We start from the raw sequence: 55,448 nt of genomic DNA, 5'->3' as shown, positions 1-55,448 counted from the left end.
GTTCGCGGCCGTGAAGCTGCTTGAGGACGCAGGCTGCGTGGTGGAAGTGCCGCGCCAGACCTGCTGCGGCCAGCCCGCCTTCAACTCGGGCGACCGCGACACCGCGCGCGCCCTGGCCGAGCAGGCCATCGACGCGTTCTCGTCGTTTGACTACGTGGTGGCGCCGTCCGGCTCCTGCGCGGGGCAGATCAAGGCGCATTATCCGGAGCTCTTCGCCGGCGACCCCAACATCGCCCGCAAGGCGGACGCGCTGGCGGCCAAGACCTATGAGCTCGTGAGCTTCCTGGTCGACGTGATGGGGGTGACCGAGGTCGACGCCCGGTTCGACGGGACCGTGACCTACCACGACAGCTGCTCGGGCCTGCGCGAGCTGAACGTGAAGCGCCAGCCGCGTCAGCTGCTCGCCACCGTGGAGGGGCTGACGCTCACCGAGATGAAGGAGAACGAAGTCTGCTGCGGCTTCGGCGGGACCTTCGCGGTGAAATATGGCGAGATCTCCAACTCCATCGTCGAGAAGAAGACCGAGGCGATCTCGGCCAGCGGCGCGCATACGGTGCTGGCGGGCGACCTCGGCTGCCTGATGAACATGGCCGGCAAGCTCTCGCGCGAGGGCAAGCCCATCGCGGTGCGCCACGTCGCCGAGGTGCTGGCCGGCATGACGGACGAGCCGCCGATCGGCGCGCCGGACCAGCGGGAGCGCTGACATGACGCTGCACGTCACTTCCCCGCAGTTCAAGGACAACGCCCACCGGGCGCTGCAGGACGAACAGCTCCAGCGCGCCATGGGCAACGTGCGCCAGGGCTTCATCGACAAGCGCGCCGTGGTGGCCGCGAAGCTGCCGGAGTTCGAGGCGCTGCGCGACAGCGCGCGCGACATCAAGAACCACGCGCTGGCGCATCTCGACCTCTATCTCGAGCAGTACGAGAGCAAGGTGACGGCCGCCGGCGGCCACGTGCACTGGGCGCGCACGGCCGAGGAGGCGCGCGGGGCCATCCTGGACATCTGCCGCCGCGTCGGCGCGCGGACGGTCACCAAGGGCAAGAGCATGATCTCGGAGGAGATCGAGCTCAACACCGCCCTGGAGGCGGCCGGCATCCGGCCGGTGGAGACCGACCTCGGCGAGTACATCATCCAGCTGCGCGGCGAGATCCCGTCGCACATCATCGCGCCGGCCGTGCATCTCAACGCCACGCAGGTGGAGAGCGATTTTCGCCGGGTGCACACCCATCTCGATCCCGCCCGCGACCTGTCACAGCCGGTGCAGCTCCTGACCGAGGCGCGCGGCGTGCTGCGCGACCGGTTCCTGGCGGCAGACGTCGGCATCACGGGCGCGAACTTCCTGATCGCCGAGACCGGCACGTCGGTGATCGTCACCAACGAGGGCAATGGCGACCTGACGCAGACCATGCCGAAGGTCCACATCGTGATCGCCTCGCTGGAGAAGATCGTCCCCACGCTTGAGGACGTGTCGCAGATCCTGCGCGTGCTGGCGCGCTCGGCCACCGGCCAGGAGATGAGCGTCTACACGACCTTCTCGACCGGCCCGCGCCGGCCGCAGGACGTGGACGGGCCCGAGGAATACCACGTGGTGATCCTCGACAACGGCCGGTCGTCGATGCTCGGCACGGCGTTCCAGGACATGTTGCGCTGCATCCGCTGCGGCGCCTGCATGAACCATTGTCCGGTGTACCACGCGGTCGGCGGCCACGCGTATGGGTGGGTCTATCCAGGCCCCATGGGCGCGGTGCTGTCGCCCTCGCTGATCGGCGTAGACAAGGCCGGGCACCTGCCCAACGCGTCGACGTTCTGCGGCCGCTGCGAGAGCGTGTGCCCGGTGCGCATCCCGCTGCCCAAGCTGATGCGCCACTGGCGCGACCGCGAGTTCGAGCGCCACCTGCAGCCCGCGACGCTGCGCACCGGCATCGGCTTCTGGGGCTTCTTCGCCCGCCGGCCGCGGCTCTACCGGCTGGCCACAAGCGTGGCGATGCGCGGCCTGGCGCTGCTCGGCCGCACCAAGGGGCGCTTCACGTCGCTGCCGCTGGCCGGCGGCTGGACGGACTTCCGCGACTTCCCGGCCCCGCAGGGCGCGACCTTTCAGGACCAGTGGAAAACCCGCAAGGCGGAGGGCCGCCGGTGACCGCCCGCGACGAGATCTTCGCCACCATCCGCCGCTCGCTCGGCGTGAAGGGCACGGAGGCGCCGCGCCGCCACCTCGTGCAGGAGCGGCTGGAGAGCGCGCCCAAGGGCGCCATCCCGCAGCGCGGGCAGTTGATCGGCGAAGCGCTGATCGACCTGTTCAAGACCCAGGCCGAGGCCGCCATGGCGAGCGTCGTCGAGGTCGACAGCGCCATGGACGCGCCGGCCGCCATCGCGGATTACCTGCGCGCCTCCAACCTGCCCGCCCGCATCAAGATGGGCGACGACCTGCGCCTCGCCGCCATGCCGTGGGGCGACACCGCGCTGGAAGTCAGCAAAGGCCGCAGCGACGGGCAGGACCTCGCCGCCGTGAACCACGCCTTCGCGGGCGTGGCCGAGACCGGAACGCTCACGATGACGTCCGGCCCCGAGAACCCGTCCACGCTCAACCTGCTGCCCGACTACGCGATCGTGGTGCTGCAGGCCAAGGACGTGGTCGGCGACTACGAGACCATGTGGGCCCGCCTTCGCGACGCCTATGGCAAGGGCCAAATGCCCCGCACGGTGAACTGGATCACGGGCCCGTCCCGCTCCGCCGACATCGAGCAAACCCTGCTGCTCGGCGCGCACGGCCCCCGCAGCCTGCACATCGTATTGGTGAAGGGCTGAGGCTTTTCCGCCGCTCGGCCGTCATTGCGAGCCGGAGGCGAAGCAATCCAGCCTAGAAGCCCGGCCATCAGACTGAATTTCTTCGCTCCGCTCGCAATGACGGGAGGTTGGCCGGCCATTCCACCCCCTCGCCGTCATCCCCGGCGACCTGCGCAGCAGGTCGGGAAGGGGATCCAGAGCGAAGGCGCTCACCCCTGGCTCCCCTTCCCGCGCCTTCGGCGCGCCGGGGATGACGGAGAGAGTTGAGTCGGGCAGCAATCCAAAGGCAGCGAGCCGGTTGGGACAGGGCGCCTCAGAATGGCCCAGCCTTCGCCACGGTTGCGTTGGTTCCTGTTAACCAATCCGGTTCACCCTTTGCGACGATTGTCGTGAGTGCGTGTCATGTCTTGCAGCCGCTTGTTCCCCGTTTCGGCATCGTTGCGCGTCGTCCTGTTTTGCGCCACCGCGCTCGGGGCGGATCGGGCGTTCGCGCAGGCCGTGGGGCCGGCCGCGACGCCTTCGCAGGCCGCCGCGCCCGCCGCCGCCGTTTCGGCGCGGCCCTCCGCGCCGCCGGCCACGCGGTTCACCGCGCCGACGCAGCTTGCGCCCCCGGCCGCCTCCGCGGCTGAGGCGGCCGCCGCTCCAGTTCGCGCTCCGGCCCCGACTCAGGTTCAGCCCCCGGCGCCCGTCGCGCAGGCGGTTGCGCCGGTCCAGCCTGCCGCTCCCGCGCCGCTCGCCGCGCCGGCGCCCCTGGGCTCGCCTTCACCCCTGCCGAGCGTGTCCCCTGCCCCGTCGGCGGCCCCCGCGACAGTGGCCGCGGCGCCCAAGCGGCCGGTTGCGCCAGCCGAGGTGAAGATCACGCAGGATCCGAGCCCGAGCTACCACCCTGGCAGCGTCGCGGCGATCCTGGAGGCCGCGCGCGCCTATGGCGAAGCCGCCGAGCGCGGCGGCTGGGCGAGCCTGCCGGAAGGCGGACCCTTGCTGAAGCCCGGCGCCAAGGACCCGGCTATCGCGCTGGTTCGCACCCGGCTCGCCGCCACCAGCGATCTCGCGGCCGACAACGGCTCCGACCAGTACGACCGCGAGATGGCGGCCGCGATGCGGCGCTTCCAGGCGCGGCACGGCCTGCCCGAAACCGGCGTGATCGGCCCCGCCACCATCAAGGCCATGAACGTGCCGGCGGAGCAGCGGCAAAAGCAGCTCCTGTTCTCGGCGCAGCGCCTGCAGAGCGCGAATTTCGCGTTCGGCCCCAAGCACATCGTGGTCAACATCCCGTCCGCCGCCGTGGAAGCGATCGAGAACGGCCAGGTGGTGCGCCGCTACGTCGCCGTGGTGGGCGATCCCGAGCACGCCTCGCCGGTCGTGGAGGCGAAGGTGGGAGCCATCAACTTCCACCCGACCTGGACGGTGCCGGTCAGCATCATCCGCCGGGAGATCATCCCGAAGATGCGCAAGGACCCGACCTACCTCAGCAAGCAGAACATCCGCATTCTGGATGGCCAAGGGCAGGTCGTGGACCCGGCGCGCGTGAACTGGACAAACGAAAGCGCCGTGAACTACACGCTGCGGCAGGACAGCGGAGCATCGAATTCGCTCGGCATCGTGCGCATCCAGATGCCGAACCAGCACGCCGTGTACATGCACGACACGCCGTCGAAGCGCTATTTCGGCCAGGACTTCCGCTTCCTGTCGCATGGCTGCGTGCGGGTCTCTGGCGTGCTGGACCTCGTCACCTGGCTGCTCGCGCCGCAGGGCTGGAGCCGCGAGCAGGTCGACGCCATGGTGGCCTCGGCCGAACGCAAGGACGTGCGCCTGCCGCAGTCCGTGCCGGTGGCCTGGGTCTACATGACGGGCTTCGTCGCCGCCGACGGCGCGGTGAATTTCCGCGACGACGTCTACGGGCTCGACAAGGCCGAGCCGGCCGAGCCGGCCACCACCGCGAGCGTGCTGCGCCGCGAGGCGTCGAGGGGTCAGGCACAGCGGTAGTGTCGGCTTCCCACCCCTGAACGCCGTCATCCCCGGCGACCTGCGCAGCAGGTCGGGAAGGGGATCCTGGGGCCACTTGCCCCATGGTGCACCCAGTCCTCTGGATCCCCTTCCCGGCGCTGCGCGCCGCCGGGGATGACGGAGAGAGTTGGGCTGGTCCTTCGGTTTTCCTCAGCCTGGAAAGTCACATGAGGGTGCACGAACGAAGCGCCTCGCCGTCGTTGCGAGCGGAGCGAAGCAATCCAGGGGGGCGTGCGGCTCGATCTGGCCGGCTCGCGCGCGGCCCCGGCGTCTGGATTGCTTCGCTGCGCTCGCAATGACGGGAGGGTTGTTTTGGGGCAGGGTCGGCGCCGGGCCTCTTCGTCGGGAAGTCAGCGTCGTGCCTCTGCAGAACCGTGTCTGGCCTGATGGGTCGATCGTCGCTGAGGCGTCGCGGGGGACGCTGATGGGCAATCGCGGGGGGCAGATCCATGATCCGGAGACCCGCGCGCTGCCGGGTCCGCGCTGGGCGTCTCGGGCGTGGATCTGTTGCGTGCTCCAGTTCAAGGAGCGGCGCCGGGCGGTGTTCGGCCCGGGCTACACCGAGCTGTTCTTTTGCGATGAGCCGACCGCGCTGGCGGCGGGGCATCGGCCCTGCGTGGAGTGCCGGCGCGCCGAGGCGCATGCTTATCGGGCTGCGCTGGTGCGCGGCCTTGGGCTGGCCGGGACGCCGCTTTTTCCGGAGATCGACCGCTGGCTACATACGGAGCGGCTCGACGGCAGGGCGCAACGCGTCCACGTGCTTTTGGCGGACGCGTTGCCGGACGGCGCGATGGTGCGCGCCGACGGGCGGTTCCTGACGATCCGGGGCGAACAGGCGCTCGCGTGGGGGCCGGGCGGCTATGAATGCGCGCAAGCGCGGCCGACCGGGCCGGCGGAGGTGTTGACGCCGCCCGCCTCGCTCACGGCCCTTGCGGCGGGGTACGCGCCGCGCTGGCATCCGAGCGCGGCGGCGTTGTGACCCACGGGATGGAGGGCGGCGCGCGCCTCTGGTAGCCTCTCCCAAACGGAGACGCCCGATGCATTTCGCCTTCACGGACGAGGAAGAGATGATCCGCGCCGCGGCCGAGCGGATCGCGGCCGAACGGCTCGCACCGCTGGCGGCCCGGCTGGACCGCGGCGAGGGCCGGGACGAGCTGCTCGCCAATCTGAGGCTCCTGGCCGACAACGGCTTCATGGCGCTGAACGTCAGCCCGGATCATGGCGGCGCGGGCGCGGGCACGGTGGCTTTCGCGCTCGCGATCGAGGCGCTGGGCCATGCCTGCGCGGCCACGACAGTGGGGGTCTCGGTCACCAACATGGTGGGCGAGGTGATCCAGGCCGTCGGGTCGGAAGAGCAGAAGCGGCGGCACCTGCCGAAGCTCGCGGACGGGACCTATCCGGCCGGGGCCTTCTGCCTGACCGAGAGCGGCGCGGGCTCCGACCCCGCCGGCATGCGCACCCGGGCGCGGCGGGACGGCGACGGCTACGTGCTGGATGGCTCCAAGATCTACATCTCGTCGGCCGAATATGCGGGCGTGTTCGTGGTGTGGGCCGTGACCGACCCGGACAGGCCAAAGGGCAAGGGCATCTCGTGCTTCCTGGTCGAGGCCGGAACGCCCGGGCTGGTGATCGGCAAGGCCGAGGAGAAGATGGGCCAGCACGGCTCCTCCACCAACACGGTGATCTTCGACGCGTGCCGCGTGCCCGCCTCGGCGCTGATGGGGCGCGAGAATGACGGTTTTCGGATCGCGGTAGGCGAACTGGCGGGCGGGCGCATCGGCGTGGCGGCCCTGTCGCTCGGCATCGCGCGCGCCGCCATGGACGCCGCCAAGGCGCATGCGCGCGACCGGCAGCAGTTCGGCCAGCCGATCGCCGAATTCCAGGGCGTGCAATGGATGATCGCCGACCGGGAGACGGACCTCGAGGCGGCGCGGCTGCTGATCCTGAGCGCGGCGGCCAAGAAGGATCGCGGCGAGCCCTTCGCCAAGGAAGCCTCTATGGCCAAGCTCTTCGCCAGCGAGGCGGCGCACCGGTGCACGGACACGGCGATCCAGCTCCTTGGCGGCGCCGGCTACATCCGCGACTACCCGGTGGAGCGGCTGGCGCGCGACGCGCGGATCACGCGGATCTATGAGGGGACGTCCGAGATCCAGCGCGTGATCATCGCGCGGGAGACGCTGCGGAATTTGTGAAGGGGGGCATCGACGATTGGGCCGTCATCCCCGGCGACCTGCGCAGCGGGTCGGGAAGGGGATCCAGGGGCCGTCTTCGCGGCGCTCGGGAATGATGGGTTTGGTTGTGCGTTTGCCCCTGGATCCCCTTCCCGGCGCTTCGCGCCGCCGGGGATGACGGCGGTAGGACGTTGGGCGGACGTCCGAAGGCGATCCTACGCGTTCCATGCTGCATTGCGATATCGCAGCGCGGCAGTCGGAGTTTCGTCGTAGTGATGGGGTAGCAAAGCCGCCTCTTCCTTAAGGCCGCAGCGAGGGCTCATGAGCACCTATCGCCTTGAAAACCTGTTCGCGCCCCGCTCCGTCGCGCTGGTGGGCGCCAGTCCGCGGGAAGGGTCTCTGGGCCGGGCCGTTCTGCAGAACCTGCTGCGGGCGGGCTTCAAGGGCCCGCTGCACCTCGTGAATCCGCGCCATGCGAGCATCGACGGGGTCGCGTGCGTGGCTTCGCTCTCGGCCATCCCGGAGCCGCCCGACGTGGTCGTGATCGCGGCTCCCAAGGAGGCCGTGCCGGACATCGTGGACGAGGCCGCGCGCCTCGGCGTGTGCGCGGCGATCATCATCACGGCGGGGTTCGACCGGGGGCCGGGCTCGGCCGAGGAGCGCATCGCGGCTTCGGCGCGGCGCACCGGCCTGCGCATCGTCGGGCCGAACTGCATCGGCGTGATCGCGCCGGGGGCGCATTTCGACGCCAGCTTCGCGGCCCGGCCGGCGCTGGCGGGCGACTTGGCGCTGATCTCGCAATCGGGCGCCATCGCGGCGGCGTTGATCGAGTGGGCGGGCAACCGGGGCGTCGGGTTCTCGGGCATCGTATCGCTGGGCGACAAGATCGACGTCGATTTCGGCGACTGCCTCGACCATTTCGCGCAGGACCGCGGGACGCGGGCGATCCTGCTCTATGTGGAATCGATCAACGACGCGCGGAAGTTCATGTCGGCCGCCCGGGCGGCGGCGCGCACCAAGCCGGTCGTGGTGGTGAAATCCGGCCGCCACAAGGCCGCCGCGCAGGCGGCGCGCACCCATACGGGGGCGCTGGCGGGATCGGACGCCGTGTACGAGGCGGCGTTCCGGCGGGCCGGACTGCTGCGGGTGTACGATCTCGACGAGTTGTTCGCCGCAGTGGAGACGCTGTCGCGCGTCGGGCCGTTCAAGGGCGACCGCATCGGCGTGCTCACCAATGGCGGCGGATTGGGCGTGCTGGCGGTGGACCGGATCACGGATCTGGGCGACCAGCTGGCCGTGCTGACGCAGGACACCCTGCAGGCGCTGAACGCCGCCATGCCGGCTGGATGGTCCGGCGGCAACCCGGTCGACATCATCGGCGACGCCGGCGAGAAGCGCTACGCCACCGCGCTGGAGCTGATGCTGAAGGACGACGGCACGGACGCCGTGCTGGTGATGAACTGCCCCACCGCGCTGGTCTCCAGCAAGGCTGCCGCGCAGGCGGTGGCGGATGTGGTGCGGGCGCACCGGGCGTCGAGCTACAAGCCCAAGCCCGTGTTCGCGGTGTGGCTGGGCGACGCGGCGGAGGCCGGCGAGATCTTCGAGAAGGCGCGCATCCCGGCCTATGCGAGCGAGGCGGACGCCGTGCAGGGCATCACGCACCTGATCGCCTACCGCAAGGCGCAGGACCTCATCATGGAGATGCCGCCGAGCCTGCCGGAGGAGTTCTCACCCGACGTCGAGACCGCGCGGTCGCTGGTGCGCGCCGGGCTGGCGCGGGGCGAGCGGTGGCTCGATCCGGTGGCGGTGACGGGCGTGCTGGAGGCCTACCAGATCCCGGTCGCGCCGGTGCGCCGCGCCGCGACGCCTGAGGAGGCGGCCGCCATCGGGGCGACGTTCCTGGCGCAGGGGCATGCGGTGGCGATCAAGATCCTGTCGCAGCAGATCACGCACAAGTCGGACGTCGGCGGCGTGGTGTTGAACCTCGCGACCCCGGCGGCGATCGAGGAGGCGGCGCGGGCCATGCTGGCGCACGTGGCCGAGCTGCGGCCCGACGCCGTGCTGGACGGCGTCACCGTGCAGCCCACCATCCACCGCCCGCGCGGGCGCGAGCTGATCGCCGGACTGGCGGACGACCCCACTTTCGGGCCCATCGTGGCGTTCGGGCGCGGCGGCACGGCCGTGGAGGTGATCAACGACAAGTCGCTGGCTTTGCCGCCGCTCGACATGACGCTGGCGCACACCCTGATGGCGCGCACGCGCGTCTACCGCCTGCTGCAGGGCTATCGCGACGTGCCGCCGGCCGACATGGACGCGGTGGCGCTGACGCTGGTGAAGATCGCGCAGCTCTCGGCAGACGTGCCGGAGATCCGCGAGCTTGATCTCAACCCGCTGATCGCGGACGAAAAAGGCTGCATCGCGCTGGACGCGCGCATCGGCATCGAGCCGGTGCCGGCCACGCTGCGGCGTTCGGCGCTGAACCCGCGCTTCGCCATCAAGCCCTATCCCAAGCAGTGGGAGCGGGCGATGACGCTGAAGGACGACTGGAAGGTCTTCGTGCGCCCGGTGCGGCCCGAGGACGAGCCGCTTTACGTCGAGTTCTTCAAGAAGGTGACGCCGGAGGATCTGCGCCTGCGGTTCTTCGCCAAGGTGAAGGACTTCAGCCACGCCTTCATCGCCCGGCTGACGCAGCTCGACTATTCGCGCGCCATCGCGTTCGCGGCGCTGGAGGTCGAGACCGGCGCGTTGCTGGGCGTGGTGCGCCTGCATGCGGACGCCAACCACGACACCGGCGAATACGCCATCCTGCTGCGCTCGGACCTCAAGGGCCGCGGCCTCGGCTGGGCGCTGATGCGGCTGATGATCGACTACGCCAAGGAGGACGGCATCAAGACCGTCCACGGGCAGGTGCTGCGCGAGAACACCACGATGCTGGCGATGTGCGAGGCCTTGGGCTTCGTCGCCCACGCGGACCCGGACGACCGGGACATCAAGAACGTGGTGCTGGAGCTGGGGCGCATCCAGGCGCAGGCGGCGGAGTAGTTTCGAACCTGGACCGCGCTACTCCGACAGCACCCGCGTCGTCGGGAACGTCACTTCCACCAGCGTGCCGGCGTCCTTGGCTGAGCGGATGGTGAGGGAGGCGCGGTTGGCTTCCACCAGCGCCTTGGTGAGCGGCAGGCCGAGGCCGGTGCCGCCGCGGCGGGTGGCGGAGACCTGGCGGAAGGGCTCCAGGGCGGTCTCGATTTCCTTTTCGCTCATGCCGATGCCGGTGTCGCGCACCCGCAGCGCCACCTCGCCGCGGTCCGTGAAGGCCGTGGAGACGATGACCTGGCCGCCCGGATCGGTGAACTTCACGGCGTTGGACAGGATGTTGAGCACGATCTGGCGCAGCGCGCGCTCGTCCGCCACCACGCGCGGCAGGCGCTGGCTGAGGCTGGTTCGCAGCACGACGCGGCCGGCGCCGGCCTGGGGCTGCATCATCGCGACAGAGCGGCTGACGATCTCGTTGGCGTCGACGCTGATGAAGTTGAGGTCGAACTTGCCGGCCTCGATCTTGGAGAGATCCAGCAGGTCGTTGACCAGGCTGATGACGTGGCCGCCCGAGGCGTGGATGTCGCGCAGATATTCGAGGTAGCGCTCGTTGCCGATGGGGCCGAAGCGCTCCTCGATCATCACCTCGGCGAAGCCGATGATGGCGGAGAGCGGCGTGCGGACCTCGTGGCTGATCTTGGCCAGGAAGTCGGACTTTTGCGCGCTGGCGTGCTCGGCCGCGCGCTTGGCCTCCATGAGGTCCGTCTCGGCCTTTTTCCATGGCGTGATGTCGCGCAGCACCGCGCAGAACTTGCGCTCCGGCGCGTCGCTGATGGCGCCCAGCGTCATGAACAGCGGAATGCGGCCGCCCTGCCGCACCCGGCCGACGACCTCCCGGCCGTCGTTGAGCACGCTGGCGACGCCGTTCGCCTTGAGCCCTTCCAGGTAGTCCAGCGCAAGCGCGTGGCTGTCGGGTGCGAAGAGCGTGATGAAGGTTTCGCCCGCGACCTCGTTCTGGTCGTAGCCGAACAGCGCCTCGCCGGCCTTGTTGACGGACAGGATGCGCCCGGCCTCGTCGATCACGATCACGCCGTCCGTGGCGGTGTCGAGGATGGCGCGCAGCTCGCGCACGTCATTTTGGCGACGCTTGAGGTCGAGCTCGACGGCCTTCAGCTTGGGCAGCGTCTCGGTCTCGACCGCGCGGCGAAACGACATCAGCGTCGCCGGCAGGTCGTCCCACATGATGGTCTGCAGACGCGCGTCCACCGCGATGGTGTCGCCGTCGCGCGCCGTCAGCATCACGGTGGAGCCTTCCGCGTTGGCGGACAGGCTTTCGGCGGGGCGGCCCCGGAACAGGCCGTCGAGCCCGCTCTCACGGTGGAAATCGTCCACCGTCTCGTAGCCGAGCAGATCGAGCAGGGTGCGGTTCATCACGATCGGGACTTCGCCGCGGCTGACGATGACGCCGATCGGCAGGCGGTCGAAGATCGATTCCGCGTGCCGGGCCAGGTCGGAAACCGGCTCGGCGGAGGCGGCGTGCTCCGGCTCGTCGAGCGCCGCCGCCTGCGCGGCCGGATGGTCGTGCTCGGCGACAGCGGTCTCGGGAGCAGGCGCGTCCGCGGCGGCGGCCGGCTGAGACGTAGGCGCAGCCTCTACGTTCAGTTCGAGCTGCTCGGTCTCGGGCTCGGGAGCGTCGATGGGAAACGTGTCGTCGGCCGCCGATGCTTCCGCGCCGGCCACGTCGACGTCGGCGGGAGCGAAGGGCGGCAGGGGCTGCGGCGGTTCGCCGGCGCTCTCCTCGCCCTCGACCCGGGCGCCCAGCGCACGGGCGATCTCGCGGAAGGCGTTGCGCTCGCTGCGGCTGAGGCCGGGGCCGCCCAGCACGCCGGCGGGCGCGCCGACAGGCCCACTGCGCAGCGGCACCACCTTGCCGGTGGCCAGCGTGGCGTGCGCGGAGCCGCGAACCGCGAACGGCAGCACCGGACGCGGCAGCGGCGTCTGGGCGGCTGGAACGACGGGGGCGGCTGGAGCCGCGGGAGCAATGGGCGGCGTGACGGCGGCCGGCGGCGGCTCGACCGGTTCCGGCGGCGGAGCCGCGACGGCGGCGGCCTCGTCAGGGACAGTATCATCTGCGACCGGAGTGGATGCGTCTTGGACCGCAGGCGGCGTATGGGGCTCGTCCGGAGCCGCCTTTTCCGGAGGCGCGGCGTGCTCGACGTGAGGTTCGCTCGCGACGGCAGGGGCGGCCGGGGCGGGCTCGCTCAGGGAAAGGATGTCGCGCTGCAGCGGCGCGGCTGGCTGGGCGGGCGCCACGACGGTGGTCGGCTCCGCGGCCGATGAGACCTCGGCGGGAATCGCCTCCGCGGCGGGCTTTTCGGCGGATTCTTCGGCGGGCGACAAAGCGGCGACTGCGGGCGCTGCTTCGGCGATGCCGGCCATTGGCTGACCGGCGCCGGGGCCGGGTGCGGCAGCGTCATTCGCCAGCGGAGCGAGTTCGTCGAGGTGCACGACGCCGAAGCCGCGATAGCCCTGGAACTCCCGCGCACGGTTGAAGCTGGGCACGCCCGAGAGCGTCACGAGCACGCCGCCTTCGGCCCGCTCCACGGGCCAGATCACGTCCACGCCCGTGAAGGTTTGCCGGCGCGCCAGCGCGGCCGGGAGCGCGCCGTCGCGGTCTTTCGCGCCGAAGGATTGGAGGTCCGCGAACTCGGCCCCGGCTGCCGGCGCATGCGCGCCGACCACGCGGGCGAAATCGGCCGAGATGTCTTCCAGACGCCCTTCCGCGTCCGTCCGCCAGGTGAAGCGCGCCAGCGCGCGGCCATCGAAACGCGCGCGCAGGGCGGCGGCATCCACGAGTGCGGGTTCAGGAGCGGCGGAAGGCGCAGACGCGAAGGCCGGCGGCGGCGAAGCGGCCCGCATGGGCCGGAAGGGCGTGAGGCGCGCGGGGCCGTTCATCGCGATGGCGACGAGCACCGCCTCGCCATTGGCGAGCGTCGCGGGGCGGCACGCGAAGGTGACGAGCTCCACCCGCCTGTTCGCGGTGATGCGCAACCGCTCGAGGCGGACGCCGCCGGCCGGGGCCTGCCCGGCGGCGAGTTCGGCGAAGCGCCGGACGGGGACAAGCGTGGGATCCAGCGTCTGGCGCGCGAGCAAGGCTGGGTCGGCCACGCCAAACAACGCGGCCCCGGCGCCGGTGGCCCAGAGCACGCGATCGCCCGACCCGGAGATCACGACAGCAGCCTGGCCACGCGCTTCCAGAGCGGCCAGTTCCCCATCGATTCCGGCCGAGGCCGCAGACGCGTTCGGATCGGCGCGGTCCGACAAGCTGCTCTCTCCCTTGCGCCGGACTCAATCGGCGCTCATATGCCTAACAATCCCTTAATATAGAGGGCCGGGCCCCCTTGCGTCCAACGGCAACGAGACCCTCGAACAAGGCGATTGGTTCTAGCGTTAACGCGTGAAAGAGACTTGACGATTGTGCGTCGCAGCATTATGTTGCACTGCACAATCAGACCACCACACGACCGGAGCCGCGGCGTGGTGGGTTTCGTCATGGCGGCTCCGTAGAGGAAGTTGACCATGGCTCAGGGCCCGCTGAACTACGAAATCCCGAACGAGATGCGCGACTTCGCCGAGAAGAGCGTCGAGCAGGCCAAGAAGGCCTTCGACGGCTTCCTGGGCGCCGCCACCAAGGCTGTGACGGCCGCCGAGTCGCAGGCTTCCACCGTGCAGGTCACCGGCAAGGACTTCGCCTCCAAGGCGATGGGCTACGCCGAGCAGAATGTCGGCGCGGCGTTCGACCTCGCCCAGAAGCTCGTCCGCTCCAAGGACGTCAAGGAAGTCATGGAGCACCAGGCCGAGTTCGTGAAGGCTCAGATGGCCGCTCTGCAGACGCAGATGCAGGAACTCGGCGCCACCGTGCAGTCGACCGTGCAGAAGGCCGCCACCGAGGCGCAGGCCAACATGCAGAAGGCGACTTCCGACGCCCAGGCGACCGTTCAGAAGGCCGCCGAGACCTTCAAGCGTCAGTAATCTGCAGCGTGTGTCGTCGCTCGCGCGCCTTTCGCGCGGGCGACCGTAAAGCGTTCGCGTCACGCAAAGACCGGGGCGGCCTCACGCCCCGGTTCGCGCTGCCTGGGGCGGCTCCGGACCTTTTGGTCCGCATCAGTGGGCGGCCCCTTCCGGCCTTGGCTTTCGACCGAGGCGTTCAAGGAAGAGAGCTCCATCATGGCTGACCAGTCCACCCCGACCAAGACACCGCCGACCAGCACGCCCGCCGCCGCGCCGACTGCCGCCGCGCCTGCGACCACCGCTGCCCCCACGACGACCTCCGCCCCGCAGGCCGCCAAGGCCGCGCCGGCTCCGGTGCCGGCTCCGGTTGCGAATGTTTCCCCGGCTCCGGCCGTGAAGGCCGCTGCGCCTGCCCCGGCCCCGGCCCCGGCCGCCAAGCCTGCCCCGGCCCCGGCCGTTAAGGCCTCCGCTCCCCAGGCCTCCGCTCCCCAGACGCCCGCCGCCGTCGTGAAGCCCGCCGCCGCTCCGGTCACGGCCGCCAAGCCGGTTGCCCCTGCTCCCGCCAAGGCCGCCGCCCCGGCCAAAGCCCCCGAGGTCGCGAAGCCCGCGCCGGCCAAGCCCGCGCCCGTGATCGCCAAGCCGGTCGCGGCCGCGCCCCTGGCGAAGAAGCCGGTGCTCGCCGCCGCGCCCAAGCCCGCGCCTGCCGCCGCGAAACCTGCCGCCCCGGTCGCCAAGCCGGCCGCGAAGGTCGCGGCCGCCGCCAAGACGGTCACCGCGCCCGCCAAGCGCGCGGCCCTGAAGCCGACGGTCGCCAAGAAGCCCGACCCGATCATCGCGAAGGCTGCTCCGGCCGCGCTCGAGTCCAGCGTGGCCCCCGCGGCCGTGTTGAAGCCCGCCGCCAAGGCCGTCACCAAAGCGGCCATCGCGCAGGCGGTCAGCGCCCCCAAGGCAGCGGTCGCCGCCGGGACGTCCGCCGCTTCAGAGGCGCCCAAGGCTGCGGCCCTGAAGACGCCGGTTCTGCCGGTCGCCCCCGAAGCGCTCAAGGAGATCGCCGCCAAGCAGATCGACCAGGCGCGCGCCGCCTATTCGAAGCTGCAGTCCTCCACGGATGCGCTGAAGACCGGCATGGAGAGCAGCGGCGAAGCGGTAGCCAAGGGCATGAAGGACTTCTCCGACACGCTGCTCGGCGCGCTGCAGACCAACGCCGATTCGGCGCTCGGCTTCTTCAAGGCGCTCTCGGGCGTGAAATCCCTGTCGGAAGCCGTGGAGCTGCAGGCGACCCACGCCCGCCAGTCGTTCGAGACGCTGTCGGCGCAGGCCAAGGCCCTCGCCGAAATCGCCAACCGCACCGCGAGCGCCACGACGCAGCCGGTCCGCAAGGCGATCGACGACACGTTCTCGCGCGTCTCCTGAGAGCACGACTTTGTCCGAAAGACCGATGAGCAGGCCCAGGCGGGCCGGCTCGTTAGAGGCTGGCCGGAATTGCTCCGCTCTCTCCACCGTCATCCCCGGGCTAGCCCCGGGGACACACGCGTGGCGTCGGCATGGATGCCCGGGACAAGCCCGGCCATGACGGATTAGGGCGACTACATCAGTTTCCGCTTGCTCCCGCAGGGGCAAATTGCGGGTTGAAATCCCGGCGCATTCGGCCTAGGTATCGCGCCGCACACGAGGCATGCAGCTGTAGCTCAGTTGGTTAGAGCGCTAGATTGTGGATCTAGAGGTCCCCCGTTCAAGCCGGGGCAGCTGTACCATCGTTTGCAAGAGGAACGGCCCGGGGCGAAGGTCGCCATCCGGGCCGGCGGCAAAACGGCCCCTCCCCTTTTCAGAGATAGAAATCCGTCGCCGCCAGGGCGGCTGAGCCCAGGACCTTGACCTGGAAGTCGGCGACGCCGTCGCCGTTGACGTCGCCGGACAGGATGCCGGCCGCGAAGTTTAGCTCGCCATCATGGTGCGTGAAGGCGCTCGCGCCGATGAACACGAAGGCCTGATCACCGGCGACCTTCGCATCGGCGTCGATGGAGCGCAGGTAGACCTTGTCCATGCCGGACACGAAATCCTGGATGGTGACGCGGCTGGCCGGGTTGGACTCCGCGAGGGTCTGGAACACGAACATGTCCGCGCCGGCGCCGCCGACCAGGACGTCCGCGCCGCCGCCGCCGTTGATGGTGTCGTTGCCATCGCCGCCGATCAGCGTGTCGGCGCCGCCGCGGCCGTAGAGGACGTCATTCCCCGCGCCGCCCGTGAGCGTGTTGGCGAAGTTGTCGCCTCGCAGGGTGTCGGCAAAGGCGGAGCCGGTGATGTTTTCGATGCTCACGAACCTGTCGCCGAGCGCATCGCCGGTGTTGGCCGCGACATTAATTATGTCGACGAGCACGCTGGCGGTCGCGGTGGCGTAGCTGGCGGTGTCGATCCCGGCGCCGCCGTCGAGCAGGTCGCCCTTCTGGCCGCCGATCAGGATGTCGGCGCCATCCTGCCCGTAGAGGCTGTCGGCGCCGTCGAGGCCCTGGAGCGTGTCCGCGCCGGCGCCACCCTTGAGGACGTTCGCGGCCTGGTTCCCGATCATGCTGTCATTGCCCGCACCGCCGGTGGCGTTCTCGATGAGCGAGCGGGCGTCGCCGTTGAACTGCAGCGCGTTGGCGATGTTGCCGGCCGCCAGATGCGTGTCGGCGCCGTAGTAATCGAGATGCGCCAGCTGGGCGGAGGACGTCTTGGTCCATGCGCCCGGCCGCAGATCGACGCTCAGGTTGGTCGTGTAGGCGGAGAAGTCGTAGGTGTCGACGCCGTTGCCGTCCCACAGCGTCATGAAGACGTGGTTTGCGCCGGGCGCGCCCTGGCCGACGCCGTTGATCGACATCTCCCCGGTGGTCGGGCTCCAGCGGTAGACGGTGTCGCCCGACTGGGTGTTGAAGTTGGCCCCGTAGAGCTGCTGGATGGCGCGGATGTCGTCCATCATCAGGGTCTGCGGGTAGTCGTAGTCGCCGTTGGTGTAGCCGGTCGTCGTCGATGCGCCGACAAAGGAGCGGTAGCTCATCACGGTGTATTCGAGCGAGTCGTGGGCCAGCGGCATGGCCCCGAACGCGCCGTCGACTTCGTGCGGGTGCTTGAGGCCGAGCGCGTGGCCGGTCTCGTGAATGAAGCCATGATAGGCGTAGGTTCCCTTCACCGGGTTGGCGTATTCGCCGCTGGTGTTGTTGAACCAGGCGTCGCCGCCCTCGGGCGCGGGAGACGGATAATAGGCCCAGGCGGTCGAGGGCGCGTCCGACATGGCGTAGCGCAGGTCCGCGTGCTGGGTGAGGGTCTCGGGGTTCTCCGTGAAGGAGAGGTTCGCGACCGCCGCATACATCCCGAGCGCATCGCGCGTGGCGGCCTGCTGCAGGAGGTTCAGCGCGCCGAAGCCCGTGGACGGTTCGGCGTCTCCGTAGTTGGTCTCGTAAAAGGACCCGCTCGACGGGAAGCTGAACGTGAAGGCCGAGACGGCCCATTTCGTCCCGCTCAGCAGGCCGTCGATCGTGGAAACGCCGGTGGGCGAGAAGGTGGAGACTGCGGGCATGGTCGTGTCCGTCGATGAGGCGTTCGAGACGGGGCCGGGCGGACGGCCCGTGCCCGATCTGCGCGAGCAGGAGGCGTTGGCCTATTGATCGGCTCGCTTCGTCAATGAAACGTTTATCTTAAGCGACAACGCAAGGCAGTGCGGCCTGTGCAACACCGCACAACGAAACGGCCGCCGACGCCCCCCGACGTCGACGGCCGCTCGGAACCGCGCGGCTGATGTGCCTCGCCGGCGGCGTCTGCCCCCAGACTTGCTGCGATCTCTATAGCGACGCAGGCCGCGCGCGGACATTCGCGGGTTTACGATCAGGGTTTGTGCGAGGGCTCGCGCGCCGGGCTCCCATCGCTGTCGTTAAGCGCGGCGCCGTACGTGGCGATTAATAGATCGCGTTCGAGGCCGGCGTTTAAGCGTGGATCAGCCAGACCACGGCCCAGCCGAGAAACGCCATCCAGCCCAGCAGCAGCACCAGGCTGGCGCCGATAAGCGCGAACAGCAGCGGGCGCGTGTTGTTTTCGGACGAGCGCGAGGGCTTGGCCTCAGGCGCGACCGACCGATCGGTGGACGATTCTGTGCTGATTTCAGACATTTTCGGCTCCAGCGCGGGTTCCCCGTCGCACAGGGCGCAAGGGCCGGGCCGTTCATGGTGAGCGAAGCGTTACCGGCAGGGGCGAAGCCTGCGCCGCTCAGCACCGTGAGCCGTCTTTTGAAGAGCGCGGAACAATCGGCGGGCCCGGCGGTTTGCTCGGCTCATACCCGCACCGAGGATCACCACCATGGCCGACAAAGACCTTCACGCGCTGTTTCTGCATCAGCTCAAGGACACCTATTTCGCCGAGCAGCAGATCCTGAAAGCCCTGCCCAAGATGGCGCAGGCGGCCAAGTCCGACGATCTGCGCGGCGCCTTCGGGGTTCACCTCGAGGAAACCCGCAAGCAGGTCGAGCGGCTGGAGCAGGTGTTCAAGATCCTGGGCGAGAAGCCGCAGGGTGTGGAATGCAAGGCCATCCTCGGGATCATCGCCGAGGGCGACGAGGTGGTCGAGGAGTTCGAGGGCGGCTCCGCGCTCGACGCCGGCCTGATCGCGGCCGCGCAGGCGGTGGAGCATTACGAGATCACCCGCTACGGCACGATGCTGGCATGGGCCAAGCAGCTCGGCCTCTCGGAGGTCGAGGAGCTGATCAAGGCGACGCTGGTGGAGGAAGAGAACACCGACGAGCTCCTGTCGGAACTCGCCGAGGACGCCGTGAACCCGGCCGCCGCGGCCTGATCCACTCCAGCCTATCGCCGGCCGCGCCCGCCTCGAACGGGTTGCGACTGGCGCGATCACGCCGGCGCGGTTGAGAAACCGCCGCCGGCGTTTCACGTTCAAGAGGCTATTTGCCCGGTGGGGCTACACGACCGGGCTGTCGTCGGGAGGTTTACGTGATGGAGCCCTGATCCCTCGACCGATCGACCACCTGAGCATCCTCCTGTCCGGGGCCGGACGGAATACGCTCAACTACGCATCAGGGTCGCTCTGCTCTCGGCAAGCTGAATGAAACCTTGCCGGATACATGGTTCTTCTTGGAACGGCGTTACCGCCCAGGCGCGTCGCCGGCCTTCAGTGCTGGCGGGCTGCGGCCATCTCCATCCGGCACATCAACGCGTAGCGGCGCGCCTGCGAGAGATCCTCGCGCGAGGGCCCGCAGCGGATGAACTCCTCCCACAGCGCCAGAGCGTCCGGGAAGCGGCGCATCTGGGTGAGCAGCAACGCCAGGTTGAAGCGCGCCTCCGAATGCGCCGGCTCCAGCCCGAGCGCCGTGCGGTAGTAGCGCTCCGCGTCCTCGTTGCAGTCGCGCAGGCTGGACAGGACGCCGAGATTGTAGAGCGCGTCCACATAGCCGGGGTCGCGCGCCAGCGCGGTCTGGTAGGCGATGATGGCCTCCGCCTCCCGGCCCTGCGCGTAGAGCACGTTGGCGAGGTTGAAGGGCAGCACCGGGTCCCAACGGTCGATGCGGGCCGCGATGCGGTAGAGGCCCTCCGCCCGGCCGGGGTCGCCGGCTTCCTCGTAATCCTCGGCGGCTTCGGCGAGATCCGCCACGCGCACGGGCGTTTCGCCGAGGTCCAGCGTCAGCTGGCCGTCGAAGGTGGCGAGATGCGGCGCGCGGCCGAGCGCGAGGTCGCCCCAGGGGGCCGCCGAGAGCCGCGCCTCGCTGAGCCGCAGGCCGCGCCGCCGAAGGGCCGCGCCGGCGCTCAGCAGCGCCGACATCTCCACGCCCGCGCCCAGCAGGCGAGCTGCCTCGCGCGCAGAGGCGAGATCGCGGAAGCCGAACAGCGCCTCGGCGGGATCAAGCAGGTCGAACAGCGCCAGGCGCTCCACCTCCTCCTCGCTCAGCCGGGCGTGGCGGGCGAGGTCCTTGGCGTTCCAGGTGCGGCTGTCGGTCTCCGGGCCGGGGCCGAGCCCGAGCGCGCGGCGAAACGAGAACTCGCTGACGAGGGTGAAGACCTGGCCGAGATCGGCGATGTCCTCCGGCTCGATCGCAGCGGCGCTGTGCGCCAGGACGATGTGGGTGGTGGAGGCGCCGACGCGCTTGGCGACCTTCCCTCCGGCCAGCTCGATCAGGCGCGAGGCCTGCCGGACCGTCAGGCCGTCGAGACGGCCGTGGATGTGGAGGGTTGCGCCAGCGAGTGCGTCCATCAGCAGATCCTGCCTCGAACCCTGCGGCCGGGCGAGCGATTCACTTGGAATCTGCATGGCCGTCCACAGGCGATACTACAGAGCTGCAGCTCGGCCGCAATGCGTATCCTTTGGAGGATTGGCGCAGCGGCCCGCGCAACGTGGATTGGGCATCGTTTAGATGTGGAAAGCCTCCCATTGAGCTAAGGCTTGGGTCGTTGATGCCTCAGAGCCAGTATCCCGATGTCCCGTGACGAACGCATGATGATCAAGGGCGTTGCGCTGATCGCGCTCGCGGCGCTGGCCATGCTGGTCTATGCGTCGTTTATCGGGTCTGGTATCGAATTCGGCTGAGGGCGCGACGGATCCGGGCCGCGCCGGCCGCGTTGTCGGCGGCGAGTTCGAAAGGATCCTCCGTGCCTCACCGCCCCTCCGTGTCACTTCGCGCCGCCGCGGCGTTTGGCGCCGTCGCGCTGGCTCCGCTGGTGTTTGCCGCCCCGGCCAGCGCATCCGAATGCGTCTGGGGCAAGCCGGGTTATCGCGCCTGCGTGGAAGGCAAGCTCGACACCCGGCGCGAGGGCGCGAAACGAGGCGAGCGCCAGATTTACCGCACAGCGCCGGCGCGCAACCGGCCGGGAACGCTGACCCCTGTCGATCCGGCGCCATTCGAGTTGTCGTCGCCACCCCGGGGGCCGAGCCGCGCGACCAGCCAGGAAAAGCGTCTGGACGCGATCAGCCGGGAGAACATGCGGCGAGACGCCATTCCCAACCCGATCATGCCGCCCAACCCGAACGCCAATACGATTCCCGGGCGCATCTGCCCACCGCTGGGTTGCTGAAGCAGCGTTCCAGATTGCGGAAAGTTCATCCGCCAGACAGGCGCGCGATAGACGCGCCCTGACATTCTCCCCAGCAGCCGGAGCTCGCCGAGCCCGGACATTGGCGGAGACGGAACAATGGCGACCAAGCGAGCAAAATGGATCCTGGGCGGCGTCGCCGCGATCGCGGCTGCGGGCGCGCTGACCGCCGCCTACGCGCAGGAGCGTGGCCCCCACGGCGGCATGATGGGCATGGGCCCCGGCATGGGGCGGATGATGGGCGAGCGCCTTTGCGCCGCCAAGGAGCCGGTGGCGCCGCGCATTGCGGACCGGATCGAAACCACGGTGAAGATCACGGACGCGCAGAAGAGCGATTTCGAGAACCTGCGCAAGGCGCTGGCCGACGGCGAAGCCAAGCTGAAGGCCGGCTGCCCGACGGACGCCGAGCGGGCCGACCGCACGCCCCCGGGCCGCCTGGCGCTGGCCGAAAAGGGCATGGCGGCCGGGCTGGACGCTATCCGGACGGTGCGGCCCGCCGCGGATGCGCTCTACGCCAAGCTGGACGACAAGCAACGCGACCGCCTGCGCTGGATGGCGCCCGGCCGGGGCGAGCGTGGCGAAGGGCGCCATGGCCACTGGTGGAACCGCGGCGAGCGGGCCAACTAAAACCGTTAACGCTCCCGGCCGTCACGGCCGGGAGCGAACTTGTTTTTAATCTGCCCGCGATATTGCGTTGAGCGAATTCGGCGAACTGAATGCGCCGGAAACCAAGAGGCCTTCATGACATCCCTTTTCGTTCCGCAGAGCCGCGGCCTGCGTGGTCTCGCGCTGGCATTGATGACGTGCGTATCCGCGCCGGCGCTCGCCCAGACGGTGTCGCTCGAGCCGTTGACGATCGCCACGCCCGAAGGCGGCACGCTGACGCTGTCCAGGATCGAGGCGACCGACACGAACCTGACGCGCGACGAACTCGCCAAGCTGTTCAACAAGGACGCTCCCGCCGCCGAGAAGCGCGCCATCGCCGAGAAGGCCAAGGCCGCCCGCCTGACGCTGGGCGACGTGGTGAGCGAAGCCAAGGACCAGCGCTTCGTCGTGAAGGGCCTGGAGGCCCGCGGCGTCGATAGCGGCCGCATCGCGCGGCTCAGCTTCACGGGCGCGGAAAGCACGTTCAAGAACGAGCAGGGCGACGGCAAGCTGGCCATCAACGGCCTGACCGTCGACGGCCTCGATCTCTCGCACCTCATGGCGGCGGCCGAGACCGGCAAGTTCGCGGATGGCGCGCTGAAGATCGACCGCATCGCGTTCGACGGCTTCGAAGGCAGCGTGCCGGATTCCAAGACCCCCAAGGACGCCGCCGGCGGCAACCTCACCCGCGTGAAGCTCGGCTCCATGAGCCTGGACGCCTCCTATGCGGGTGACATCCCGACCAAGACGGCTTTTGCGCTGCGCAGCCTCGTGATCCAACCGGCCCCGGCTTCGGAACTCGCCGCGAACCTGAAGGGCGCCGGCCTGTCGCAGCTCGACATGGGCATGACCTTCAGCGGAACCTATGACACGGCCGCCAAGACCTATTCGGCCGACGACATCACGCTGTCGCTGGCGCAGCTCGGTTCCGTGGGCCTGAAGGCGGAGCTCGCCGGCGTCGAGCCGGTGCTGTTCACCGGCGACCAGGCGCAGCGGACCGCGGCCGCAATGGGCCTGGCGTTCTCGGGCCTGACGGTCCGGGTCGTCAACGGCGGCGGCGTCGAGAAGGCGCTGGCCTTTGCGGCGGCGTCGCAGAACAAGACGCTCGCGGCTTTCCAGGCCGAGACGGCCGGCATGGCGGGCCAGATCATCCCGGCGCTGCTGGGCGGGACCGCGTCCGCCGCCTCCACCGGCGCAGCCGTGGCGGCGTTCGTCTCCAACCCCAAGAGCCTCACCGTGACGGCGAAGCCGAAGGCGGGCCCGCTCTCGCTGGTGGAAGCCGCCGCGCTGGGCGACCCCATGGCGGTGGTGGCGCGCCTCGCCATCTCGGCCGTGTCGGAAGGCGCGGCTGCGGCCGCTCCGGCCCCGCAGGCAGGCGCGGCTGCGGCGGCTCCGGCCCCCAAGGTAGCCCAGGCGGCCCCGGCCGCCGGCAAACTCACCGGCATGGCGGCCCTGAACGCGGTAATCGGCAACACGGTGTCGGGCAAGAACTCCGACGGCGACGCCGGCGTCTGGTTCTACGACAAGAAGGGCGCCGTGAAGCAGCTCGTCGACGATGAGATCACGGTCGGCAAGTGGGCCATCAAGGGCGAGAAGATCTGCGAGGAGTACCCCGAGGACGACGAGGAGACCTGCTACACGGTCGAGGTCTCGGGCAACATCGCCACCTTCGCGGACGAGGAAGGCAACGGCCGCCGCTACACGATCGCGGCGGGGAACGCGAAGAACCTGTAAGGGCTGGCGCTCGCCGAGGTGGCCGGGCTCGCCCCGGCCATCCCGCCGGAGCCCCGCGCGTGGATCCCCGGGTCAAGCCCGGGGATGACGGTGGAGGGATGGCGGGCGCCTAAGCCATTTCGCCCCCACCCATTCAAACCCTCATCCTGAGGAACATCGCCTCTTGGCGATGTGTCTCGAAGGACGAGGGAGTCCAGCCTGCTCCTACGATTGTGCGCTCTGAAACCCTCGTCCTTCGAGACGCAGGCCCAAGCGGGCCTGCTCCTCAGGATGAGGGTATTCAGGGGTGGGGTGAGACGACGACCTTAGAGCCAAAGGCCCCTTACGGGGGCCTTCTCGTTACCGGTAGTCCGGACGTTCAGTAAATCACCACCGAGCGGATCGACTTGCCCTCGTGCATGAGGTCGAAGCCCTCATTGATGCGGTCCAGCGGCATCGTGTGGGTGATCAGGTCGTCGATGTTGATCTTGCCGTCCATGTACCAGTCGACGATGCGCGGCACGTCGGTGCGGCCGCGGGCGCCGCCGAAGGCGGAGCCTTTCCAGACGCGGCCGGTGACGAGCTGGAACGGGCGCGTGGCGATCTCGGCGCCCGCCGGCGCGACGCCGATGATGATCGACTGCCCCCAGCCCTTGTGGCAGCACTCCAGCGCCTGGCGCATCACGTTGACGTTGCCGGTGCAGTCGAACGAATAATCGGCCCCACCCTTGGTGAGTTCGACAAGGTGGGCGACCAGATCGCCCCCGACCTCCTTCGGGTTGACGAAGTCGGTCATGCCGAACTTGGTCGCGAGCTCCTTCTTGGACGGGTTCACGTCCACGCCGACGATCTGTTCGGCCCCGACGAGACGCAGGCCCTGGATGACGTTGAGGCCGATTCCGCCGAGGCCGAACACCACCGCTCGGGCGCCGGCCTCCACCTTGGCGGTCCAGATCACCGCGCCGATGCCGGTGGTGACGCCGCAGCCGATGTAGCAGACCTTGTCGAAGGGCGCGTCCGGCCGGATCTTCGCCACCGCGATCTCGGGCACGACGATGTAGTTGGAGAAGGTGGACGTGCCCATGTAGTGCAGCACGGGCTTGCCCTCGAACCGGAACCGGCTGGACCCGTCCGGCATCAGGCCGCGGCCCTGGGTGGTGCGGATCTTCTGGCAAAGGTTGGTTTTGCGCGAGAGGCAGTACTCGCACTCACGGCATTCGGGCGTGTAGAGCGGGATGACGTGGTCGCCCTTGCGCAGCGAGCTGACGCCCGGCCCGCAATCCACCACCACGCCCGCGCCCTCGTGGCCGAGCACGGCCGGGAACAGCCCCTCGGGGTCCGCGCCCGACAGCGTATAGGCGTCGGTGTGGCAGATGCCGGTCGCCTTGACCTCGATCAGGACCTCGCCCTCGCGCGGCCCGTCGAGATCAAGCTCGACGATCTCCAGCGGCTTGTTGGCGGCGAAGGCGACGGCGGCGCGGGTCTTCATGAACTATCTCCGGTTGTGCAACCGGAGAATATCGCGTGATTGCGCGAAGGCCAGAGCGCGATGGCGGCCGGGCGGAGGGATCTGATCTTTTCGCGCAACTGCGGGCGCAAGCGGTGTACGCCGATGTAACGTGGCCGCTGTCTGCGTCTTTTAAGCAAAGCCCCAGAAGCTCTTGTGAAGCTCAAGCATCGCGCGTCGCTTCGTTTATTTCATCGAACGTCTTGTACGCGCCGCAGCAGACCACCATTTCATCGAACGTCGGGGTCCGGGCCCCTCTGGTGGTCTTCCCAAAGGCCGCGATGTCGGACTCTTCCACCTGTCGGACGCCGGGTGCGTCCTGCTTCTGGGGGTCTATCATGCAAGCCGCTTCGCCCTTTGCGTTTGTTCGCCCTGCCCTGCACGGCGGTTCCGTGGATGATGCGCAGCGACGGCTGGACGCTCTGGCCCGCCTGCTGGACAGCGCGGTGCGCATTCCCGGCACCCGCATCACGTTTGGCGCGGACGCCGTCATGAACCTGATCCCGGGCGCTGGCCTGATCGTCGCCAAGACGCTGTCCGCCTACCTGATCTGGGAAGCCCACCGGCTTGGCGCGCCCAAGGCGATGCTCGCCCGCATGGCCGGGCACGTGGCGATCGACGCCGTGCTCAGCGCCTTGCCGGTGGTGGGCTGGGTGGGCGACGTGTTCTACCGAGCCAACCTGAAGAACATGGCCCTGCTGCGCGGCCACCTGGCGGAGCGTCGCGGCGCGGCTATGCCGCGGCGCTGACCGCCGATCAGTGCCCGCCGCCGGGCGCCGCGCCGGGCTTGGGCGGCGCAGGCTTGCGCAGCACCATCACGAGCATGGCGGTGGCGAGGAAAAGACCCGTCAGCAGCAGGAAGGCGTCGCCGAAGGCCATGACCTGCGCCTCGCGGCGGACGATGAGGGCGAGCTTCTTCAGCGCCGCCATCTCGGCGTCCGAGCCGAGGCTGGAGAGCGCGCCCTGCAGGCCGGCGAGCGTCTCCATGGCCTTGGTGCTGCTCCACGTCACCTGCTCGTGCAAGCGCGCGAGATGGAGGTCCATGCGGTCGTTCAGCACCGTGTTGATGATCGCCAGCCCCACCGCGCCGCCGAGATTGCGGGTGAGATTGTAGAGGCCCGAGGCGTTCTTCAGCCGCGCCGGCGGCAGGGTGCCGAGCGCCAGATTATTGATCGGCACCATGCAGAACATCAGCGAGCAGCCGCGCAGGATCTGCGGCCAGAGCAGCTCGGAGAAGTCCCAGTCCTTGGTGATGCCGGACGCGATCCAGGTGCCGCCCGCAAAGCCGCAGAGGCCGAGGAACAGCATCAGCCGCGGATCGAGCTTGCCGGAGAGCCGCCCGGCGATGGGGGCCGTGAAGAACATGCAGATGCCGGTGACGAACATCGTTTCGCCGATCTGCAGCGCCGAGAAGCCGCGCACGCGGCCGAGATAGACGGGATACAGGTAGGTGAGGCCGTAGAGTCCGATGCCGAGCACGAACGAGAAGGCCGAGCCGCCGGCGAAATTGCGGTCCTTGAAAGCGTAGAGATCGACGATGGGCTCGTCCGCGGTGAGCACCCGCCAGAAGAACGCGACGCCGGCCGCCACCATCAGCACCGTGAAGGCGAGGATCAGCGGCTCCTGGAACCAGTCCTTGGTGGGGCCTTCCTCCAGCACATATTCGAGGCTGCCCAGAAAGGCCGCCATGAAGCCGAGGCCCCACCAGTCGAAGCGGTCGAGAAGGCTCATCTCGGGCTTGTCGAAATCGATCAGCGAGTATGTGGCGACCGTCACGATGATCCCCGGGATCACGTTCACCAGAAACAGCCAGTGCCAGGAGAAGAGCTCGGTGAGGTAGCCGCCCACCGTCGGGCCGATGGTGGGAGCCAGCGTGGCGACGAGGCCGATCAGCGGCGAGATGACGTTGCGCTTGGAGGGCGGGAAGATCGTGAAGGCGGCCGCGAAGACGCTCGGGATCATGCCTCCGCCGATGAAGCCCTGGATCGCCCGGTAGACGATCATCTGCTCCAGGCTGGTGGCGGTGGCGCAGAGCGCGCTCGCCAGCGTGAAGCCGGCCGCCGAGGCGGCGAAGAGGTAGCGCGTCGAGAAGGCGCGGCCGAGGAAGCCCGACAGCGGGATCATGATCACTTCGGCGATCAGGTAGGCGGTCTGCACCCAGGAGATTTCGTCGGCGGAGGCCGAGAGGCCGGCCTGGATCTCGGCCAGCGAGGCCGAGACGATCTGGATGTCCAGGATGGCCATGAACATGCCAAACACCATCGCGAAGAACGCGATGAGGCGCTTCGGGTCGATCCGGTCCGGGTTCGCGGCCGCGGCGGGGCGCGCAGGAGCCGGGAGCGCTTTCGCGGTGGCGGCGGCGTCAGTCATCGCATGTGCTCCGCTCGCGCATCAGTGCCGAGCTTTTGCAACCTCAGTCCCCTCATCCTGAGGAGCAGACCCGCTCGGGTCTGCGTCTCGAAGGACGAGGGCTCCAGCAACTAGAGCCTCTGGCCCCCTCGTCCTTCGAGACACATCGCCAAGGGGCGATGTTCCTCAGGATGAGGGGCAATCAGGTAGTGCAACCCAGCTGACCTAATCTTACGGTCACTCGGCCTTGGCGCTGCGGGTGGGTTCGGCGGCGGCGGCCGAGACGGGGCCTTCGCCGTCGCGCTTGGTCCACACATTGGCGACCACCGACAGACCGGGGCGCAGCAGGCCCTGGCGCGCGACGTCCTCCGGGACGCCGATGCGCACGGGAACGCGCTGGACGATCTTGGTGAAGTTGCCGGTGGCGTTCTCGGGCGGCAGCAGGCTGAAGATGGAGCCCGACGCCGGCGCGAAGCTCAGCACATGGCCCTCCAGCTTGCGGCCGGGCAGCGCATCGACCTCGATGTCAACCTTCTGGCCGGGCTGGATGCGGGCGAGCTGCGTTTCCTTGAAGTTGGCCTCGACATAAACCGAGCCGAGCGGCACCAGCGCGGCGAGGCGCGCGCCGGGCTGCACGTAGTTGCCGACCTCAACGGCGCGGTTGCCGATAACGCCATCCACCGGCGCGGTGACGACCGTGAAGGAGAGGTCGCGCTCGGATTTCGCCAGCGCGGTCTTCAACTCCTCCAGCACATGCACGGCCTCCTGGGCCTGCGCCTGCGTAACCGCGATGTTGGCTTCGGCGCTGGCGAGGGCCGCCTTGGCGGATTCGACGTTGGCGACGGCGCGGTCACGGTCGGAGCGGGTCTGGTCGAGCCGCTGCTTGGAGCCGAAATCGGTTGCCGCCAGCGTCTGTGCGCGAGCGAAGTCGGCCGAGGCGCGGACCTGCTCGGCCTCGGCCGAGGTCTGCTGGGCGCGGGCCTGGCCGAGGGCGGCGGTCTGGGCGTCGACCTGCCGCTGGATGCGCTCGATCGTGGACTGCTGCGTCTCGACCTTGTTGCGCGCGGCCGCGACCGCGAGCCTGTAGTCGCCGTCATCGATGCGCGCGACCACGTCGCCGGCCTTCACGGCGGCGTTGTTGGCGAAGGGAACGGCCGTCACATAGCCGGCCACCTTGGCGGCTACCGTGGTGACGTCGGCGCGCACATAAGCGTCGTCGGTCGACACAACGAAGCGGCCGTGGGTCCACCAGCCATAGCCGAACCAGCCCCCGCCCCCGAGGGCGGCGAGCAGCACGGCGGTGAGAATGAACTTCTTCTTGGAGCGCTTCGGCGGAATGATCTGCCCGTCGAGCCCACGGGAAGCGGCGGGGCCGCCCGGCTGGCTCACGAGAGAACCGCCCACGCGCGGCTGCTCCCCGACGCCGACGGGCGCTTCGGGGGTGCGGGTCTGGACGGGGGGCACGCCAGTCGCTTCTGCCATCACGAGTTCTCCTCGGGTCGTCTTACAACCCGCTTCCTTAAGACCGTCTTCATCGAACCGAACGGTTCGGTCATTTTCACCCTTGCAATATGGGTCTTTGTCGCCGATATCAAGGGCTGACCGAACCGTTCGGTCATTTTTTGGAGATGCCGCCCACGATGAGTCGAGGCCCTGGTTCCGACGTCCTGATTGATCGCTCCGCCGTACCGTCCGAGGCCGGCGACGCGCCGGCGCGGCCCGAGGCCGGCGACACGGCCAAGCGTCGGCAGATCATCGACGGCGCGCGCGCCCTGTTCCTGGAGCGCGGCTTCGACAGCGCCAGCATGGGCGAAATCGCGCGCCGGGCCGGTGTTTCCAAGGGGACGCTCTATGTTTATTTCGAAAACAAGGAGCAGCTCTTCTGCGCCATCATGGACGAGGAGCGCCGCACCCATCTCGATCGCCTGGGGACGCTGGATCCGGACCGCGACACGCGCGAAACGCTGATCGCCTTTGGCCGGGCGCTCGTGACATTCATTCTGAAGACCAAGACGGTCGCGGCCATGCGGGCCGCCATCGCGATCGCGGAGCGCATGCCGGAGGTTGGGCGCGCGTTCTATGCCCGCGGTCCCGCCACCACGATCGCCACCATGGCGACCTATCTCGACCGCAAGGTCGCGCAGGGCGAACTCGTCATCGCGGACACGCGCCTGGCGGCGACGCAGTTGCTGGACCTCTACCAGACATCGCTGGTGCGCCCCGCGTTGTTCGGGCTCGAGCCTTCGGACGCCGAATTCGACAGCCGCGTCGAAACGGTGGTGACGGCCGGGGTCGATCTCTTTCTGCGCGCCCACAGAGCGGGCTAGGTCGGGCGGCTTATGGCGCCCGTTCTCGTGATCTAGTCGCTATCATCCTGCGCCATCTTCACCAACGACCGGTATCCACCTGCCCGGACGCTGCTCTAGGCTCCTCCGTGTGCGATCTCGCACATGACGAGGACGCAGGTCGTGCTTGAAGATCTCCGTGGCTCGTCGCGCCACAGGAGCCCCCTATGACGAACAAGATCGACATCATCTTCATCAGTTGCGCGCTCATCTACGCCACGCTGGGCGTCGGCCTCGGCATCGGCATGGGCGTCGCCCAGAACTTCGCCTACGCGCATCTGCACGCGCATATCAACCTGCTCGGCTGGGCCACGATGGCGCTCTACGGCATCGTGCACCGCTGCTGGCCGGAACTGCGCCGGAGCAAGCTCGCGACCGTTCAGTTCTGGCTCGCCATGCTGGGCACGCCGGTTTTCCTGATCGGCCTGCCCTTCGCGCAGTTTCGCGAGCAGCCGGCCGGCGCGATCCTGGGTTCGCTGATGATCTTCGCGGGCGTGCTGTGCTTCCTCACGCTGTTCGCCCGCAGCGCCTTCAGCCGCGCCGCCACCCCAGGCGTGGGACTGGCCGCAGGCCGCGTCTGATTTTCGTCCGGAGCCCCCCGGATGCAAGAAACCCGGCTGGATGCCCCAGCCGGGTTTTTTGTTGGCTTGGTTGGTTGGAGCGCTTCCCGGCCGCCCTCACCCCAGCCCTCTCCCCGTTCCGGGGAGAGGGAGCGCGCTGCGGCTGCAAAGCGCGCTCGGGGGCGCCGGTGAGTTCACTCTCATGGCTGTGAGCGTCCCCTCGCCCCCGGAGGGGGAGAGGGACAGGGTGAGGGCCTTTCGAACCCTCTCCCCCCCTCAGTTCGCCGTAACGCCGGCCTGCTTCAGCACGGGCGTCCAGCGGGCCACTTCGGCGGCCACGAAGGTCTTGAGCGCCTCGCGCGTGCGGCCCTTTTCGTCGGGCAGCACGCCGCCGAGGTCGAGCAGGCGCTTCTTGGTGGTCTCGTCCGTGAGCGCCTTCACGAGCGCGTCGTTCAGCTTGGCCGTGATGGCGTCCGGCGTGCCCTTGGGGGCGAAGATCGCGTTCCAGGCGCTCACCTGGTACTCGGGCAGGCCGGCTTCCTTGGTGGTGGGCACGTCCGGCAGGGCCGGCGAACGCTCGGGCGTCGCGACCGCGTAGGCCTTGATGGAACCCGCCTTGATCTGCTCGACGAGGTTGACGATCTGGTCGCACATGAAGTCGACCTGGCCGGAGACGAGGTCGTTCAGCGCCGGGCCGGTGCCCTTGTACGGAACGGCCGTCGGCTTGATGCCGAGCTGAACGTTCAGCATCACGCAGGTGGTATGCGACACCGAGCCGACGCCCGCATGGGCCTCGTTCAGCTTGTCGTTCTGCTGCTTGGCGTAGGCCATGAACTCCTTGAGGTCCTTCGGCGGCAGGTCCTTGCGGGCGACGATCAGGATCGGCGTTCCGGCCGCCATGCCGACGGTCTCGAAGTCCTTGGTGGGGTCGTATTTCAGGTTCGGGTACAGGGCCGGGGCGGCGCCGTGCGTGCCCATGTGGCCCATCATGATGTTGTAGCCGTCCGGCGCGGCCTGGGCCGTGCGCGTCGTGCCCGTGGTGCCGCCGGCGCCGGCGACGTTCTCGACCACGATCTGCTGGCCGAGCGTGCGGGACATGTGCTCGCTGACGATGCGGGCGACGATGTCCGTCGGGCCGCCGGCCGCGAACGGCACGACCATGGTGATCGGCTTGGTGGGATAGCTCTGGGCGTGGCCCGCCGCCGTTGCGGCGAGCAGGGCGGCGGTGGCGATCAGCAGTGTCTTCATGACGATCCCTTCCTTGCGGCGTCCCTTGCGGACGCTCTCTCGGTTTAGTTTGTCGTTGATGCGCCGGGAGCCGGCGCCCGGATCACTCGGTGAACACCTCGTCCCTTCCCTTCTGGATGGACGGCAGCAGCGCCAGCACGAGCATGATGGCGGCGACGACCAGCAACCCCGCCGAAACAGGGCGCTCGATGAAGGTCGAGAAGCTGCCGCGCGACAGGATCAGCGCCTGGCGCAGCTTCTCCTCCATCAGCTTGCCGAGCACGAAGCCGAGCAGCAGCGGCGCGGGCTCGAAGCTGAACTTGATCAGCACGTAGCCGATCAGGCCGAAGAACGCCGTGAACAGCACGTCCGACGGGTTGTTGTTGATGGAGTAGATGCCGATGCAGCAGAAGATCAGGATGGCCGGGAACATCAGCCGGTAAGGCACCTTCAGGAGCTTCACCCACAAGCCAACCAGCGGCAGGTTGATGATCAGCAGCATCAGGTTGCCGATCCACATCGACACGACCATGCCCCAGAACAGATTGGGGTTCTTGGTCATCACCTGCGGGCCCGGGATGATGCCGTGGATCGTCATGGCCCCCACCATGAGGGCCATCACGGCGTTGGGCGGGATGCCGAGCGTCAGCAGCGGGATAAAGGCGGTCTGCGCGCCGGCGTTGTTGGCCGATTCAGGCCCCGCCACGCCCTCGATGGCGCCGCGGCCGAAGCGGCGCGGGTCCTTGGCGATGCGCTTTTCCAGCGTGTAGGACGCGAAGGGCCCGAGCACCGCGCCGTTGCCGGGCAGGATGCCGAGGATCGCGCCGAGGCCGGTGCCGCGCACCACGGGCCAGAAGGACTGCTTCAGATCCGCCATGCTGGGCAGCAGCCGGCCGATCGAGCCCCTCACGACGTCGCGGGTTTCGGGGCTCTCGATGTTGCGCAGGATCTCGGCGAAGCCGAACAGGCCCATGGCGAGCACGGCGAAATCGACGCCGTCCGACAGGTCCTGCAGCCCCATGGTGAGGCGTTCCTGGCCGGATTCGAGATCGGTGCCGACCGTGGAGAGGAGCAGGCCCAGCACGATCATGGCCAGCGCCTTCACGACCGAGCCGCGCGCCAGCACGACCGCGAAGACGAGGCCCATCACCATGAGCGAGAAATATTCGGCGGGGCCGAACAGCAGCGCGAGCTTGGTGAGCGGCAGGCCGAGCGCGGCGATCACCAGCGTGGCGACGCAGCCGGCGAAGAACGAGCCCAGCGCCGCGATGCCGAGCGCCACGCCGGCGCGGCCCTGCTTGGCCATCTGGTGGCCATCCAGCGTGGTCACCACCGAGGTGGCCTCGCCCGGGATGTTGACCAGGATGGCCGTCGTGGAGCCGCCATATTGCGCGCCGTAATAGATGCCGGCGAGCATGATCAGCGCGCCCGTCGGGTCCAGCCCGAAGGTGATCGGCAGCAGGATCGCGATGGTGGCGATCGGGCCGACGCCGGGCAGCACGCCGATCAGCGTGCCGATCAGGCAGCCGACGAAGCACAGCAGGATGTTGACCGGCAGCGGCATGACGCCGAGCAGCGGGACGTTCACGTCGACGAGCTTCAGGACGGTCGAGAAGCCGAGCGCGAGGTTGGCGAACAGATCCATGATGCGCTCAGAACAGGGTGAAAACTGGGATCGGCAGCGACAGCATCACCTTGAACAGGAGGATGCAGAACGCGGTCATGCACACGGAGAAGATCACGGCTTCCTTCCAGCGCACCTCGTCGCTGGCGAAGCAACTCACCAGCATCGCGACCGGACCGGCGATCGCCAGGCCGGCGGTGCGAATCAGCAGCGCGAACACGATCACGGAGCCGAGGATGAAGATGGGGCCGCGCAGGTTCCAGCGCTCCAGCGCCGGGCCGTCTTCCAGAAAGGCGAGCACGACGAGGATGAAGCCGAAGAGCCCCACCAGCACGGCCAGCGAGGTCGGCAGCATGCCGGCGCCCATGGAACGCAGCGTGCCGAGCGGCAGATCGGCGCCCTGCCAGAGCGCGAAAGCCGCCACCGCGAGGAGGAACAGGCCCGCCGCCCCGTCCTGCGGATTGCGCACCCTCAGCCCTCCGCCTCCTTGAGAGGCGCCCTCTTGCGTGCCGGCCATTCCAACTCCCCGGGAGCCGCGTCACGCTCCACGCAGGGGAGGTCGTCGGCTTTTCGTGTTTTCTTCGCTCCTTTTGTTGCAATAGGCTCGCGGAAGATCAAGCCGCATCAGCGAGATAAGCGGCGAAGCACGAGGAAACGGCATCGATGACCCAGCAAGCCAGCAATCGCGTCCACCGCATCGCGGTGATCCCCGGCGACGGCATCGGCAAGGAAACGGTGCCGGAAGGCGTGCGCGTGCTGGAGGCGGCGGCCAAGAAATTCGGCTTCAAGCTGCAGCTCGACGACTTCGATTTCGCCAGCTGCGACTATTACGCGCGCCACGGCCGCATGATGCCGGAAGACTGGAAGGAGCGCATCGGCCAGCACGACGCCATCTTCTTCGGCGCGGTGGGCTGGCCCGACACGGTGCCGGACCACGTCTCGCTGTGGGGCTCGCTGATCCTGTTTCGGCGCGAGTTCGACCAGTACGTCAACCTACGCCCGTGCAAGCTGATGCCGGGCGTCCCCTCCCCGCTCGCCGGCCGGCAGCCGGGCGACATCGACTTCTACGTCGTGCGCGAGAACACCGAGGGCGAGTACTCGGCCGTGGGCGGGCGCATGTTCCCGGGCACCGATCGCGAGTTCGTCGTGCAGGAGAGCGTGTTCACGCGCCACGGCACCGACCGCATCCTGAAATTCGCGTTCGACCTGGCGGAAAAGCGCGAGAAGAAGCACCTCACCTCGGCGACCAAGTCCAACGGCATCGCGATCACGATGCCGTATTGGGACGAGCGCGTGGAGGCCATGGCCAAGAGCTACCCGGACGTGCGTTGGGACAAGTACCACATCGACATCCTGACGGCCCATTTCGTCCAGAACCCGGACCGGTTCGACGTGGTGGTGGCGTCCAACCTCTTCGGCGACATCCTGTCCGACCTCGGCCCGGCCTGCACGGGCACCATCGCGATCGCGCCTTCGGGCAACATCAACCCGGAGCGTAAATTCCCGTCGCTGTTCGAGCCCGTGCACGGTTCGGCGCCGGACATCGCCGGCAAGGGCATCGCGAACCCCATCGGCCAGATCTGGTCGGCCGCCATGATGCTGGAGCACCTGGGTGAGGTGGAAGCCGGCCGCGCAATCCTGCAGGCGATCGAGACGGTGCTGTCGGAGCCCAAGCTGCGCACCGGCGACCTCAAGGGCCCAGCCAACACGGTCACGTGCGCCAAGGCGGTAGCGGACGCGCTGGCCTGAAGCACAAGGGCCGGCCCACGCCTGTGCGGCCGGCCCTTGAAGAACATTACAGATTGCCAATGTTTGTTGCGGCCGCTACCACACCGGCGGGCCGGACGAGCGTTGCGCAATGGACATCAATCCCCAGACCCTGCTGTCGATCCTGCAGATCATCTGGATCGACCTGCTGCTGTCGGGCGACAACGCGGTCGTGATCGCGCTGGCGTGCCGCTCGCTGCCGCCCGCCAAGCGGCGGATGGGCATCGTGCTGGGCGCGGGCACGGCCGTGGTGCTGCGCATCATCTTCGCGTTCATCATCAGCTGGCTTTTGGAAGTGCCGTTCCTGGGCGTGGCCGGCGGCGCGCTGCTGTTCTGGATCGCCGTGAAGCTGGTGCTCGGCGAGGAAGAGGAGCACGCGGTTTCGGAGAGCGAGACGCTCTGGCAGGCCGTGCGCACCATCGCGATCGCGGACGCGGTGATGAGCCTCGACAACGTCGTCGCGATCGCGGCGGCGGCGGACGGAAACGCGGCGCTGTTCGTGTTCGGCCTCCTGGTTTCCATTCCGCTGATCGTGGTCGGCTCGACGCTGATCATGGCGCTGATCGCGCGCTTCCCGATCTTCGTGTGGGGCGGCGCCGCCCTGCTGGGCTGGATCGGCGGCGAGATGATCATCACGGATCCGTGGGTCGCGGCGCAGATCGGCCCAAGCGCGGCGGCGTGGAAATATCCGGCCGCGGCTGCGGGGGCCGCATTGGTGCTCCTCCTCGCGTGGGCCTTGCGCGCGAGGCGGTCGGCGGTGCATCACCCTTCGTAAAGCAACCCGCCACACGTCGAGTGATCGCCTCCCATGGACTTCAATCTGCAGACCGGGCTCGCGATCCTCGAGGTCGTGTGGGTCAACATCCTCCTGTCGGGCGATAACGCCGTCGTCATCGCGCTCGCGTGCCGGGGGCTGCCCGCGCGCCAGCGTCGCGTCGGGCTGGTGCTGGGCGCCGGCGTGGCGGTGCTGCTGCGCATCGTGTTCACGATCGTGGTCGCCAAGCTGCTGGCGACGCCGTTCCTGCGCATCATCGGCTCGCTGCTGCTGCTCTGGGTCGCCATCAAGCTGATCTCGGACGAGGACGAGGGCGAAGGCGACATCAAGGCCAGCGACCGCCTGCTCAGCGCCATCTGGACCATCGCGGTGGCCGACATGGTGATGAGCCTCGACAACGTGCTCGCCATCGCGGCCATCGCCAAGGACAGCATGGCGCTGATGGCGCTGGGGCTGCTGATCTCGATCCCGCTGATCGTCGCGGGCGCGACCCTCATCATGGCGCTGCTGGCGCGCTTCCCGCTCCTGGTCTGGGCCGGCGCGGGGCTCCTTGGCTGGGTGGCGGGCGAGATGATGGACTCCGACCCCTATCTGGTCGAGCGGTTCGGCGAGGCGCAGCTCAAGCACCTCGAGATCCCGTTCGCGATCGCCGGAACCGCGATCGTGCTCGGCCTGGGCTACGCGCTGAAGCGGCGCGCCCATTCGGCCGCGACCTGAGCCGCCGATGACGGAGGCCGCCCCCCCGCCGCCCGTCACCCTGAAGGGCATGCTTCACGGAGCCAGGCTGATCACGCCGCTGATCCCCGGCAGCCTCGTGTTCGCGGCTGCGTTCGGCACCACGGCGGCCCAGAAGGGCCTCAGCGTGCTCGAAACCATGCTGATGAGCGCCTTCATGTATGCCGGCTCCGCCCAGCTCGTCGCGCTGGAGCTGTGGCGCACGGACGTGTGGACGGGTGCGGCTATCCTGGCGATCGCCACCGTGGTGTTCACCGTGAACGCCCGCATGATCCTGCAGGGCGCCTCGCTGCAGCCATGGATCTATCCGCTCCCCAACCGCGTGCTCTGGCCGAGCCTGGCGCTGCTGACCGACGCCAACTGGCTGATCGGCACGCGCTACCACGCCGATGGCGGCCGCGACGCCGGCGTGCTGATCGGCGCCGGGGCGGCGCTGTGGGTCGTGTGGTTCGCGGGCACGCTGCCGGGCCGGCTCGTGGGCGGGCTGGTGGACCACCCCGAGCGCTTCGGCATCGACCTCGTGATGCCGATCGTTTTCACCGCCATGGTGGTGCCGCTGTGGAAGGGCCGGCAGGACACGATCTGCTGGAGCGTCGCCGCCCTGGCGGCGCTCGCGACCGCGTGGATCGCGCCCGGATACATGTTCGTGGTGGCGGGCGGCCTCGCGGGCTCGCTGACGGGCGCACTCTTGGGCGTGCTCGACGACCGGAGGCGGCGGCCGCATGGGTGAGGGCGCGTATCTCGGCTTCTCGGCCGGCTCGCTCGCGGCGATCCTCGCGATGGCTTTGGCGAGCTACCTGTGCCGCGTGCTCGGCGTCATCCTCATGGCGCATGTGCCGCTGACCACGCCGGTGCGGCGCGGCCTGGCGGCGCTGCCGGGCTCCATCATCGTGGCCATCATCGCGCCGCTGGTGGTGCGCGGCGGCCCGGCCGCGCTCGCGGCGCTCGGGGCCGCCCTGGTGTCCATGCTGATCCGCCGCAACGAGTTGCTGGCGCTGGCAGTGGGCCTCACCGTGGTGACGATCCTGCGCGCCCTCGGGCTTTAACGGCCGCCGACGACGCGCGCCGGCGGCCGGAGGGGCTGCTCAGTCGAACGTGACTTTGCGGCCGTCGAAATACACCGTGTGGGCTTCGCAGATATCGATCTCCCAAGCGTCGCCGACCTGCTGGCCGCCATCGGTGGTGCGCCAGCCGACGCGAACCTCGATCTCGCACGGGCCGTCCTGCAGGAACTCCAGCGCGCGGCTCTGGCCTGAGCCAATCTCCGAGCGGATCCAGTTCTTGCTCCAGCCGTTCCCCTCGTTGCTCTGGAACGAGGAGATAATGTATTTCGACGTGTTCTTGACCGTGAAGGTCAGGCTCTTGGCCGACGCCGGGAGACCCGGAATCGTCGCCAGAGCGGCGGTCGTGGCGATGACCACCAATCTGTTCATGTTCTGCTCCGTCCTGAATAAAGCTGCGCAAACGCCATCCGGCGCGTTGCGCAAAGCAGTCCAAGGCTGGAGCAGCGAATCACGCGCGACCGACGGCGCGGATTTGATAACGTTTCAATTGACATTTTTAAATAATATACACCGTCGAGCTGCCGGTATATCGGCTATTTTAGCCGCTCGGTGATGCGCTTGGCCAACAGGTCGCGCACGTCCCGATAGGCGTCCAGCTTCTGCTCGCGCGAACCTTGCACCAGCGTGGGATCGGGGGTCGGCCAATACTCGACCTCGACCGCGTGGGTGCGGGTCATCTCCATGGCCTTGTGGTGCGCTTCGGGGCTCAGCGACACGATCAGGTCGAAGTTCAGCCCCTCCCAGTCCTCCAGCTCCTCCAGCGTGCGTGGCTTGTGCTTGCTGGCGTCGATGCCGATCTCGTCGAGGGCCGCGATCATGAAGGGGTCGACGTCGCCCTTGCGGGCGCCGGCCGACTGCACATAGACGGATTTGCCGAAGTAATGGCGCGCCATGGCCTCCGCCATGGGCGAGCGCACGGCGTTGTACGCGCAGGCGAACAGCACTGCGCCGACCTTCCGGCCGGTGGGGCCATCCGCCGCCATCAGCCCTTCCAGTGCAGGGCCATGATGAGCGTGATCAGCCTTCGGGCCGTATCGAAATCGACCTCGACCTTGCCTTCGAGGCGCTGAACGAGGAGTTCGGCGGCCTCGTTGTGCAACCCGCGCCGTCCCATGTCGATGGCCTCGATCTGGGCCGCGCTCTGGGTGCGAATGGCCGCGTAGTAGCTCTCGCAGACCATGAAGTAGTCCTTCACGACCCGGCGGAACGGGGCGAGCGACAGGATGTGGGTGATGAGGCTGGCCCCGGCCTGGTCGCGCACGTCCAGCGCCAGCTTGCCTTCCAGCAGGCCGATATGGAGCACATAGGGGCCGCCCTCATGGCCCGGCAGGCCGAATGAGTTCGACTCGATGAGGTCGTAGATCGCAATAGCGCGCTCGTGCTCCTGCTCGGGCGCGGCGCGCCCGATCGACACGTCGTCCAGCGTCACGGCGGCGAGGCGCTTTTGCGGCGTCCTGCTTTGGTCCGGCCCCTGCCCCATTCGACGCCCCTCAGCCCAGGTTCATCCTCACGGCGATCGAGCGCGCGTGCGCCTCCAGCCCCTCGGACCGCGCCAGCGTGATGGCGGCCGGGCCGAGCTGGCGCAGCGACTCGGGATCGCACTTCAGGATGGACGTCCGCTTCATGAAGTCCAGCACGCCGAGCCCCGACGAAAACCGCGCCGAGCGCGCGGTGGGCAGCACGTGGTTGGGCCCGCCCACATAATCGCCGATCGCCTCCGGGGTGTGGCTGCCCAAGAAGATGGAGCCGGCGTTGCGGATCTGGCCCGCCAAGGCCTCCGCGTCCTCGCATTCGAGCTCAAGATGCTCGGGCGCGAGGCGGTCGATCAGCGGCACGGCCTGCGCCAGCGAGGGCGTGAGCACGATGGCGCCGAAGTCGCGCCAGCTCGCGCCCGCGATGGCGGCGCGCGGCAGGGTGGAGAGCCGGCGCTCGACGGCCTGCGCGACAGCGTCGGCCAGCTCGGCCGAGTCGGTGATCAGAATGGATTGCGCCGCGGCGTCGTGCTCGGCCTGCGCCAGAAGGTCGGCCGCGATCCAGTCCGGGTTGGCGTGGCGATCGGCCACCACCACCACCTCGGAGGGTCCGGCGATCATGTCGATGCCGACCTGCCCGAAGACCCGGCGCTTGGCGGCCGCCACATAGGCGTTGCCGGGGCCAACGATCTTGGCGACAGGCGCGATCGTGGCGGTGCCGTAGGCCAGCGCGGCGATCGCCTGCGCGCCGCCGACACGGTAGATCTCGGACACGCCCGCGACCCTGGCCGCGGCCAGCACCAGCGGGTTCAGCACGCCGTCGGGCGACGGCACCACCATGACGATGCGGGGCACGCCGGCCACGCGGGCCGGAACGGCGTTCATCAGCACGGACGACGGATAGCTCGCAGTGCCGCCCGGAACATAGAGGCCGGCGGCCTCGACGGCCGTCCAGCGGTGGCCGAGCTCGACGCCGAGCGCGTCCGTGAAGCGCTCGTCCGAGGGCTTCTGGCGGGCGTGGTAAGCCTCGATGCGATCACGCGCCATGCGCAGGGCCGCGATCGCGTCCGGGTCACAGCGCGCCCAGGCCGCCTCGATCTCGGCTTCCGTGACCTTGAGGCCGGCGGCGTCCAGTTCGAGCCGGTCGAACCGGCGCGTGTAGTCGACCAGGGCGGCGTCGCCGCGCGCGATCACGTCCTCGATGATCGCCTTCACGGCGAGGTCGACATCCTCCGACACCTCGCGCTTGGCGGCGAGCAGGCCGGCGAAGTCGCGCGCGAAGGTCGGCGACCCGGCGTCGAGGCGCATCGGCATCGTGGTTCCTCAGTCCTGGAGCTGGTGGACGGGGCGATTGGGCGTTTCCCAGGCGGGGCCCAGGTCGCGCATCTCGGCTTCCAGGCACTCGACCTCGAGCCGGATCGCGCCGCCGCCCGAAAACACGAGCGTGACGAAGCCGGACGGCGCGTCGGTGGGCTGGAACGTGACGGCGAGCAGGTTGAGAACGGCGTCCGGCGCGTCGCCGCGCACGCGGCTGCGCTGCACCTTCAGGACCCGCGCAAACGACAGGCCGGTGCGCCGGCGCTCGCCGGATTCAGTGCGCTGCGCCTCCCAGGCGAAACGGTTGGCGACCAGCGCGAAACGCTTCTCGCGCGGCAGCCACGTGATATCGCCGACCTTCAGGACGGCGTCCTGCAGGTGAGCGGACACGACCGCCAGGTCCTCGTCGTCGAGCGCGACCAGCTTCAGGGCGTTGACGCCTGTCATTCACGTTCCTCGCTTCGCAAGACCCTGTAGCCGGGCTGCCGCGCGGGTGCAACGCATCCGCACCGGCCCCGGCGCGCCCGGCGCGGGTCACCATCCATGTGTGATCCAGAGATGGTCCGAAAAGGGCCCGCCGCAAGTGGGCGTGGCAAAGCCGCGATGCGCCCCCTCTCCCCGGAACGGGGAGAGGGCTGGGGTGAGGGCGGGCTGGCCACTCCCCTCATCCGGCGCTGCGCGCCACCTCCTCCCCGTTCTGGCGCGCAATGCGCGCCCGGGGAGAAGGGAAGAAGGCGGCTCAGCCGCTGATGCGTTCGACCTGGGCGCCGCAGCGGACGAGCTTCTTTTCCAACGCTTCGAAGCCGCGGTCGAGGTGGTAGACGCGGTGGACCATGGTCTCGCCCTCGGCCGCCAGCGCGGCGATCACGAGGGACACGGACGCGCGCAGGTCCGTCGCCATCACGGGCGCACCCTTCAGCACCGGGGCGCCTTCCACGATGGCGAGGTCGCCGTCGAGGCGGATGTGGGCGCCGAGGCGGGCGAGCTCCGACACGTGCATGAAGCGGTTCTCGAAAATGGTCTCGCGGATGTGCGAGACCCCGTCCGCGCGCGTCATCAGCGCCATGAACTGGGCCTGGAGGTCGGTCGGGAAGCCCGGGAAGGGCTCTGTCGTGACATCCACGGGCGCGATGCCGCCGCCATTGCGGCGGATGCGGATGCCGCCGCTCTCGGACGTCACCTCGGCGCCGGTGCGGGCGAGCACGTCGAGCCCGGCCTGCAGCAGGTCGGCGCGGGTGTTCTGCAGCAGCACGTCGCCACCCGTCATCGCGACCGCCATCGCGTAGGTGCCGGTTTCGATGCGGTCCGGCAGCACCGGGTGGCGGCAGCCGCCCAGCGACGTCACGCCCTCGACGACGATGCGGGACGCGCCCACGCCGTCGATTTTAGCCCCCATGGCGATCAGGCAGTTCGCCAGGTCCACCACCTCGGGCTCGCGCGCAGCGTTGTCGATCACAGTGGTTCCGTTGGCGAGCACGGCCGCCATCAGGGCCGTGTGGGTGCCGCCGACCGTCACCTTCGGGAAATCGATGCGGCCGCCGCGCAGGCCGCCCGTTGGGGCGCGCACAACCGCGTAGCCGGCGTCGATCTGCACGTCCGCGCCCAACGCCTCGAGCGCCATCAGCAGCAGGTCCACGGGCCGCGTGCCGATCGCGCAGCCGCCCGGCAGCGACACCTTGGCCTCGCCCATGCGGGCCAGCAGCGGCGCGATCACCCAGAAGCTGGCGCGCATGCGCGACACGAGCTCGTAGGGCGCGGTGGTGTCCACGATGGTTTTGGCCGCGAAGCGGATCGTCTCGCCGTGGTCCTCGTCCTGGCCGACGCGCTTGCCGTCGATGGAGGCGTCGACGCCGTGGTTGCCGAGGATGCGCATCAGGAGCCGCACGTCCGACAGGCGCGGCACGTTCTCGAGCACCACCGTCTCGGGCGTCAGCAGGCTGGCGATCATCAGCGGCAGGGCGGCGTTCTTGGCGCCGGAGATCGGGATGGAGCCGTTGAGCTGAGCCCCGCCGACGATGCGGATACGATCCATGGAGACACCAACGGTTGGCGGCGACGGGCCGACGCCCATCCGGCCGCAAGAATGCGCTTACGTGCGGCAGACAGCTGCCAAGTCGATTGCGGCCTATAAAGGGCTCCGGCCCGAACCGCGAGCCAAAAAGCCGCAGCGTCCCCCAAAGGTCACGGCTTGTCGGCGCCCGGCGGCGGGCCGGCGGGCATCGAGGCGGACGGCTCGGCCGCCTCGGGGGCCGGCTCGCGCCTCGCCCGGGCCTGCGCCTTGCGGCGCTTCAGATTGTCACGCAACGCTGCCGCAAGGCGCTGCTTGCGGGCTTCGTCCCCGGCGGATCCGCCTGTCGCCACTGCGTTGTCTCCCGTTTCCGCCCGAAAATCTTTATGCGGTCGATGCGGGCCAGACAACCGCCGGGCCGCCCCGTTTTGGCCGCATCCGGGGATCACTCCGGCGCCCGCGGATCAGGCGATCTGCGAATTGAATGGGCCTTCCGCCCGTGCGATGGAAGTTGCATGAACTACGAAGCGTTCTTCGAACGGGCGGTCGCCGCCCTCAAGGGCGAGAACCGGTATCGGGTCTTCGCCGATCTCGAGCGCGTCGCGGGGCGCTTCCCGCACGCCATCCGGCACACGCCCGAGGGGCCGCAGCCCGTCGTGGTCTGGTGCTCCAACGACTATCTGGGCATGGGCCAGCATCCTGACGTGATCGCGGCCATGACGGACACCGCCCAGCGCATGGGCGCGGGCGCGGGCGGCACGCGCAACATCTCGGGCAACCACCATCCGGTGGTGCAGCTGGAGGCCGAGCTCGCGGACCTGCACGCCAAGGAAGGCGCGTTGGTGTTCACGTCCGGCTACGTCTCCAACCTCACCGGCATCGCCACCATCGCGAAGCTGATCCCGAACTGCCTGATCCTCTCGGACGCGCTGAACCACAACTCGATGATCGAGGGGGTGCGCAACGCGGGCTGCGACAAGGCCGTGTTCCGCCACAACGACATGGGCCACCTGGAGGAGCTGCTGCGCGCCGCCGGGCCGGAGCGGCCCAAGCTGATCGTGTTCGAGAGCGTCTACTCGATGGACGGCGACATCGCCCCCATCGGCCAGATCTGCGACCTCGCCGAGCGCTACGGCGCGATGACGTATATCGACGAGGTGCATGCGGTGGGCCTCTACGGGCCGCGCGGCGCCGGCGTGGCAGAACGCGACGGCGAGATGGCGCGCATCGACGTGATCGAGGGCACGCTGGCCAAGGCCTATGGCTGCCTGGGCGGCTACATCGCCGGCAAGTCCGCCGTGGTGGACGCCGTGCGCTCGCATGCGCCGGGCTTCATCTTCACCACCACGCTGCCGCCCGCCGTGGCGGCCGCGGCGCTCGCCTCCGTGCGCCACCTCAAGGCGTCCGGCGAGGAGCGCACGCGCCACCAGCGGCAGGCCGCCCGCACCAAGGCGGCGCTGGCCGCCGCCGGCCTGCCCGTGATGGAGACGCCCACCCACATCGTGCCGTTGATGGTGTGCGACGCGGAGTTGTGCAAGGCAGCCTCCGACCGGCTGCTGGAGCAGCACGGCCTCTACATCCAGCCGATCAACTACCCCACCGTGCCGCGGGGCGCGGAGCGGCTGCGAATCACCCCCACTCCGCTGCACGACGACGCGCTGATCGCCAAACTCACGGCCGCGCTGGTGGAAGTGTGGGATCATTTCGGCCTGCCGCGCGCCGGTCTCGCCCCCACGGCGCTCGCGGCCGAGTAGCCCGGCCGGGGCGCCATGCGATCGTGGCGGGGAAAAACGACCCGCCCCGGCTTGCGCCCCCGCCCCCCATGTGGCAAGAGAGCGCCGCTCCGGGACGCGCGCTGCAAGCCGCCTTCCCTGGCTGCCGTAGCTCAGTGGTAGAGCACTCCCTTGGTAAGGGAGAGGTCGACAGTTCAATCCTGTCCGGCAGCACCATTTCCTTAAATAGTACGGATGTTTGCGGAGCTATTAGGGAGCGCTCTATCCGGAGGTCTATATTGGGTAGCACCCGGGTAGCACGCGGGCACGGTACAGGAACTCGTTTCGCCGGCCCCGGCGAATACCGCAGAATCGTGAGTGCCCTAGGGAGCCGCCTGTTTCTGATCTCGGGCGTCATGCCGCCTGGGTGCAGGCTTATCTCGAGCTCGGATTCGAGGAAATGCACCTGCACCAAGTCGGCCGCAACCAAGAGCAGCTTATCGAAGCGTTTGGCGCGAGCGTCGTCCCACAACTCCGGTGCAACTCCTCGAAATTTGGCGCGCTTAGTCCTAAGCCGCCCAAACAGCTCTGCCAGGTTGCGAGATAAGGCGATTACTGGCCTGGCTAGACGAGGACTGCCCTTCGGTCCGGTACGCTTCAACGGTCTCTCGAAGCTCGCGGACCTGGTCACTGAGTGCCTTTGCGGCGGCGGCCCCGTGGTCGGCCAACTCGGCGTTCTGCTGTGTGATCTGATCCATATGGGCGACCGCTTGGCTCATCTCGTCGATGCCGTTGGACTGCTCGGTCGCGGCGGTGGAGATCTCAGCAACGGTGGCGGCGACCGACTGCGTCGCTTGAACGATCGCCTCCAGCGTCTCTCCTGCCTTTTTGACGAGCTTCACCCCCTCGGCGACTTCCGTGCCCGACGCGCTGATCAGGCCAGTAATGTCCTTTGCAGCTTCGGACGAGCGCTGGGCGAGCGTACGCACTTCGGACGCCACGACCGCAAAGCCCTTACCCGCTTCCCCCGCCCGTGCAGCCTCAACAGCCGCATTAAGGGCGAGAAGGTTCGTCTGGAACGCGATCTCGTCAATCACTCCCGTGATGTCGCTGATCTTGCGAGAGGCCTGCTCAATCCGTGCCATGGCTTCGACGGCTTGGCGGACGATGCTGCCTCCAGCATCCGCGACCTCGCTGGCGCCCTGGGCCGCTTCTCGCGCCTGCTTGGACGCTGCCGCTGTGGCTTTCACCGAAGCGGCGAGTTCTTCCGTCGTGGCGGCCGTCTGCTCCAGCGAGGCAGCTTGCTGTTCGGTTCTGGCGGCAAGATCATGATTGCCGGTCGCAATTTCGGCCGAGGCCGATGAAGCCGTACGGGCAGAGGCCCGCACCTGGTCAACAACGCCCGCGAAGGTGTCCAAGAGTTCGTTGACGCCGTCGGCCAGACTTCTCATCGGGCCGGTCGCGTCGGCGCACTCCATCCGGCTGGTCAGGTCCTTGTTGCGGGTTGCTTCCACAACAGCGGCCGCAGCGCGTTCGATGCTGTGGATTGAGCGGATCTGCGCCGTGATGTCGGTCGCGAACTTGACCACCTTGCAGGGCTTTCCATCCGCGTCGAACACAGGGTTGTAGCTGGCCTGAATCCAAATCTGCCGGCCGCCCTTCCCACGCCGCCGGTATTGGCCGGCGTCCTTTTCACCTTGGCGGAGCTTGTCCCAAAACTGCTTGTATGAAGGCAGAGCGCATTCCGCCGGGTCCATGAACATGCTGTGGTGCTTGCCTTGGACATCGTGGAGCGAGTAGCCCACCACATCAAAGAAATTCTGGTTCGCCGTGATGACCTTTCCATCGAGATCAAACTCGATGACGGCCTGAACGCGATCGATCGCCGCCAGCTTGCCTTCCATGTCGCGAGCGCGATTAACCTGCGCGGTGATGTCCGACGCGAGCTTCACTACCTTGATCGGCTTGCCCGAGTGACTAAACACCGGATTGTAGCTGGCTTGCAGCCAGACCCCGCGGCCACCTTTTGCGATCCGGCGATACTGGCCGGCGTCGAACTCGCCACGGTTCAGCTTCGCCCAGAACTGCCGGTATTCACTGCTGTCGCGGTACCCGGGCTCTGCGAACATCCCGTGGTGCTTGCCAACAATCTCGTCGAGCTCATACCCCATCACCCGAAGAAAACTCTCATTCGCCTTGAGGATTTTCCCCTCAAGGTCGAACTCGATCACAGCTTGTGACCGATCGATCGCATTCTCGAAGCTGTTCTCACGAGCAAAAAAGCGGTTCATCATTGGAAGTGCCCCCACACTTCGAATGATGAGACGCCAACTTAGTTAACGAAATGTATTGCCGCTATTCTTCCTAATTAGCAAGACAATGGATCACACGGTGTGTAGCGGGCCCTGCTGGCTAACAACGCTAAGCTTGCCTGGGCTTTATTGAGAAGACGACGAGGTCATCAAGCTGCGCAAGCTGCTCGTTCCAGCCGCTTGTGCTTCCGGAGGCTATGGCGTGGTCGAGCGCCTCTTTTGAGGAATAAAGCTCGTGCACCGTCAGCTTCGTTGCGCCAGCCATCTCCTCGAATGTCACCGTAGTGACGGGCCCATCCTCTCCTCCCTCATCATTGGTCCAAACAATGCGGGCCGGCGGCGTCACTTCGATGTAGCGGCCGAAGAATGACATAGGCTTCTCGGATGACGGATGCCCCATAACCAGCCGGTACGTGCCGCCGGTGCGGACATCGGCCTCGAACGAGATTAGGGTCAGGCCGCACGACTTTGGCATCCACCATTGCCGGAATAATTCCGGTTTGGCCCAAGCCTCAAAGACAAGGGCCGGTGGTCCGTTCACGGTTCGCGTGATGACTAGTTCGAGTTCAGATGCCCGATCTATCGTTGTGCGAGTATCCCTGCCAGATCCACTCTGATCATTCGCGCTCATCAATCGCCTCGCTGTGTTTCAGTTCCTCAACAATTTGTTCCAGAGCATCGAAGCGTGAGGCCCAAAGCCGGCGATATTCCTCGATCCAGGCTTTCTCGTCCGCCAATCTACTCCGACCGAGTCTGCAGGTCCGCACGCGGCCAACCTTCTGTGTTGTCACCAACCCTGCCTGTTCCAGGACGCCGACGTGCTTCTTCATACCCGTGAGAGTCATGTGGAACTTGTCTGCAAGCTGCGTGATGGAGGACTCCCCGCGCCCGAGCTGCTCAAGGACACCACGTCGCGTGGCGTCTGACAGCGCGGCGAACGAGATGTCGAGCGGAGATGCAGGATACTGAGCCATTCGGTTCAGTATCTATCGGGTCGCTTCGCTTCTTGCAACAGTTAAGGGCGCGCAGAGATTGCACGCTGAATTCCAAGGTCCCCGATAGGGGGGTGTAAATGAGGCCCGCATTACGGACGTGTCCCGGGACACCCGTACCATCCGCGGCTACATCCACCGGGCGAACCTTTGCCAGGGCCACGCCGGCTCGTCGTTCTTTAAGAGGGGAGCGACTATGTCGGACGAAGTTAGCGCTGCCGTTCATGCCTTCCTCGCTGGCGAGAAGTTGGTGCAAACCAGAGACTATCTGGCGAGACGCCGCGCGCTTGAGGAGCACGACTGGACGATCGTCGCTGCTGCGCTGGATTTTCGAGATGCGACGCTACGCGGCACGACCGAGGGCTCAACCGCACGATGTTGGGAGATGCTGAAAGTGAGCGAGATCGATGAACTTGTCGGCGTAGGCGACAAGATATTGGCCGAAGCGACCGACGAGCGAAAGCGAGCCCCTCCTGACGCACCTTTAGGCCGCGCCAGCCACGGGGCCTTTGCCTTGTCCGGGTTGTAGGATCGGGCACCACGGGAAGTGAGCGACGATGCCCCGGAACTTCGATCAGTCCTGGTTCGTATTCGAGAGCATCGAGAACGCTGATCACAATCGTTGCGTGGATCTCTTCAAGAGGCCAGACGGCACGTTCGGCTTCGAGGAATTCCGACGCGATTCCGAGGACGCGGGCGCCTGGACACCAGTGGCCTACCATTCGGGATCGGTGTTCAGTTCGCGTGATGCTGCGCTAGCGGCAGCCGAGCAGATAGTGGCGTGGATGACCAATATCTTCTGAAGTATTTCAAGGCAGGCCTGTATACGTCATATTACAGTTTGGGTAACCGCTCGGGCCACAGGGGGTATATGTGGCCAAGCTCGTCAGCCGTGTTGGGCTTATCTGGACCGATCACTATCAGCTGCGGACAGAATGTTGAGACGGGCAGAAAAGCAGCGCGTAATTCCTAAATTTCCTGACGTCGGAACCCGGCTTCCATGATCGGCGTTGCCAACACAACTATGCATCGCTTGCGTAGCCATTTCCAGTGCGTCGCCTTGCGGGAGTGCATGTTCGGCCCCCAGACTCTTCCAGTTCTAGCTCGTGATGGGCAGTATGTTACAAAGGACCTATATTGTAGCGGCGCTTCGGGCCGCCACGCTGCTGGTGAATGTGGCATGGACGTTTCGCCGGGTAGGGCTGGAGGCGCAAGGCGACAAAATCGCTGGTTGGGCCAAACGCCTCGGATCATGGGCCATCCGAAGGAGGTCATTTTAGCCTGCACGTTATTTCAGCCGAACCTAGACCGTCAGATTTATTGAAAATGACCTTTTCGAAGCGTTGAGTGGATCGCCGGATATCGTTGATCTGTGAGGATCAGGCCATGTCTGATTGCGTCCATGATCGGGCTTTCATAGAGCTAGCCTTGGAACGTGTCCTCGCGAGTGAGGATTTCAAGCGCGCGAAGCGATTGCGAAATTTCTTGTCCTACATTGTCCGTGAACGTTTAGAGGGACGACAGACTCGGCTGAAGGCATATTCTATCGGCATCTCTGTTTTTGACAGACCGGCGAGTTTCGATCCCGACACCGATCCTGTCGTTCGGATCGAGGCTGGACGACTTCGGCGCGCACTTGAGAGATATTACTTCACCAACAAAGATGCCATCAGAATAGAAGTGCCCCGTGGCGCATATATTCCGATATTCAAGTCAGGCGCCAATCTGGAAGATTCGGCTAAGTCGACTTCAGATTCAAACTCCCATTTTCCTTTCTCGCGGCGTGCTAGCAATGCGACCTTAGCCAAGTCATGGAGAGTACTTTTAGTCGTTTTATCTTTAGTTGGTGCGACTTCCTGCCTTGTCTATGCGCTTTATCGCTGGACTGCATCTGCGCCAAATGCCGGGAAGCCTGTTCTGGCGGTTATGCGATTTTCGGCAGCGGGGGGCAATCTTCGAGCTCAACAGATCGCCAGCGGTATATCAGAAGAAGTGATCGGTCTTCTTGCGGAACGAAATGACATCGCAGCGCTGAGCCGTGTCGCCACTGATGCGTTTGGGATAAACACGGCTATTCACGGACAGCCTTTCAGCGTGAGATATGTCATCGAGGGTAGTGTGCTAGCATTCTCCGCCAGTGGTATCGTGGCTGTTCGGCTGGTCGATGCGGAGAATGGGCAGGTTGTCTGGTCTGATCGCTACAGCATCACTCCCGACGGCGACCCGATTGAGCTGCAATCTAACATAAGCCGTGTCATAGCGCGCCGCGTTATCGATACGCAGGGGGTGATCCAACCGCTCCAGCGTGCGCCGAATCCAAGGGCTGCCAATGGATGGCAGGTTAGATTTGATGGCGTCTACTGATGCTGTGCTCGTCGACAGAAGAAATGCGTCGAACTTGTGCGAGACGCGGCATACATACATAGATGATGGATTCGTTCTGTAGCCCGCAATTCATACACCAACCATTTACGACAGCGATGGACCAGGGACGTTAGATACAGCTGGTTAAGCGTTCTCTTTAGGAATTAGGCGATACTCGCCGGATGCGCTTCGTCACTACGCTTCTGCGATACTGGAACGGAACGTCCGGCTCGGTAGCCGTACTGTTCAGCGTCGCCGCCCCCCTCACCCTTGGTTTGGGTGTTGCCGCGGTCGATTACGGCAGTGTCTATCGAACCCGTACGGCCCTGCAAAATGCGGCCGACAGCTCCAGCCTCGCGGCTGCAAGCGAGTTGCGGCTGGCCAACGCTGACTCTCGGCGGCTTGCGAGCTTGGCGGCGACATACGTTGCCGCTGCGATGAACGGACAGGCTGGACCTGTTCCCGCTGAAACGTCAGCGCCTGCCGGACAACCGCGTGGGCTGCAGTCGGAGGTGCGGATGGTTGAGACCTCATCCGGTCCCATTACGGTGACGGCAGCCGTGGATTTCGACAAGCGCACGCTCAGCACTACTCTCACGCGACGCGTCTCGACCTACGTGCTGCGGTATTTTGAGGCCGCGCCGACCACGGTAACCGTCCAATCGGTTGCTCGCCTGATGGGCGCATCGCCGTTGTGCGTTTTGGCACTAGAAGCCAAAGAGAACAAAGCAATTGCGATGCTGAAGGGCTCRAAAATCACGGCCAAAGATTGCGCAGTGCAATCAAATTCAGCGTCGGCTGACGGCYTGTTTGCGGACGATGCAACGTCGCAGGTCCGCGCGTCGAAGAACTGCGCAACCACAACTCCGAACAGGGGCGCCGCGAGCCAGGTKTTTGTTCCTTCRCCGGTGGCATGTCCTCCTGCGGCCGATCCCCTTKCCGCTCGCGCTCCGGCTCCCTCCACCCCGCCCTGCATCAATGACCTTCGCGTGCGCTCTGGGGAAGTTGTAACGATCGTCACAGGCGTGGTGACGCTCTGCTACAAGCGGATCGAGGTGATGAGCGGGGGGCGGGTCATCATCCGTGGAGGTGGCGTGATAGCGTTTGGAGCGCCGCCTAAGGGCTTCGGCAAGTTGGACGGCCTCATCGTCAGGAAAGGCGGGCGGCTCGAGACCCCCACGGGCGATGGCGTGACGTTCTATTTCATGAACGGGGGCACATTCGCTTTCCTGGCTGGCTCGTTCGTGAGCCTGTCGGCTCCCACAGGCGGAAGCTATCCAGGCTTCCTGTTCATCGAAGATCCGTCGGGAAAAGCGCGAAAAAACTATTTCGTCAGCAGCTTGGGTGTCACGAAGCTCCTGGGCACGATTTATCTGAAGCAAGGCTTCCTGAAAGTCGATCTGGACGACGCGGACGGCAAGGCGGCGGTCGATGACGGGGATCCGGACGAGAATGATGGGCTGCTGCCACTACCGTCTGGCACAGACCCGGCCAACAGCCCGAACGCCATTTCCGGAGGATCTGCGTACACCATCGTGGTCGCGCGCAAGCTGGAGATTAAAAATAAAGCCAATCTGGTGATGAACAGCAACTACCAGAGCTCGAACGTGCCGGTGCCAAACGGCGTTGGCCCCACAGGCGGATATGTCGTGGTCGAGCGCTGACGCGCCACTTAGGTATCGGGTCGCAGGACGCCTTCTCTCACGTAATTTGGACAACGCGCCTTCAACCAGGCGGGCGAGAATCCCGAGCGATAGGCGCCGTCCTTCCGCTTGCAGACCATCCCCTCCAGCCCCAGCGCGCAGGCATGTCGGAACAAGTCCGGCCCGTGCTCGTCGTGCGCGTCAACGGACGCGATACCGTCAACCGTCGAGGCCAGTAGGTGCGCCAGCTCGGCGCGGCGCTCCACGAGCGGCCACGGGCGGAGATCCTGGCCATCGAGCTCGAGCAGATCGAACGCAGCCCGGCCGGCGCCATGGCGAGACCGCAGGGCGGCGTGACCCCGCCCCCTTAGCGGATTTGCAAAATGCCGAGGATTGCTGCTCGGGCATGAAGGCACTGCCTCAGGGTAACGCGGAAAAAATGCGGATTGGTTTATCGATCCCCTTCGGGTGATGGGATCCTTCGTCGTGGAACTGCAGACCGGACCCGGCAACAAGGTCCCGAACCGTTCGTGAAACGAGAACCTGGCCGCCGGAAGCGAATGAAATAATCCGCGCCGCGATGTGCACTGCAATTCCGGCGATGTCGTCGCCACTGACTTCGACCTCACCCGTGTGAAGGCCCGTTCTGACTTGCAGGCCGAGTGCCTGGACGCGGTTCACAATGGTTAACGCGCAGCGAACAGCGCGTGCAGGGCCATCGAAAAGGGCTAGAAACCCGTCTCCTAATGTTTTCACCTCTCGGCCGCGCGACCGCCGGATCTCGCGCCGTACAAGCTCGTCATGTTGCTCCAGCAGCGAAAGCCAAGCCCGATCTCCTAGCTCAACTGCCTGCTGGGTGGAGCCCACGATGTCCGTGAACATCACTGTCGCAAGGACACGGTCCATATCGATCGTCGGTCGGCTGCCCGTCACGAACTCCTCGATAACGTCGGCGATCTGGCCGGAATTTTCGCCAACATATGGGAGATGATCGGAGCCTGAAAATTCAACCATGCGGGCTGAGGGAATTTGCTGCGCAATAAAACGGCCTCCTTCCACATCGACGGCTCTATCGTCGCTTCTATGGAGAACCAACGTTGGCACTCGCAGGGCGCCAAGCACCCCGGAGATGTCGATTTCACTGTTCATCCGCATCAAGGCGAGCGCTGCGCTGGGTGTTGCGCCCACGCGTTCGTGGCGTGCCCAGGCCTTCTTAAATGTTATGTCTTGGGCCATTGACGGTGCATACTTCCCTGCGCTTTCGCCCGTGCCCCATCTAGTGGACACGTACTCACGAAATTGCGCCAGCTTCTCCTCTGTCGGGTACCAGCTGACGAACTTGGCGAATGCGCCGTAGAGAACGAGTGACACGCATCGATCCGGGTATGTCGCCGCAAACAGGCAGGCAAGGGAGCCTCCTTCAGAGATGCCCAGCAGCACTGCCTGCTTTGAACCGGCTGCTTCCATGACAGCCCGTGCATCGTCCATTCTCTCTTCGAGACTGGGCATCTCGGCTGCTCGGTCCGACAAGCCTGTCCCACGCTTGTCAAAGGTAATCACACGAGCGAAGCGGGCCAGACGGTCGTACCATCGGGCCGCACTCGGATTTTCCCAACTCTCTTCCACGTTCGAGATGAAGCCGGGGACGACCACCAGATCGACCGAACCCTGCCCGAATACCTGATATGCGATGTGAAAATCACCGCTCTTGGCGTAACGAGTCTCAATCTCTAGGGCCTGAGGCATCGGGTTACCCTCGTCGGCTGTCGGGTCGGATGCGCAGCTGTCACCAGCGCCGTGCTCGATGGTCCACTCCTTTGATCGAGCAGACAAGGTGGGAGCCGAAGCAACCGCGTTGCATGGGGGTGGCTCCCGTCCCTGACGCATTGCCAGATGAATGCATCTTCATTCAGAAGCACTATTCGGCGGAGGAGTTGGCTCGATTCCCCCACGAGCGTCTGGCCTGTTGAGTTCGGTTGAGCAGCCCTGTGCTCGATGACCTGCACCACCCGGCGCGTCGAAGGATCGATAACAGAGGTCCGATTATCGACCACAGAATAGCGGTACTGCATCTTTACGCCGACGTCGGCCGGAGCGGGGTACAGCTCAACCGTATCGGCCAGGGCTCGCCGGCATCGCGTTATCTCCTCTGACTGCATTAATCCGGGATGAACAGCCCAGCCATTCAGCGTTCAGCCCGCCGAGGTAGGGTACGCCCTTGTTAGGAGCCTCCCATGCCCATATTCAAAATCGGACTCGTTTCGAGAGACTTCCTCCACGGCGATGGAGTCGTTGAATTCGTCGCGGAGGTTGAGGGACTGACATTCTACGACGCCTGCCAAAGGCACGCGATCGCGAAGGCAGACTTTCGCGAAGGCTTTGATCCAAGCTCAATGATTTGCCGTGGGCAGAGGCTCGTTTCCCTGGATCATTACGCTCGGGAGAAGCTCAAGGCGCCCCTCTAGCACCTCGCTAAGCCAAGCTGCACGGACCTGGGTCTGACCGCATATCGAGCTACAACCGCAGCTTTCATGAATTGCCTCCGCCAAGGTTGAGCCGGCATGCGGTCAACCCCGGCCTGCGACTTGGCACTTCCGCTTCGGTTGAGGAGATCAGCTTCTTGGCTTTATGCAGTCAGCCAAGCGCAAGAGTTCATAGGCGACACGCCGAGCTGTGTCGGGCTCCAGGAACACCACGGCTGTCGCCTCCTCGGCCGCTGAAGTGGCGGCTAGAACGATTGTCTCGCCCGCATGGACCATCGTGGTGGTCACGGTGACGAGATCGCCATAGTCACCTAGATATTCCGCCACACGCCCTCGCATACGAAACAGCCGCCGACACCCCCCAGAGTCGACGGCCGTTCGGAACGCCAGCTGGTTGCCTCACCGGCGCGTCTTCACCCCAGACCTTTGAAGCGGATCATAAGGCAACAACGAGCACCTTGAAGTCGGGCGAACCCCATCCGTGATGTTACTTGTTCCTTTCGGGATAGGAGCTCGATCACGGACGCGCGCTAACCAGCCCTTCACAGCCCTCGTGCGAATGCGGAGTGACGCAGGGGTAGCTGATGTTTTCTGGTTCGGTGCTGATCGTTGACGATAGCCGCGCGGTGCAACTCGTCGTGTCCAACTACCTGCGCGAGGCTGGCGTGGTAAATGTTGAAACCGCGGCAAGCGTCGAGGCCGCGACCCGGATCATCCTCACCGCCAAGCCATCGATCTCGCTTGCGATCGTTGATGTGAGCCTCGCTACCGCACTTTCAGGCTTGGCGCTGTTAGCCAGCATCCGCGCAACCGAGAAGGTCCAGAAACTCCCCGTCGTGATCATGACCGGTAGGCACACGTCCGAAACCGCTTCTCGTTCAAAAGACCTGGACGCGGATGGTTATCTTTTGAAGCCATTCGGACCCGAGGCAATCGCACGGGTAGTCGCAGCCCACTTGCCGAGCTGTCTGTGACAACTGGGAACTCCGGAGAGCACCAAAGAGCGAGCCCGTGGCTGCTCATGGCAACCGGTAGCTCGGCCACGACGCACTGACCCGCGGCGTCTCGCGTTACGAATCTCCGCTAGCCGATCGTTAACCGTCGTTTGGCACGATAGCCAAGCAGGCATTCCTCTTCAGTGTCTGCCTGTTGCGTACAGCGAGCCCGTCAGAGCACCACCCTCCGGCGGGCTCATTGCGTTCTGCGGCTAGAGCTTTGCCGGAGGCTGCCGCAGTTGCCGGCCTACTATAGCCGCTCCGCTCTGCTTGTGAGATAGAGGATTACCTCCCGCCTAAATGCCCCTTCCAGGAGGCACCTTCAGGCCCGCCAGCCACGGGGCCTTTTCCTTGTCAGCGTTTTGTGGTCGCGACAGCCAGCGCTCTGTATGCGGGTTTAACTGGGCATTAACCACGAAGGGCAACAGTTCATTAGCTTTTGAACGGGTGGCCGTAATGCGCAGAGATCCGCTGAACTTAGATACCCTTCTCACACACCCCGATCTGGCGGAGCAGGGCGAACATGCCTTCAGCGAATTCGCGAGCATCCTGGCCTTGGCAGAACGCTCTCGGCAGAGCGGCTTTGGAAATGAAACACACCGCAACCAGAGGCTTGGCGATAAAGGCACTCACCAGCGCGACTTAGACCGCGCACTGAGCTTGGTTGGACAAGCGTCGACTCTGCTGGAGCGGTCCGACCGACGGATTCGAACCATCGAGAGCAATGCCGCAGCGGAGATTGCTGCTCTCACCGAGGAGTTAACGCGC

At 67.0% G+C, this 55,448-nt stretch carries 54 protein-coding genes and 2 tRNA genes (1 of these 56 running past the window's edge); 31 read left to right on the top strand and 25 right to left on the bottom strand.

Annotated features, from left to right (window positions below):
• From AC1DSZ_RS20430 to AC1DSZ_RS20400, 7 genes are all read left to right on the top strand, one after another.
• Nucleotides 1-703, top strand: partial view of a (Fe-S)-binding protein gene (locus tag AC1DSZ_RS20430; RefSeq protein ID WP_476840186.1) — the 3' portion only. 77 nt of this gene lie to the left of the window's left edge; only the last 703 of its 780 coding nucleotides appear in the window; its start codon lies beyond the left edge, outside the window; the stop codon is at nt 701-703.
• A 1-nt stretch (nt 704) separates the two neighbouring features.
• A complete protein-coding gene (locus AC1DSZ_RS20425; protein WP_476840185.1) occupies nt 705-2,138 on the top strand; it encodes a LutB/LldF family L-lactate oxidation iron-sulfur protein in 1,434 nt (477 codons plus the stop codon).
• Nucleotides 2,135-2,806 carry a LutC/YkgG family protein gene (locus AC1DSZ_RS20420; protein ID WP_476840184.1) on the top strand — a complete coding sequence of 224 codons (672 nt, stop codon included), beginning with the start codon at nt 2,135-2,137 and terminating at the stop codon, nt 2,804-2,806. The genes AC1DSZ_RS20425 and AC1DSZ_RS20420 overlap by 4 nt, the downstream gene beginning before the upstream one ends.
• 381 nt (nt 2,807-3,187) lie before the next feature.
• Entirely contained in the window at nt 3,188-4,771 is a 1,584-nt protein-coding gene (locus AC1DSZ_RS20415; RefSeq protein ID WP_476840183.1) for a L,D-transpeptidase family protein, read from the top strand.
• Nucleotides 4,772-5,303: 532 nt separating this feature from the next.
• Nucleotides 5,304-5,771 carry a hypothetical protein gene (locus AC1DSZ_RS20410; protein WP_476840182.1) on the top strand — a complete coding sequence of 156 codons (468 nt, stop codon included), beginning with the start codon at nt 5,304-5,306 and terminating at the stop codon, nt 5,769-5,771.
• A 58-nt stretch (nt 5,772-5,829) separates the two neighbouring features.
• Nucleotides 5,830-6,984, top strand: coding sequence for an acyl-CoA dehydrogenase family protein (locus AC1DSZ_RS20405; protein ID WP_476840181.1), 1,155 nt, complete (start codon nt 5,830-5,832; stop codon nt 6,982-6,984).
• A 300-nt stretch (nt 6,985-7,284) separates the two neighbouring features.
• Entirely contained in the window at nt 7,285-10,005 is a 2,721-nt protein-coding gene (locus AC1DSZ_RS20400) for a bifunctional acetate--CoA ligase family protein/GNAT family N-acetyltransferase (RefSeq protein WP_476840180.1), read from the top strand.
• An 18-nt stretch (nt 10,006-10,023) separates the two neighbouring features.
• Here AC1DSZ_RS20400 and AC1DSZ_RS20395 read toward each other — a convergent pair whose 3' ends face one another.
• On the bottom strand, nt 10,024-13,320 hold the full coding sequence (locus AC1DSZ_RS20395; protein WP_476840179.1) for a PAS domain-containing sensor histidine kinase: 3,297 nt from the start codon (nt 13,318-13,320) through the stop codon (nt 10,024-10,026).
• Nucleotides 13,321-13,575: 255 nt separating this feature from the next.
• On the opposite strand from AC1DSZ_RS20395, the gene AC1DSZ_RS20390 reads away from it, so the two are divergent.
• From AC1DSZ_RS20390 to AC1DSZ_RS20380, 3 genes are all read left to right on the top strand, one after another.
• Entirely contained in the window at nt 13,576-14,028 is a 453-nt protein-coding gene (locus tag AC1DSZ_RS20390; RefSeq protein ID WP_476840178.1) for a phasin, read from the top strand.
• 195 nt (nt 14,029-14,223) lie between these two features.
• Nucleotides 14,224-15,420 (top strand): phasin family protein, encoded by a 1,197-nt coding sequence (locus AC1DSZ_RS20385; RefSeq protein WP_476840177.1) that lies wholly within the window; start codon nt 14,224-14,226, stop codon nt 15,418-15,420.
• Between the two features lie 264 nt (nt 15,421-15,684).
• Nucleotides 15,685-15,761, top strand: a tRNA-His gene (locus AC1DSZ_RS20380).
• Between the two features lie 71 nt (nt 15,762-15,832).
• Here the strand turns inward: AC1DSZ_RS20380 and AC1DSZ_RS20375 are convergent.
• Nucleotides 15,833-17,560, bottom strand: coding sequence for a M10 family metallopeptidase (locus AC1DSZ_RS20375; protein WP_476840176.1), 1,728 nt, complete (start codon nt 17,558-17,560; stop codon nt 15,833-15,835).
• 403 nt (nt 17,561-17,963) lie between these two features.
• Nucleotides 17,964-18,146 carry a hypothetical protein gene (locus AC1DSZ_RS20370; protein WP_476840175.1) on the bottom strand — a complete coding sequence of 61 codons (183 nt, stop codon included), beginning with the start codon at nt 18,144-18,146 and terminating at the stop codon, nt 17,964-17,966.
• Nucleotides 18,147-18,333: 187 nt separating this feature from the next.
• Between AC1DSZ_RS20370 and AC1DSZ_RS20365 the strand changes: the two genes are divergently transcribed.
• A complete protein-coding gene (locus AC1DSZ_RS20365; RefSeq protein WP_188516463.1) occupies nt 18,334-18,825 on the top strand; it encodes a YciE/YciF ferroxidase family protein in 492 nt (163 codons plus the stop codon).
• Nucleotides 18,826-19,158: 333 nt separating this feature from the next.
• Here AC1DSZ_RS20365 and AC1DSZ_RS20360 read toward each other — a convergent pair whose 3' ends face one another.
• Nucleotides 19,159-20,235, bottom strand: coding sequence for a tetratricopeptide repeat protein (locus tag AC1DSZ_RS20360; protein ID WP_476840174.1), 1,077 nt, complete (start codon nt 20,233-20,235; stop codon nt 19,159-19,161).
• A 395-nt stretch (nt 20,236-20,630) separates the two neighbouring features.
• Here AC1DSZ_RS20360 and AC1DSZ_RS20355 point away from each other — a divergent pair, with 395 nt between their 5' ends.
• From AC1DSZ_RS20355 to AC1DSZ_RS20345, 3 genes are all read left to right on the top strand, one after another.
• Nucleotides 20,631-21,053 (top strand): hypothetical protein, encoded by a 423-nt coding sequence (locus AC1DSZ_RS20355; protein WP_476840173.1) that lies wholly within the window; start codon nt 20,631-20,633, stop codon nt 21,051-21,053.
• Between the two features lie 117 nt (nt 21,054-21,170).
• Nucleotides 21,171-21,698: a Spy/CpxP family protein refolding chaperone gene (locus AC1DSZ_RS20350; protein ID WP_476840172.1), complete on the top strand. Its 528-nt coding sequence runs from the start codon at nt 21,171-21,173 to the stop codon at nt 21,696-21,698.
• 114 nt (nt 21,699-21,812) lie between these two features.
• Nucleotides 21,813-23,450, top strand: coding sequence for a hypothetical protein (locus AC1DSZ_RS20345; RefSeq protein WP_476840171.1), 1,638 nt, complete (start codon nt 21,813-21,815; stop codon nt 23,448-23,450).
• Between the two features lie 358 nt (nt 23,451-23,808).
• Here AC1DSZ_RS20345 and AC1DSZ_RS20340 read toward each other — a convergent pair whose 3' ends face one another.
• Together AC1DSZ_RS20340 and AC1DSZ_RS20335 are read right to left on the bottom strand one after the other, a co-directional pair.
• Entirely contained in the window at nt 23,809-24,918 is a 1,110-nt protein-coding gene (locus AC1DSZ_RS20340) for an S-(hydroxymethyl)glutathione dehydrogenase/class III alcohol dehydrogenase (RefSeq protein WP_476840170.1), read from the bottom strand.
• Between the two features lie 181 nt (nt 24,919-25,099).
• Nucleotides 25,100-25,276: a hypothetical protein gene (locus tag AC1DSZ_RS20335; protein ID WP_476840169.1), complete on the bottom strand. Its 177-nt coding sequence runs from the start codon at nt 25,274-25,276 to the stop codon at nt 25,100-25,102.
• Here AC1DSZ_RS20335 and AC1DSZ_RS20330 point away from each other — a divergent pair.
• Nucleotides 25,275-25,685: a DUF4112 domain-containing protein gene (locus AC1DSZ_RS20330; RefSeq protein ID WP_476840168.1), complete on the top strand. Its 411-nt coding sequence runs from the start codon at nt 25,275-25,277 to the stop codon at nt 25,683-25,685. The genes AC1DSZ_RS20335 and AC1DSZ_RS20330 overlap by 2 nt on opposite strands.
• A 7-nt stretch (nt 25,686-25,692) precedes the next feature.
• Here the strand turns inward: AC1DSZ_RS20330 and AC1DSZ_RS20325 are convergent, their stop codons facing one another.
• A complete protein-coding gene (locus AC1DSZ_RS20325) occupies nt 25,693-27,306 on the bottom strand; it encodes a DHA2 family efflux MFS transporter permease subunit (protein ID WP_476840167.1) in 1,614 nt (537 codons plus the stop codon).
• Between the two features lie 216 nt (nt 27,307-27,522).
• Nucleotides 27,523-28,767 (bottom strand): HlyD family secretion protein, encoded by a 1,245-nt coding sequence (locus AC1DSZ_RS20320; RefSeq protein WP_476840166.1) that lies wholly within the window; start codon nt 28,765-28,767, stop codon nt 27,523-27,525.
• A gap of 158 nt (nt 28,768-28,925) precedes the next feature.
• On the opposite strand from AC1DSZ_RS20320, the gene AC1DSZ_RS20315 reads away from it, so the two are divergent.
• Entirely contained in the window at nt 28,926-29,612 is a 687-nt protein-coding gene (locus AC1DSZ_RS20315; protein ID WP_476840165.1) for a TetR/AcrR family transcriptional regulator, read from the top strand.
• Between the two features lie 185 nt (nt 29,613-29,797).
• Nucleotides 29,798-30,211 (top strand): hypothetical protein, encoded by a 414-nt coding sequence (locus AC1DSZ_RS20310; protein ID WP_476840164.1) that lies wholly within the window; start codon nt 29,798-29,800, stop codon nt 30,209-30,211.
• Between the two features lie 255 nt (nt 30,212-30,466).
• Here the strand turns inward: AC1DSZ_RS20310 and AC1DSZ_RS20305 are convergent, their stop codons facing one another.
• The 3 genes from AC1DSZ_RS20305 to AC1DSZ_RS20295 all read right to left on the bottom strand — a co-directional run bounded on the left by AC1DSZ_RS20305 (nt 30,467) and on the right by AC1DSZ_RS20295 (nt 33,510).
• On the bottom strand, nt 30,467-31,438 hold the full coding sequence (locus tag AC1DSZ_RS20305; RefSeq protein WP_476840163.1) for a tripartite tricarboxylate transporter substrate-binding protein: 972 nt from the start codon (nt 31,436-31,438) through the stop codon (nt 30,467-30,469).
• A gap of 82 nt (nt 31,439-31,520) precedes the next feature.
• Complete coding sequence (locus AC1DSZ_RS20300) at nt 31,521-33,065, bottom strand: tripartite tricarboxylate transporter permease (protein ID WP_476840311.1); 1,545 nt, start codon at nt 33,063-33,065, stop codon at nt 31,521-31,523.
• 4 nt (nt 33,066-33,069) lie between these two features.
• The gene (locus tag AC1DSZ_RS20295) at nt 33,070-33,510 is read right to left on the bottom strand and encodes a tripartite tricarboxylate transporter TctB family protein (RefSeq protein WP_210318618.1); all 441 of its coding nucleotides are present in this window, start codon (nt 33,508-33,510) and stop codon (nt 33,070-33,072) included.
• A gap of 194 nt (nt 33,511-33,704) precedes the next feature.
• Here AC1DSZ_RS20295 and AC1DSZ_RS20290 point away from each other — a divergent pair, with 194 nt between their 5' ends.
• From AC1DSZ_RS20290 to AC1DSZ_RS20270, 5 genes are all read left to right on the top strand, one after another.
• Nucleotides 33,705-34,790: a tartrate dehydrogenase gene (locus AC1DSZ_RS20290; RefSeq protein ID WP_476840162.1), complete on the top strand. Its 1,086-nt coding sequence runs from the start codon at nt 33,705-33,707 to the stop codon at nt 34,788-34,790.
• 109 nt (nt 34,791-34,899) lie between these two features.
• Nucleotides 34,900-35,583, top strand: a complete 684-nt coding sequence (locus AC1DSZ_RS20285; RefSeq protein ID WP_476840161.1) for a TerC family protein — start codon at nt 34,900-34,902, stop codon at nt 35,581-35,583.
• A 33-nt stretch (nt 35,584-35,616) separates the two neighbouring features.
• On the top strand, nt 35,617-36,300 hold the full coding sequence (locus tag AC1DSZ_RS20280) for a TerC family protein (RefSeq protein ID WP_476840160.1): 684 nt from the start codon (nt 35,617-35,619) through the stop codon (nt 36,298-36,300).
• 7 nt (nt 36,301-36,307) lie between these two features.
• Nucleotides 36,308-37,048, top strand: coding sequence for an AzlC family ABC transporter permease (locus AC1DSZ_RS20275; protein WP_476840159.1), 741 nt, complete (start codon nt 36,308-36,310; stop codon nt 37,046-37,048).
• Complete coding sequence (locus AC1DSZ_RS20270) at nt 37,041-37,364, top strand: AzlD family protein (RefSeq protein ID WP_476840158.1); 324 nt, start codon at nt 37,041-37,043, stop codon at nt 37,362-37,364. The genes AC1DSZ_RS20275 and AC1DSZ_RS20270 overlap by 8 nt, the downstream gene beginning before the upstream one ends.
• A gap of 39 nt (nt 37,365-37,403) precedes the next feature.
• Here the strand turns inward: AC1DSZ_RS20270 and AC1DSZ_RS20265 are convergent, their stop codons facing one another.
• From AC1DSZ_RS20265 to AC1DSZ_RS20235, 7 genes are all read right to left on the bottom strand, one after another.
• Nucleotides 37,404-37,751 carry a hypothetical protein gene (locus AC1DSZ_RS20265; RefSeq protein WP_476840157.1) on the bottom strand — a complete coding sequence of 116 codons (348 nt, stop codon included), beginning with the start codon at nt 37,749-37,751 and terminating at the stop codon, nt 37,404-37,406.
• Between the two features lie 164 nt (nt 37,752-37,915).
• A complete protein-coding gene (locus tag AC1DSZ_RS20260; RefSeq protein WP_188516439.1) occupies nt 37,916-38,365 on the bottom strand; it encodes an arsenate-mycothiol transferase ArsC in 450 nt (149 codons plus the stop codon).
• A complete protein-coding gene (locus AC1DSZ_RS20255) occupies nt 38,365-38,862 on the bottom strand; it encodes a UPF0262 family protein (RefSeq protein ID WP_188516438.1) in 498 nt (165 codons plus the stop codon). The genes AC1DSZ_RS20260 and AC1DSZ_RS20255 overlap by 1 nt, the downstream gene beginning before the upstream one ends.
• Nucleotides 38,863-38,872: 10 nt before the next feature.
• The gene (gene hisD / locus AC1DSZ_RS20250) at nt 38,873-40,168 is read right to left on the bottom strand and encodes a histidinol dehydrogenase (protein WP_476840156.1); all 1,296 of its coding nucleotides are present in this window, start codon (nt 40,166-40,168) and stop codon (nt 38,873-38,875) included.
• A 9-nt stretch (nt 40,169-40,177) separates the two neighbouring features.
• Complete coding sequence (locus AC1DSZ_RS20245) at nt 40,178-40,618, bottom strand: DUF2948 family protein (RefSeq protein ID WP_476840155.1); 441 nt, start codon at nt 40,616-40,618, stop codon at nt 40,178-40,180.
• Nucleotides 40,619-40,910: 292 nt separating this feature from the next.
• Nucleotides 40,911-42,203, bottom strand: coding sequence for a UDP-N-acetylglucosamine 1-carboxyvinyltransferase (murA, locus tag AC1DSZ_RS20240; protein WP_476840154.1), 1,293 nt, complete (start codon nt 42,201-42,203; stop codon nt 40,911-40,913).
• 149 nt (nt 42,204-42,352) lie between these two features.
• Nucleotides 42,353-42,532 (bottom strand): hypothetical protein, encoded by a 180-nt coding sequence (locus AC1DSZ_RS20235; protein WP_476840153.1) that lies wholly within the window; start codon nt 42,530-42,532, stop codon nt 42,353-42,355.
• Nucleotides 42,533-42,694: 162 nt separating this feature from the next.
• Here AC1DSZ_RS20235 and hemA point away from each other — a divergent pair, with 162 nt between their 5' ends.
• Together hemA and AC1DSZ_RS20225 are read left to right on the top strand one after the other, a co-directional pair.
• Nucleotides 42,695-43,933 carry a 5-aminolevulinate synthase gene (gene hemA / locus AC1DSZ_RS20230; protein ID WP_476840152.1) on the top strand — a complete coding sequence of 413 codons (1,239 nt, stop codon included), beginning with the start codon at nt 42,695-42,697 and terminating at the stop codon, nt 43,931-43,933.
• A gap of 120 nt (nt 43,934-44,053) precedes the next feature.
• Nucleotides 44,054-44,128 (top strand) — tRNA-Thr (locus AC1DSZ_RS20225).
• Between the two features lie 332 nt (nt 44,129-44,460).
• On the opposite strand, the gene AC1DSZ_RS20220 is transcribed toward AC1DSZ_RS20225, so the two are convergent.
• The 3 genes from AC1DSZ_RS20220 to AC1DSZ_RS20210 form a co-directional block, all read right to left on the bottom strand.
• Nucleotides 44,461-46,182 (bottom strand): methyl-accepting chemotaxis protein, encoded by a 1,722-nt coding sequence (locus AC1DSZ_RS20220; RefSeq protein ID WP_476840151.1) that lies wholly within the window; start codon nt 46,180-46,182, stop codon nt 44,461-44,463.
• A 130-nt stretch (nt 46,183-46,312) separates the two neighbouring features.
• Entirely contained in the window at nt 46,313-46,834 is a 522-nt protein-coding gene (locus AC1DSZ_RS20215) for an SRPBCC family protein (RefSeq protein ID WP_476840150.1), read from the bottom strand.
• Complete coding sequence (locus AC1DSZ_RS20210) at nt 46,821-47,177, bottom strand: ArsR/SmtB family transcription factor (protein ID WP_476840149.1); 357 nt, start codon at nt 47,175-47,177, stop codon at nt 46,821-46,823. Before AC1DSZ_RS20210 ends, AC1DSZ_RS20215 begins: the two co-directional genes overlap by 14 nt.
• 214 nt (nt 47,178-47,391) lie before the next feature.
• Between AC1DSZ_RS20210 and AC1DSZ_RS20205 the strand changes: the two genes are divergently transcribed.
• The 4 genes from AC1DSZ_RS20205 (at nt 47,392) to AC1DSZ_RS20190 (ending at nt 51,223) form a co-directional block, all read left to right on the top strand.
• On the top strand, nt 47,392-47,724 hold the full coding sequence (locus tag AC1DSZ_RS20205) for a hypothetical protein (protein WP_476840148.1): 333 nt from the start codon (nt 47,392-47,394) through the stop codon (nt 47,722-47,724).
• A gap of 28 nt (nt 47,725-47,752) precedes the next feature.
• The gene (locus tag AC1DSZ_RS20200; RefSeq protein WP_476840147.1) at nt 47,753-47,998 is read left to right on the top strand and encodes a hypothetical protein; all 246 of its coding nucleotides are present in this window, start codon (nt 47,753-47,755) and stop codon (nt 47,996-47,998) included.
• A gap of 583 nt (nt 47,999-48,581) precedes the next feature.
• A complete protein-coding gene (locus AC1DSZ_RS20195; protein WP_476840146.1) occupies nt 48,582-49,559 on the top strand; it encodes a hypothetical protein in 978 nt (325 codons plus the stop codon).
• A gap of 182 nt (nt 49,560-49,741) precedes the next feature.
• The gene (locus AC1DSZ_RS20190) at nt 49,742-51,223 is read left to right on the top strand and encodes a TadE/TadG family type IV pilus assembly protein (protein WP_476840145.1); all 1,482 of its coding nucleotides are present in this window, start codon (nt 49,742-49,744) and stop codon (nt 51,221-51,223) included.
• An 8-nt stretch (nt 51,224-51,231) separates the two neighbouring features.
• Here AC1DSZ_RS20190 and AC1DSZ_RS20185 read toward each other — a convergent pair whose 3' ends face one another.
• Genes AC1DSZ_RS20185 through AC1DSZ_RS20175 form a run of 3 tightly spaced genes read right to left on the bottom strand, consistent with a single transcriptional unit; the run spans nt 51,232 to nt 53,361 of the window.
• On the bottom strand, nt 51,232-51,618 hold the full coding sequence (locus tag AC1DSZ_RS20185) for an ATP-dependent DNA ligase (RefSeq protein ID WP_476840144.1): 387 nt from the start codon (nt 51,616-51,618) through the stop codon (nt 51,232-51,234).
• Nucleotides 51,619-51,622: 4 nt separating this feature from the next.
• Nucleotides 51,623-52,948 carry an adenylate/guanylate cyclase domain-containing protein gene (locus tag AC1DSZ_RS20180; RefSeq protein WP_476840143.1) on the bottom strand — a complete coding sequence of 442 codons (1,326 nt, stop codon included), beginning with the start codon at nt 52,946-52,948 and terminating at the stop codon, nt 51,623-51,625.
• Nucleotides 52,933-53,361, bottom strand: coding sequence for a DUF1236 domain-containing protein (locus AC1DSZ_RS20175; protein WP_476840142.1), 429 nt, complete (start codon nt 53,359-53,361; stop codon nt 52,933-52,935). The genes AC1DSZ_RS20180 and AC1DSZ_RS20175 overlap by 16 nt, the downstream gene beginning before the upstream one ends.
• Nucleotides 53,362-53,436: 75 nt before the next feature.
• On the opposite strand from AC1DSZ_RS20175, the gene AC1DSZ_RS20170 reads away from it, so the two are divergent.
• On the top strand, nt 53,437-53,667 hold the full coding sequence (locus AC1DSZ_RS20170; protein ID WP_476840141.1) for a hypothetical protein: 231 nt from the start codon (nt 53,437-53,439) through the stop codon (nt 53,665-53,667).
• 147 nt (nt 53,668-53,814) lie between these two features.
• Here AC1DSZ_RS20170 and AC1DSZ_RS20165 read toward each other — a convergent pair whose 3' ends face one another.
• Nucleotides 53,815-54,012: a hypothetical protein gene (locus tag AC1DSZ_RS20165; protein WP_476840140.1), complete on the bottom strand. Its 198-nt coding sequence runs from the start codon at nt 54,010-54,012 to the stop codon at nt 53,815-53,817.
• 257 nt (nt 54,013-54,269) lie between these two features.
• On the opposite strand from AC1DSZ_RS20165, the gene AC1DSZ_RS20160 reads away from it, so the two are divergent.
• The gene (locus tag AC1DSZ_RS20160; RefSeq protein ID WP_476840139.1) at nt 54,270-54,659 is read left to right on the top strand and encodes a response regulator; all 390 of its coding nucleotides are present in this window, start codon (nt 54,270-54,272) and stop codon (nt 54,657-54,659) included.
• A 372-nt stretch (nt 54,660-55,031) separates the two neighbouring features.
• Nucleotides 55,032-55,448: hypothetical protein (locus tag AC1DSZ_RS20155; RefSeq protein ID WP_476840138.1), on the top strand; the 417-nt coding region annotated here is incomplete at its 3' end.

This window comes from Alsobacter sp. P4_H11 (assembly GCF_056400925.1).
Note: the sequence above shows the minus strand (reverse complement) of the source record. Positions and strands in the feature narration are given on the sequence as shown.

Coding starts and splice junctions, on each gene's coding strand:
- AC1DSZ_RS20405 (WP_476840181.1), top strand. CDS start 5,830: ATGCATTTCGCCTTCACGGACGAGGAAGAGATGATCCGCGCCGCGGCC.
- AC1DSZ_RS20245 (WP_476840155.1), bottom strand. CDS start 40,618: ATGACAGGCGTCAACGCCCTGAAGCTGGTCGCGCTCGACGACGAGGAC.
- AC1DSZ_RS20390 (WP_476840178.1), top strand. CDS start 13,576: ATGGCTCAGGGCCCGCTGAACTACGAAATCCCGAACGAGATGCGCGAC.
- AC1DSZ_RS20260 (WP_188516439.1), bottom strand. CDS start 38,365: ATGGCGGCGGATGGCCCCACCGGCCGGAAGGTCGGCGCAGTGCTGTTC.
- AC1DSZ_RS20340 (WP_476840170.1), bottom strand. CDS start 24,918: ATGAAGACCCGCGCCGCCGTCGCCTTCGCCGCCAACAAGCCGCTGGAG.
- AC1DSZ_RS20350 (WP_476840172.1), top strand. CDS start 21,171: ATGGCGACCAAGCGAGCAAAATGGATCCTGGGCGGCGTCGCCGCGATC.
- AC1DSZ_RS20375 (WP_476840176.1), bottom strand. CDS start 17,560: ATGCCCGCAGTCTCCACCTTCTCGCCCACCGGCGTTTCCACGATCGAC.
- AC1DSZ_RS20310 (WP_476840164.1), top strand. CDS start 29,798: ATGACGAACAAGATCGACATCATCTTCATCAGTTGCGCGCTCATCTAC.
- AC1DSZ_RS20210 (WP_476840149.1), bottom strand. CDS start 47,177: ATGGCTCAGTATCCTGCATCTCCGCTCGACATCTCGTTCGCCGCGCTG.
- AC1DSZ_RS20195 (WP_476840146.1), top strand. CDS start 48,582: ATGTCTGATTGCGTCCATGATCGGGCTTTCATAGAGCTAGCCTTGGAA.
- AC1DSZ_RS20400 (WP_476840180.1), top strand. CDS start 7,285: ATGAGCACCTATCGCCTTGAAAACCTGTTCGCGCCCCGCTCCGTCGCG.
- AC1DSZ_RS20265 (WP_476840157.1), bottom strand. CDS start 37,751: ATGAACAGATTGGTGGTCATCGCCACGACCGCCGCTCTGGCGACGATT.
- AC1DSZ_RS20320 (WP_476840166.1), bottom strand. CDS start 28,767: ATGGCAGAAGCGACTGGCGTGCCCCCCGTCCAGACCCGCACCCCCGAA.
- AC1DSZ_RS20215 (WP_476840150.1), bottom strand. CDS start 46,834: ATGAGCGCGAATGATCAGAGTGGATCTGGCAGGGATACTCGCACAACG.
- AC1DSZ_RS20315 (WP_476840165.1), top strand. CDS start 28,926: ATGAGTCGAGGCCCTGGTTCCGACGTCCTGATTGATCGCTCCGCCGTA.
- AC1DSZ_RS20205 (WP_476840148.1), top strand. CDS start 47,392: ATGTCGGACGAAGTTAGCGCTGCCGTTCATGCCTTCCTCGCTGGCGAG.
- AC1DSZ_RS20285 (WP_476840161.1), top strand. CDS start 34,900: ATGGACATCAATCCCCAGACCCTGCTGTCGATCCTGCAGATCATCTGG.
- AC1DSZ_RS20365 (WP_188516463.1), top strand. CDS start 18,334: ATGGCCGACAAAGACCTTCACGCGCTGTTTCTGCATCAGCTCAAGGAC.
- AC1DSZ_RS20385 (WP_476840177.1), top strand. CDS start 14,224: ATGGCTGACCAGTCCACCCCGACCAAGACACCGCCGACCAGCACGCCC.
- AC1DSZ_RS20175 (WP_476840142.1), bottom strand. CDS start 53,361: ATGCAGTCAGAGGAGATAACGCGATGCCGGCGAGCCCTGGCCGATACG.
- AC1DSZ_RS20370 (WP_476840175.1), bottom strand. CDS start 18,146: ATGTCTGAAATCAGCACAGAATCGTCCACCGATCGGTCGGTCGCGCCT.
- AC1DSZ_RS20425 (WP_476840185.1), top strand. CDS start 705: ATGACGCTGCACGTCACTTCCCCGCAGTTCAAGGACAACGCCCACCGG.
- AC1DSZ_RS20360 (WP_476840174.1), bottom strand. CDS start 20,235: ATGGACGCACTCGCTGGCGCAACCCTCCACATCCACGGCCGTCTCGAC.
- murA (WP_476840154.1), bottom strand. CDS start 42,203: ATGGATCGTATCCGCATCGTCGGCGGGGCTCAGCTCAACGGCTCCATC.
- AC1DSZ_RS20200 (WP_476840147.1), top strand. CDS start 47,753: ATGCCCCGGAACTTCGATCAGTCCTGGTTCGTATTCGAGAGCATCGAG.
- AC1DSZ_RS20330 (WP_476840168.1), top strand. CDS start 25,275: ATGCAAGCCGCTTCGCCCTTTGCGTTTGTTCGCCCTGCCCTGCACGGC.
- AC1DSZ_RS20275 (WP_476840159.1), top strand. CDS start 36,308: ATGACGGAGGCCGCCCCCCCGCCGCCCGTCACCCTGAAGGGCATGCTT.
- AC1DSZ_RS20220 (WP_476840151.1), bottom strand. CDS start 46,182: ATGAACCGCTTTTTTGCTCGTGAGAACAGCTTCGAGAATGCGATCGAT.
- AC1DSZ_RS20305 (WP_476840163.1), bottom strand. CDS start 31,438: ATGAAGACACTGCTGATCGCCACCGCCGCCCTGCTCGCCGCAACGGCG.
- AC1DSZ_RS20280 (WP_476840160.1), top strand. CDS start 35,617: ATGGACTTCAATCTGCAGACCGGGCTCGCGATCCTCGAGGTCGTGTGG.
- AC1DSZ_RS20255 (WP_188516438.1), bottom strand. CDS start 38,862: ATGGGGCAGGGGCCGGACCAAAGCAGGACGCCGCAAAAGCGCCTCGCC.
- AC1DSZ_RS20335 (WP_476840169.1), bottom strand. CDS start 25,276: ATGATAGACCCCCAGAAGCAGGACGCACCCGGCGTCCGACAGGTGGAA.
- AC1DSZ_RS20180 (WP_476840143.1), bottom strand. CDS start 52,948: ATGCCTCAGGCCCTAGAGATTGAGACTCGTTACGCCAAGAGCGGTGAT.
- AC1DSZ_RS20345 (WP_476840171.1), top strand. CDS start 21,813: ATGACATCCCTTTTCGTTCCGCAGAGCCGCGGCCTGCGTGGTCTCGCG.
- AC1DSZ_RS20325 (WP_476840167.1), bottom strand. CDS start 27,306: ATGACTGACGCCGCCGCCACCGCGAAAGCGCTCCCGGCTCCTGCGCGC.
- AC1DSZ_RS20415 (WP_476840183.1), top strand. CDS start 3,188: ATGTCTTGCAGCCGCTTGTTCCCCGTTTCGGCATCGTTGCGCGTCGTC.
- AC1DSZ_RS20290 (WP_476840162.1), top strand. CDS start 33,705: ATGACCCAGCAAGCCAGCAATCGCGTCCACCGCATCGCGGTGATCCCC.
- AC1DSZ_RS20270 (WP_476840158.1), top strand. CDS start 37,041: ATGGGTGAGGGCGCGTATCTCGGCTTCTCGGCCGGCTCGCTCGCGGCG.
- hisD (WP_476840156.1), bottom strand. CDS start 40,168: ATGCCGATGCGCCTCGACGCCGGGTCGCCGACCTTCGCGCGCGACTTC.
- AC1DSZ_RS20160 (WP_476840139.1), top strand. CDS start 54,270: ATGTTTTCTGGTTCGGTGCTGATCGTTGACGATAGCCGCGCGGTGCAA.
- hemA (WP_476840152.1), top strand. CDS start 42,695: ATGAACTACGAAGCGTTCTTCGAACGGGCGGTCGCCGCCCTCAAGGGC.
- AC1DSZ_RS20170 (WP_476840141.1), top strand. CDS start 53,437: ATGCCCATATTCAAAATCGGACTCGTTTCGAGAGACTTCCTCCACGGC.